The organism is Enterobacter cloacae complex sp. P6RS, from assembly GCF_014982245.1.
Taxonomy (GTDB): domain Bacteria; phylum Pseudomonadota; class Gammaproteobacteria; order Enterobacterales; family Enterobacteriaceae; genus Enterobacter; species Enterobacter bugandensis.
In genome coordinates this window covers 55,219-98,315 of record NZ_JADCLB010000030.1, presented here as the reverse complement: position 1 = coordinate 98,315, position 43,097 = coordinate 55,219, and the positions used below count along the sequence as shown (strand labels likewise).

42 protein-coding genes and 1 other annotated feature (1 of these 43 running past the window's edge) are annotated in these 43,097 nt (G+C 56.0%); of the genes, 29 read left to right on the top strand and 13 right to left on the bottom strand.

Annotated features, from left to right (window positions below; genetic code table 11):
* The 10 genes from INF73_RS22155 to phoU form a co-directional block, all read left to right on the top strand.
* The coding region (locus tag INF73_RS22155; RefSeq protein WP_227414408.1) for a hypothetical protein at window positions 1–188 on the top strand (188 nt) is incomplete at its 5' end.
* 14 nt (window positions 189–202) lie between these two features.
* The gene (locus INF73_RS20095; RefSeq protein ID WP_028014919.1) at window positions 203–784 is read left to right on the top strand and encodes a chaperone-usher fimbrial major subunit; all 582 of its coding nucleotides are present in this window, start codon (window positions 203–205) and stop codon (window positions 782–784) included.
* Between the two features lie 69 nt (window positions 785–853).
* Window positions 854–1,540, top strand: coding sequence for a fimbrial chaperone (locus tag INF73_RS20090; RefSeq protein ID WP_192987415.1), 687 nt, complete (start codon window positions 854–856; stop codon window positions 1,538–1,540).
* A 17-nt stretch (window positions 1,541–1,557) separates the two neighbouring features.
* Window positions 1,558–4,080: a fimbria/pilus outer membrane usher protein gene (locus INF73_RS20085; RefSeq protein ID WP_193541041.1), complete on the top strand. Its 2,523-nt coding sequence runs from the start codon at window positions 1,558–1,560 to the stop codon at window positions 4,078–4,080.
* 9 nt (window positions 4,081–4,089) lie between these two features.
* Complete coding sequence (stgD, locus tag INF73_RS20080) at window positions 4,090–5,163, top strand: fimbrial protein StgD (RefSeq protein ID WP_193541043.1); 1,074 nt, start codon at window positions 4,090–4,092, stop codon at window positions 5,161–5,163.
* 245 nt (window positions 5,164–5,408) lie between these two features.
* Entirely contained in the window at window positions 5,409–6,449 is a 1,041-nt protein-coding gene (gene pstS, locus INF73_RS20075) for a phosphate ABC transporter substrate-binding protein PstS (protein ID WP_028014923.1), read from the top strand.
* A gap of 81 nt (window positions 6,450–6,530) precedes the next feature.
* On the top strand, window positions 6,531–7,490 hold the full coding sequence (pstC, locus tag INF73_RS20070) for a phosphate ABC transporter permease PstC (RefSeq protein ID WP_028014924.1): 960 nt from the start codon (window positions 6,531–6,533) through the stop codon (window positions 7,488–7,490).
* A complete protein-coding gene (gene pstA, locus INF73_RS20065) occupies window positions 7,490–8,380 on the top strand; it encodes a phosphate ABC transporter permease PstA (RefSeq protein ID WP_014881893.1) in 891 nt (296 codons plus the stop codon). Before pstC ends, pstA begins: the two co-directional genes overlap by 1 nt.
* 47 nt (window positions 8,381–8,427) lie before the next feature.
* A complete protein-coding gene (gene pstB, locus INF73_RS20060; RefSeq protein ID WP_010426574.1) occupies window positions 8,428–9,201 on the top strand; it encodes a phosphate ABC transporter ATP-binding protein PstB in 774 nt (257 codons plus the stop codon).
* 26 nt (window positions 9,202–9,227) lie between these two features.
* Window positions 9,228–9,953: a phosphate signaling complex protein PhoU gene (phoU, locus tag INF73_RS20055; protein WP_003861153.1), complete on the top strand. Its 726-nt coding sequence runs from the start codon at window positions 9,228–9,230 to the stop codon at window positions 9,951–9,953.
* Window positions 9,954–9,997: 44 nt separating this feature from the next.
* Here the strand turns inward: phoU and yieH are convergent, their stop codons facing one another.
* Window positions 9,998–10,663, bottom strand: coding sequence for a 6-phosphogluconate phosphatase (gene yieH, locus INF73_RS20050; RefSeq protein WP_193541045.1), 666 nt, complete (start codon window positions 10,661–10,663; stop codon window positions 9,998–10,000).
* A gap of 165 nt (window positions 10,664–10,828) precedes the next feature.
* On the opposite strand from yieH, the gene adeP reads away from it, so the two are divergent.
* Complete coding sequence (gene adeP, locus INF73_RS20045; RefSeq protein WP_028014926.1) at window positions 10,829–12,166, top strand: adenine permease AdeP; 1,338 nt, start codon at window positions 10,829–10,831, stop codon at window positions 12,164–12,166.
* 91 nt (window positions 12,167–12,257) lie between these two features.
* On the opposite strand, the gene INF73_RS20040 is transcribed toward adeP, so the two are convergent.
* The 9 genes from INF73_RS20040 to rpmH all read right to left on the bottom strand — a co-directional run bounded on the left by INF73_RS20040 (window position 12,258) and on the right by rpmH (window position 19,777).
* Window positions 12,258–12,824 (bottom strand): NADPH-dependent FMN reductase, encoded by a 567-nt coding sequence (locus INF73_RS20040; protein ID WP_003861147.1) that lies wholly within the window; start codon window positions 12,822–12,824, stop codon window positions 12,258–12,260.
* Between the two features lie 36 nt (window positions 12,825–12,860).
* The gene (locus tag INF73_RS20035) at window positions 12,861–13,607 is read right to left on the bottom strand and encodes a 4'-phosphopantetheinyl transferase superfamily protein (protein ID WP_126327368.1); all 747 of its coding nucleotides are present in this window, start codon (window positions 13,605–13,607) and stop codon (window positions 12,861–12,863) included.
* A 122-nt stretch (window positions 13,608–13,729) separates the two neighbouring features.
* Entirely contained in the window at window positions 13,730–14,701 is a 972-nt protein-coding gene (yidZ, locus tag INF73_RS20030; RefSeq protein WP_028014928.1) for an HTH-type transcriptional regulator YidZ, read from the bottom strand.
* Entirely contained in the window at window positions 14,670–15,845 is a 1,176-nt protein-coding gene (locus INF73_RS20025) for an MFS transporter (protein ID WP_193541047.1), read from the bottom strand. The genes yidZ and INF73_RS20025 overlap by 32 nt, the downstream gene beginning before the upstream one ends.
* Window positions 15,846–15,956: 111 nt before the next feature.
* Window positions 15,957–17,321, bottom strand: coding sequence for a tRNA uridine-5-carboxymethylaminomethyl(34) synthesis GTPase MnmE (gene mnmE / locus INF73_RS20020; protein WP_100171161.1), 1,365 nt, complete (start codon window positions 17,319–17,321; stop codon window positions 15,957–15,959).
* Window positions 17,322–17,393: 72 nt separating this feature from the next.
* The gene (gene yidC / locus INF73_RS20015) at window positions 17,394–19,037 is read right to left on the bottom strand and encodes a membrane protein insertase YidC (protein ID WP_028014931.1); all 1,644 of its coding nucleotides are present in this window, start codon (window positions 19,035–19,037) and stop codon (window positions 17,394–17,396) included.
* A 2-nt stretch (window positions 19,038–19,039) separates the two neighbouring features.
* A complete protein-coding gene (gene yidD / locus INF73_RS20010; RefSeq protein WP_001307474.1) occupies window positions 19,040–19,297 on the bottom strand; it encodes a membrane protein insertion efficiency factor YidD in 258 nt (85 codons plus the stop codon).
* Window positions 19,261–19,620: a ribonuclease P protein component gene (gene rnpA, locus INF73_RS20005; protein ID WP_014072458.1), complete on the bottom strand. Its 360-nt coding sequence runs from the start codon at window positions 19,618–19,620 to the stop codon at window positions 19,261–19,263. Before rnpA ends, yidD begins: the two co-directional genes overlap by 37 nt.
* A 16-nt stretch (window positions 19,621–19,636) precedes the next feature.
* Window positions 19,637–19,777: a 50S ribosomal protein L34 gene (gene rpmH, locus INF73_RS20000; RefSeq protein ID WP_000831330.1), complete on the bottom strand. Its 141-nt coding sequence runs from the start codon at window positions 19,775–19,777 to the stop codon at window positions 19,637–19,639.
* Window positions 19,778–20,376: 599 nt separating this feature from the next.
* Here rpmH and dnaA point away from each other — a divergent pair.
* From dnaA to gyrB, 4 genes are read left to right on the top strand one after another with little or no spacing between them, the layout of a single operon-like run.
* Entirely contained in the window at window positions 20,377–21,771 is a 1,395-nt protein-coding gene (gene dnaA / locus INF73_RS19995; protein WP_032644944.1) for a chromosomal replication initiator protein DnaA, read from the top strand.
* 4 nt (window positions 21,772–21,775) lie between these two features.
* Window positions 21,776–22,876 (top strand): DNA polymerase III subunit beta, encoded by a 1,101-nt coding sequence (dnaN, locus tag INF73_RS19990; protein ID WP_008500170.1) that lies wholly within the window; start codon window positions 21,776–21,778, stop codon window positions 22,874–22,876.
* Window positions 22,876–23,949 (top strand): DNA replication/repair protein RecF, encoded by a 1,074-nt coding sequence (gene recF / locus INF73_RS19985; protein ID WP_045260850.1) that lies wholly within the window; start codon window positions 22,876–22,878, stop codon window positions 23,947–23,949. Before dnaN ends, recF begins: the two co-directional genes overlap by 1 nt.
* Window positions 23,950–23,977: 28 nt before the next feature.
* Window positions 23,978–26,389 (top strand): DNA topoisomerase (ATP-hydrolyzing) subunit B, encoded by a 2,412-nt coding sequence (gene gyrB, locus INF73_RS19980; RefSeq protein ID WP_048961458.1) that lies wholly within the window; start codon window positions 23,978–23,980, stop codon window positions 26,387–26,389.
* 34 nt (window positions 26,390–26,423) lie between these two features.
* On the opposite strand, the gene INF73_RS19975 is transcribed toward gyrB, so the two are convergent.
* Window positions 26,424–27,359 (bottom strand): LysR family transcriptional regulator, encoded by a 936-nt coding sequence (locus INF73_RS19975; protein WP_045630889.1) that lies wholly within the window; start codon window positions 27,357–27,359, stop codon window positions 26,424–26,426.
* A 109-nt stretch (window positions 27,360–27,468) separates the two neighbouring features.
* On the opposite strand from INF73_RS19975, the gene INF73_RS19970 reads away from it, so the two are divergent.
* The 8 genes from INF73_RS19970 to INF73_RS19935 all read left to right on the top strand — a co-directional run bounded on the left by INF73_RS19970 (window position 27,469) and on the right by INF73_RS19935 (window position 35,656).
* Window positions 27,469–28,494 (top strand): NAD(P)-dependent alcohol dehydrogenase, encoded by a 1,026-nt coding sequence (locus tag INF73_RS19970; RefSeq protein ID WP_193541048.1) that lies wholly within the window; start codon window positions 27,469–27,471, stop codon window positions 28,492–28,494.
* A gap of 115 nt (window positions 28,495–28,609) precedes the next feature.
* Window positions 28,610–29,422 carry a sugar-phosphatase gene (gene yidA, locus INF73_RS19965; protein ID WP_047363227.1) on the top strand — a complete coding sequence of 271 codons (813 nt, stop codon included), beginning with the start codon at window positions 28,610–28,612 and terminating at the stop codon, window positions 29,420–29,422.
* 226 nt (window positions 29,423–29,648) lie between these two features.
* The gene (gene dgoR, locus INF73_RS19960) at window positions 29,649–30,338 is read left to right on the top strand and encodes a D-galactonate utilization transcriptional regulator DgoR (RefSeq protein ID WP_003861109.1); all 690 of its coding nucleotides are present in this window, start codon (window positions 29,649–29,651) and stop codon (window positions 30,336–30,338) included.
* Window positions 30,335–31,213 carry a 2-dehydro-3-deoxygalactonokinase gene (locus INF73_RS19955; protein ID WP_193541050.1) on the top strand — a complete coding sequence of 293 codons (879 nt, stop codon included), beginning with the start codon at window positions 30,335–30,337 and terminating at the stop codon, window positions 31,211–31,213. Before dgoR ends, INF73_RS19955 begins: the two co-directional genes overlap by 4 nt.
* Window positions 31,197–31,814: a 2-dehydro-3-deoxy-6-phosphogalactonate aldolase gene (locus INF73_RS19950; RefSeq protein ID WP_193541052.1), complete on the top strand. Its 618-nt coding sequence runs from the start codon at window positions 31,197–31,199 to the stop codon at window positions 31,812–31,814. The genes INF73_RS19955 and INF73_RS19950 overlap by 17 nt, the downstream gene beginning before the upstream one ends.
* The gene (dgoD, locus tag INF73_RS19945; RefSeq protein ID WP_193541054.1) at window positions 31,811–32,959 is read left to right on the top strand and encodes a galactonate dehydratase; all 1,149 of its coding nucleotides are present in this window, start codon (window positions 31,811–31,813) and stop codon (window positions 32,957–32,959) included. The genes INF73_RS19950 and dgoD overlap by 4 nt, the downstream gene beginning before the upstream one ends.
* A gap of 78 nt (window positions 32,960–33,037) precedes the next feature.
* The gene (locus tag INF73_RS19940) at window positions 33,038–34,375 is read left to right on the top strand and encodes an MFS transporter (RefSeq protein WP_080350606.1); all 1,338 of its coding nucleotides are present in this window, start codon (window positions 33,038–33,040) and stop codon (window positions 34,373–34,375) included.
* A gap of 51 nt (window positions 34,376–34,426) precedes the next feature.
* Window positions 34,427–35,656, top strand: coding sequence for a DUF3748 domain-containing protein (locus tag INF73_RS19935; protein WP_193541056.1), 1,230 nt, complete (start codon window positions 34,427–34,429; stop codon window positions 35,654–35,656).
* Here INF73_RS19935 and INF73_RS19930 read toward each other — a convergent pair.
* The gene (locus INF73_RS19930) at window positions 35,653–35,985 is read right to left on the bottom strand and encodes a YceK/YidQ family lipoprotein (RefSeq protein ID WP_048961388.1); all 333 of its coding nucleotides are present in this window, start codon (window positions 35,983–35,985) and stop codon (window positions 35,653–35,655) included. The two genes, INF73_RS19935 and INF73_RS19930, sit on opposite strands and share 4 nt — an antisense overlap.
* Window positions 35,986–36,235: 250 nt before the next feature.
* Window positions 36,236–36,307, top strand: a sequence feature (ROSE (Repression Of Heat Shock gene Expression) occurs in the 5'-region of heat shock genes and acts as an RNA thermometer to modulate expression.).
* On the opposite strand from INF73_RS19930, the gene ibpA reads away from it, so the two are divergent.
* The 3 genes from ibpA (at window position 36,301) to INF73_RS19915 (ending at window position 39,067) form a co-directional block, all read left to right on the top strand.
* Entirely contained in the window at window positions 36,301–36,711 is a 411-nt protein-coding gene (gene ibpA / locus INF73_RS19925; RefSeq protein ID WP_008500162.1) for a small heat shock chaperone IbpA, read from the top strand. It overlaps the preceding feature by 7 nt.
* Before the next feature lie 136 nt (window positions 36,712–36,847).
* Entirely contained in the window at window positions 36,848–37,276 is a 429-nt protein-coding gene (ibpB, locus tag INF73_RS19920; protein ID WP_028014943.1) for a small heat shock chaperone IbpB, read from the top strand.
* A gap of 129 nt (window positions 37,277–37,405) precedes the next feature.
* On the top strand, window positions 37,406–39,067 hold the full coding sequence (locus INF73_RS19915; RefSeq protein ID WP_028014944.1) for a putative transporter: 1,662 nt from the start codon (window positions 37,406–37,408) through the stop codon (window positions 39,065–39,067).
* Here the strand turns inward: INF73_RS19915 and INF73_RS19910 are convergent.
* Complete coding sequence (locus INF73_RS19910; RefSeq protein WP_028014945.1) at window positions 39,035–39,781, bottom strand: GntR family transcriptional regulator; 747 nt, start codon at window positions 39,779–39,781, stop codon at window positions 39,035–39,037. The genes INF73_RS19915 and INF73_RS19910 overlap by 33 nt on opposite strands.
* A gap of 221 nt (window positions 39,782–40,002) precedes the next feature.
* Here INF73_RS19910 and INF73_RS19905 point away from each other — a divergent pair, with 221 nt between their 5' ends.
* From INF73_RS19905 to INF73_RS19895, 3 genes are all read left to right on the top strand, one after another.
* Window positions 40,003–41,625: an alpha-glucoside-specific PTS transporter subunit IIBC gene (locus tag INF73_RS19905; protein WP_028014946.1), complete on the top strand. Its 1,623-nt coding sequence runs from the start codon at window positions 40,003–40,005 to the stop codon at window positions 41,623–41,625.
* Window positions 41,622–42,944 carry a 6-phospho-alpha-glucosidase gene (locus INF73_RS19900; protein ID WP_045260840.1) on the top strand — a complete coding sequence of 441 codons (1,323 nt, stop codon included), beginning with the start codon at window positions 41,622–41,624 and terminating at the stop codon, window positions 42,942–42,944. The genes INF73_RS19905 and INF73_RS19900 overlap by 4 nt, the downstream gene beginning before the upstream one ends.
* Window positions 42,945–43,036: 92 nt before the next feature.
* Window positions 43,037–43,097, top strand: the beginning of a protein-coding gene (locus tag INF73_RS19895) for a YidH family protein (protein WP_028014948.1). 287 nt of this gene lie beyond the right edge of the window; the window shows 61 of its 348 coding nt (coding positions 1–61); the start codon lies at window positions 43,037–43,039; its stop codon lies off the right edge, out of view.

Genomic DNA, 43,097 nt, shown 5'->3' with positions numbered 1-43,097 from the left:
TGAAAAGGAATATTAATGATAAAGCAAAAATAATATTATATTTGTTTTTCTTTATTATTATTCCAGCTATGGTTCGTCATTATTCCATTAATTTAAATCCCCCCCTTGAAGATCATTCTTCCCGAAGAATATTATTTCATCGCATTTGGGATGGCGTTGTCTTTATGATAAACGCAATAGTGATTTAATTAATGGAGTTATCATGAAAAATAATGGAATTACGGTGGCGATTGCACTCGCATCGGCGTTAATGGCAGGACAAACATTCGCTGCGGATGGTACGGTTCATTTCCGCGGAGAGGTTATTGATTCAACATGTGAAGTGACGCCTGATACCGCCGATCAGACGGTGAATATCGGTCGCGTTGCCAAAACGACGTTCTCCGGCATTGACTCAACGGCCTCAGTAAAAGATTTCCATATTAAGCTGGATAAATGCCCTGCAACCTACACTCAGGCGGCGGTTCGTTTTGACGGAACAGAAGATAAAGACACCATCGGCAAAGGGTATTTGTCTATTGGCACGCCTGTTAACGGTGAAGCGGGTACTGACGGTATTTACACCGGCGAAGGTGAAGCCGTTACCGCTACCGGCGTTGCAATCAAGCTCTTCAACCTGAACGATGATACGGCGATCCCGCTGTACAACAATTCAAATTATGTTGCTATCACCGACGGTAAAGCGGACATGGGCTTCAAAGCGAAGTTTGTACAGACGCTGGCTACGGTTACACCGGGTACAGCGAACGCGGATTCCCAGTTCACCATTGAATACCTGAAATAATCTTCAGCTGTTCGCCAGGAGCCTGTTTTATCCTTTTGCAGGCTCCTCCACAGGATGTGAGGATAACTGATGTATTTACGGCGTTTGTTGACTCTGTTCATCATGCTCTCTTTTTCATTTTTAACACCCTTGTCGACGGCTGGCGTCATTATTGGCGGAACCCGCGTTGTTTATAGTAGCGATAAATCCGATGCGACAATTAGCATAAAAAATAACGAAGCGACCACGCCTTATCTCATACAGACGTGGGTCGATCCTTTTAAAGGCGATACAGCGTCGAATAAACCTCCTTTTACCGTTATTCCGCCGGTTTCAAGGCTGGAGGCTGGGCAGGAGAAAGTATTACGCATCATGAAAGTGAAGGGCGAACTGCCTCACGATCGGGAATCGCTGTTCTGGCTCAACATCAAAAATATTCCGCCGTCCAGTTCAAACCCCAATTCGCTCGAAATTGCGATTAAGACGCGGATAAAACTTTTTTGGCGTCCGGCGACCCTGAATATCACGCCTGAACGGGCTGCGGCGAAGGTTAAATGGCGTGTTCAAAACCGGCAGCTCGTGATTGAAAATCCGAGCCCGCTACATATTAACGTTATGAATGTTACCGTCGATGGTAAAGACGTTACGTTAAACATCATTCCCCCTTTTGACACCGTGCGTTTGCCGCTTCCGGATGGCATTAACGGCCGCGCGCTGGTCTGGCGTTTCGTTAACGATTTTGGGGCAATCAGTCAGGAAATTCACGTCACGCTGTAAACATAGGGATGTTTGATATGGGGTGTTTCCGTTTTTTCATTGCGCTGGCCTCGGGGGTATCTCTCGGCTTTTCAGGCGTGACGCTGGCAAAAGATATCTTTAACCCTGCGCTTCTTGAAATTGACCATCCGGTGGATGTTGATATCCACCAGTTTAACCGCGCCAATACGTTACCTGCGGGCTCTTATAAGGTTGATATTCATGTTAACGATGAGTTTATCGGTAGCCGGGAGGTCACCTTTATTGAAGATAAGGCTGGCGATAGGCTGCATCCCTGTTTTAAGCACGTCAGGACGGTGCTTGCGGAGCTCGGGGCTAAGGTGGCGGCGATCGGTTCGCTGGATCGCCTGGACGAAAACGCCTGTGTGGACCCTACCCCGCTGATCCCTGGCGCCACATGGACATTCGATACCGATAAGCTGCTGCTCAACGTCACGCTGCCGCAGATTTACATTGATACCACCGCCCGCGGCACCATCAATCCTGCCCGCTGGGATGAAGGTATTAATGCGCTAATGATGAACTATGACTTTTCCGGCTCCAGCACATTGCAGTCTGATGATGACGACAACAGCGATTTCTACTACCTGAACCTGCGAAACGGGGCGAACATTGGCGCGTGGCGTTTACGCAATTACAGCACGCTAAACATCATCGACGGTCATTCGGATTACCATTCTATCAGCACCTATGTGCAGCGAAACCTTGCGACGTTACGCAGCCAGATCATGCTGGGTGATACCTGGACCGCAAGCGATGTCTTTGACAGTACCCAGGTGCGCGGCGTGCGCCTGTATACCGATGATGAAATGCTTCCTTCCAGCCTGACGGGCTTTGCGCCGGTCGTTCGGGGCGTAGCGAAAAGCAATGCGACGGTGATTATTCGGCAGAACGGCTACATCATTTACCAATCTGCCGTGCCGCAGGGACCGTTTGCGCTAAAGGATTTAAACACCACCAGCTCCGGCGGCGACCTGGACGTGACCATCAAAGAAGAAGACGGCAGTGAGCAACACTTCACGCAGCCCTACGCCTCGCTGGCCATCCTCAAGCGTGAAGATCAGACCGACGTCGATATCAGCGCGGGTGAACTGCGCGATCAAAGCGAATTCCAGCCCAACGTTTTTCAGGCGCAGATTCTGCACGGCTTTCCTGCCGGGATAACGGTTTACGGTGGCGTGCAGGCCGCGGAAGCGTATCGCTCGGCAGCGGTGGGGGTCGGCAAAGATATGGGGGCAGTTGGCGCGTTTTCCGTCGATATCACCCAGGCACGCGCGCAGTTTACGGACGAGGACTCAGAGGAGTCCGGCCAGTCCTGGCGTTTTCTCTATTCGAAACGGTTTGATGAGACGGATACGACGCTGAGGCTGGTGGGGTATCGCTACTCAACACAGGGCTACTACACCCTCAATGAATGGGCGTCACGCCAGAACAGTCAGCGCGATTTCTGGGTAACGGGCAACCGACGCAGCCGGCTTGAAGGGACCTGGACGCAGAATTTCGGCGATGGCATGGGGAACATTTATCTCACGCTGAGCCGCCAGCAGTACTGGAAAACCGACGAAGTTGAACGCCTGGTTCAGCTTGGCTACAGCAATGTCTGGCGGTCGCTTTCCTGGAACCTCTCCTGGAACTACAGCGATTCCATCACCACGGCGCAGAGCGCGGAGTATACAGATAGCGACGATCGAGAAAGCGAACAGGTTTTTATGCTGTCGTTCTCCGTGCCGCTGTCAGCATTGCTGCCGGACAGCTATGTGAGCTACGGCCTCACGCAGAACAACAGCGGAAAAGGAATGCACCAGCTTGGCCTGAACGGTACGGCGCTTGATAACCGTAATCTCTCCTGGAACCTCCAGCAGTCCTGGGATGCGGATGACAGTGTGTACAGCGGCAGCGCAGGGGTGGGATATGACGGAACCTATGGTTCGGTTAACGGCAGCTATGACTACAACCAGGACAGCCAGCGGCTCAACTACGGCGCGCGCGGCGGGATCCTGCTGCATGGCGATGGAGTGACGTTCTCGCAGGAGATGGGCGAAACCGTGGCGCTGATTAAAGCACCCGGTGCAGCCGGTCTGGCAATGGAAAACGGCACTGGTACGGCAACCGACTGGCGAGGCTACACCGTTCAAACACAGCTTAACGCTTACGATGAAAACCGTGTGGAAATTGAGAGCGGCTATTTTGAAAAAGCGAACGTCGAGCTGGAAAACAGCGTGCTTAACGTCATTCCCACGCGAGGTGCGGTAGTGCGGGCGGAATTTATCACCCACGTTGGCTATCGCGTGCTCTTTGAGGTCACACAGGCCAACGGCAAACCGGTTCCCTTTGGCGCAGTGGCGTCAGCGGAACTGGCGACGGGCAGCGTGTCGGGCATTACCGGCGAGAATGGCGAACTCTATCTTTCGGGCATGCCGGAAGAGGGAACGTTCACGCTGAAGTGGGGGAGTGAAAAGACAAAACCTTGCAAGGTACATTATCAGTTCCCCAAACCAACGGGTGTTGAACTGGTTCAAACAGCGGTCGTGTGCCAATAGGGAAATGAGATGAAACGACGTATCACTTTTATAGCAGTTGCCATGCTGCTTTTTACCCCTTTTTCCCACGCTGCGACGACAGAAGGCGGGGTGTGTTTCGCCATCGGCGGCACCTATATTTTCAATCTGAATCTTAACGGGGCAGAAATACCGGCAGATAAAAACCAGGCGGGAACCGAGGTGCGCGATCTGACGACTCTGCAGTCGCCTTCCCAGTATCAACTGGGATGTAACTGCCTGAGCCATTTCACCACAACGTATCGTAGCGTCTACTTCACCGCACGTTCGCCCTTAAGCGTTGATACCGTAAAAAACGGGTATACCTACTATAGGTTGAACGACCAGCTCAGCATTGCGTCCTCCATTCACGTGTTGGGACGCGACTACCTTCCCGTTCCCTTTGAGGCCGAGCCCAACCGGGTGACATCCGGTATTTACTGCTATGCCTCCGGTGAAGAAGGCTCAGAGGCAACGCTTGATACCGGTTCTCAGGTAAAATTATCGTTTTTAATCGACAAGCCCTTTATTGGAAAAGTTACCGTTCCGGGTACGACGATTGCCACGCTCTATGGCGGTATCGATGAAGCGTCCTCTCTGGCAAGTACCGAGAAGCTCGCCGAAATAAAAATTGCCGGAGACATCGTGGTACCGCAAAACTGCGAGATCGCGCCGGGCCAGTCGCTGGAAATTGATTTTGGAAAAATTCCCGCCAGCGCGTTTTCCGCCACCAAAGGCGAGGCGGTCGGTAGCCGCAAAATCCGCAAGATGATTCAGGTGAAATGTACCGGCATGCTGGATGAGAACATCGTCCGATCCGCTTTCCATGCCGATCCCGTTGACGCTGACGCCACGATGATGAAAGTGAACGGCAATGATGACGTAGGAATCGTTATTTATGATAAATGGGACCGCGTCGTCAACGTCAATGGGGGGAGCATGGAGATGGATATGGGAGCCAACCAGGGGGGCGCCGAAGTTAACTCGCTCACCTTCTCTGCTGCCCCGGCCAGCGCGACGGGGAGTATTCCGAAGCCCGGCGCCTTTGAAGCCTGGGCAACCGTGACCTTCGAAATTCAAAATTAATAACAACGGCTGTTTATGACAGCCGTTGTCATATTCACATCTTTGAACCAAGCTTAACGCATCTCAGTGTGACATTATCATGACAGGGATATGATTTTATTTGTATTAAAATCATTACCTTAACTCAAACACGTTGATTGTCATAAAACTGTCATATTTCGTACATTTATCTGTCACCTGTTTGTCCTATTTTGCTCATCGTAGCCACTTAAACAATGATTTACGAAATCCTTGCAGGAGACATTATGAAAGTTATGCGTACCACTGTCGCAACTGTTGTCGCCGCGACCTTATCTCTGAGCGCTTTCTCTGCTTTTGCAGCAGCAAGCCTGACTGGCGCTGGTGCAACCTTCCCTGCGCCGGTGTATGCCAAATGGGCGGATACCTACCAGAAAGAAACCGGTAACAAGGTGAACTATCAGGGTATCGGCTCCTCCGGTGGCGTAAAACAAATTACCGCGAATACCGTTGATTTCGGCGCATCCGACGCACCGCTGTCTGATGAAAAACTGAATCAGGAAGGCCTGTTCCAGTTCCCGACCGTGATCGGCGGCGTTGTGCTGGCCGTTAACATCCCTGGCCTGAAATCAGGCGAGCTGGTGCTGGACGGCAAAACCCTGGGCGACATCTACCTGGGCAAAATCAAAAAATGGGATGACGAAGCCATCACTAAGCTGAACCCGGGCGTTAAGCTGCCTTCGCAGAACATCGCTGTGGTTCGCCGCGCTGACGGCTCTGGTACCTCCTTCGTGTTCACCAGCTACCTGGCAAAAGTGAACGAAGAGTGGAAATCGAAAGTCGGCTCCGGCTCTACCGTTAACTGGCCAACCGGTCTGGGCGGTAAAGGTAACGACGGCATCGCTGCCTTCGTACAGCGTCTGCCGGGCTCTATCGGTTACGTAGAATACGCTTACGCTAAGCAGAACAACCTGGCTTACACCAAACTGGTTTCTGCTGACGGCAAACCGGTTAGCCCAACTGAAGAGAACTTCGCTAACGCAGCGAAAGGCGCTGACTGGAGCAAATCCTTCGCACAGGATCTGACTAACCAGAAAGGTGACAACGCGTGGCCAATCACTTCTACAACGTTCATTCTGATTCACAAAGATCAGAAGAAACCAGAGCAAGGTACTGAAGTGCTGAAGTTCTTTGATTGGGCATACAAAAACGGCGGCAAACAGGCTAACGACCTGGATTACGCCAGCCTGCCAGACAGCGTGGTTGAGCAGATTCGTGCTGCATGGAAAACCAACGTGAAAGACAGCAGCGGTAAAGCATTGTATTAATTTAGCATTCTGACGAAAATGGCGGGTGGCGCTTGCGCTTACCCGCCGATTTCGTAAACGCGTTTAACAGAAGAGTGATTTATGGCTGCAACCAAGCCTGCATTTAACCCTCCGGGTAAAAAAGGTGACATGATTTTCGGCGCGCTGGTCAAACTGGCTGCGCTGATTGTGCTATTGCTGCTGGGCGGCATTATCGTGTCTCTGATTTTCTCCTCCTGGCCGAGCATTCAGAAATTCGGTTTCTCCTTTCTGTGGACCAAAGAGTGGGACGCGCCGAACGATATCTACGGTGCGCTGGTGCCGATTTACGGTACGCTGGTGACCTCGTTCATCGCCCTGCTGATTGCGGTTCCGGTAAGCTTCGGTATTGCGCTGTTCCTGACGGAACTGGCGCCGGGCTGGCTGCGTCGCCCGCTGGGTATTGCCATCGAACTGCTGGCGGCCATCCCAAGTATCGTATACGGCATGTGGGGCCTGTTTATCTTTGCGCCGCTGTTTGCCACGTACTTCCAGGAGCCGGTAGGTAATGTTCTCTCCGCCGTTCCGTTTGTGGGAGCCCTGTTCTCTGGCCCGGCATTCGGTATCGGTATTCTGGCGGCAGGTGTGATCCTCGCCATCATGATTATTCCGTACATTGCGGCGGTAATGCGCGATGTCTTCGAACAAACCCCGGTGATGATGAAAGAGTCGGCCTACGGCATCGGCTGTACCACCTGGGAAGTTATCTGGCGCATTGTCCTTCCGTTCACCAAAAATGGGGTGATCGGCGGCGTAATGCTGGGCTTAGGTCGCGCGCTGGGTGAAACTATGGCGGTCACCTTTATCATCGGTAACACCTACCAGCTCGATAGCGCTTCACTCTATATGCCGGGTAACAGTATTACCTCCGCGCTGGCAAACGAATTTGCCGAAGCGGAATCCGGGCTTCACGTCGCAGCGCTGATGGAACTGGGTCTGATTCTGTTCGTTATCACCTTCATTGTTCTGGCGATTTCCAAGCTGATGATCCTGCGTCTCGCGAAAAATGAGGGGGCACGCTGATGGCAACTCTCGAAATGCAAAGCACCGCTCAGCTTGCCGAATCCCGCCGCAAAATGCAGGCGAAGCGTCGTTTTAAAAACCGCATTGCGCTGACGCTTTCCATGGCAACGATGGCATTCGGCCTGTTCTGGCTGATCTGGATCCTGATGTCCACCATCACCCGTGGTATTGATGGAATGTCTCTGGCGCTGTTCACCGAGATGACGCCGCCGCCAAATACGGCGGGAGGTGGTCTGGCGAACGCCCTGGCGGGCAGCGGCCTGCTGATCCTGTGGGCGACCGTTTTCGGTACGCCGCTGGGCATCATGGCCGGCATCTACCTGGCCGAGTACGGGCGTAAATCCTGGCTGGCAGAGGTTATTCGCTTCATTAACGACATCCTGCTTTCCGCTCCGTCGATTGTCGTGGGCCTGTTTGTTTACACCATCGTAGTCGCGCAAATGGAACACTTCTCCGGCTGGGCGGGCGTAATTGCGCTGGCGCTGCTGCAGGTGCCTATCGTCATTCGTACCACCGAAAACATGCTGAAACTGGTGCCGGATAGCCTGCGTGAAGCAGCTTACGCGCTGGGTACGCCGAAATGGAAAATGATTTCTGCGATCACCCTCAAAGCGTCGGTCTCCGGGATCATGACCGGTATCCTGCTGGCTATCGCCCGTATTGCCGGTGAAACGGCACCGCTGCTGTTTACTGCCCTCTCCAACCAGTTCTGGAGCACGGACATGATGCAGCCGATCGCCAACCTGCCGGTGACGATCTTTAAATTTGCGATGAGCCCATTCGCGGAATGGCAGCAGCTGGCCTGGGCCGGGGTGCTGATCATCACCCTTTGCGTACTGTTGCTGAACATTCTGGCGCGCGTCATTTTCGCGAAGAAGAAACACGGTTAATTTTTTACGGCGCGGCAGCTCGCGGCGTCGAATGAGGAAATGAGTCAATGAGTATGGTTGATACTGCCCCGGGTAAGATTCAGGTTCGTGATTTGAACTTCTACTACGGCAAATTCCATGCCCTGAAGAACATCAACCTGGATATCGCGAAGAACCAGGTCACGGCATTCATCGGTCCGTCTGGCTGTGGCAAGTCCACGCTGCTGCGTACCTTTAACAAAATGTATTCGCTCTATCCGGAGCAGCGCGCTGAAGGTGAAATTATCCTGGATGGCGAAAACATTCTGACCCAGGCCCAGGATATCGCCCTGCTGCGTGCCAAAGTGGGCATGGTGTTCCAGAAACCGACGCCGTTCCCGATGTCCATCTATGACAATATCGCGTTTGGCGTTCGCCTGTTTGAGAAGCTCTCCCGTGCGGACATGGACGAGCGCGTGCAGTGGGCATTGACCAAGGCCGCATTATGGAACGAAACCAAAGATAAACTTCATCAGAGCGGGTACTCTCTCTCCGGTGGTCAACAGCAGCGTCTGTGCATTGCGCGCGGTATCGCCATTCGCCCGGAAGTGTTGCTGTTGGATGAGCCGTGCTCAGCGCTGGACCCGATCTCAACCGGCCGTATTGAAGAGCTGATCACCGAGCTGAAGCAGGATTACACCGTGGTTATCGTGACCCACAACATGCAGCAGGCTGCGCGTTGCTCAGATCACACGGCGTTTATGTACCTGGGCGAGTTGATTGAGTTCAGCGATACGGACGCGCTGTTCACCCGGCCCGCGAAGAAACAAACCGAAGATTATATTACTGGCCGCTACGGTTGATTTGCCTTAGTGCATGTGGAGAAACCATGGACAACCTCAATCTTAATAAACACATTTCAGGCCAGTTCAACGCAGAGCTGGAAAGCATTCGCACCCAGGTGATGACCATGGGTGGCATGGTTGAGCAGCAGCTTTCTGATGCGATTACGGCAATGCATAACCAGGACAGCGAGCTGGCGAAGCGCGTCATCGAAGGCGACCATAACGTCAACATGATGGAAGTGGCGATCGACGAAGCCTGCGTGCGTATTATCGCCAAGCGTCAGCCGACCGCGAGCGACCTGCGTCTGGTAATGGCGATCATTAAAACCATCGCCGAGCTGGAACGTATTGGTGACGTGGCGGATAAAATCTGCCGCACCGCGCTGGAGAAGTTTTCCCAGCAGCATCAGCCGCTGCTGGTGAGCCTGGAGTCGCTGGGCCGCCACACTGTGCAGATGCTGCACGACGTGCTGGATGCCTTTGCGCGTATGGATCTGGATGAAGCGGTGCGTATCTACCGTGAAGACAAGAAAGTCGACCAGGAGTATGAAGGCATTGTGCGTCAGCTGATGACCTACATGATGGAAGATTCCCGTACCATCCCAAGCGTGCTGACGGCCCTGTTCTGCGCGCGCTCTATCGAGCGTATCGGCGACCGCTGCCAGAACATTTGCGAATATATTTTCTACTTCGTGAAGGGACAGGACTTCCGTCACGTGGGCGGCGACGAGCTGGACAAGCTGCTGGCGGGTAAAGATCCGAAAGAGTGATGTTTGTGGCGGGTGGCGCTGGCGCTTACCCGCCCTACGTTAGCTTAACGCGTAATATCCCACCCGCGTGCCTTCCACAACTCTGGCAATTGCGCCAGATCGGTAAAGGTCGTCACTTTTGGATGATCGATCGGCTTGTTGTGCGGATCGGCACAGAAGTAAAACACCTCCATCCCCGCATCAATCCCCGACTGGGCGCCCGCAGGCGAGTCATCCACCAGAATGCAGTTCTCCACGTTGACGTTCATCGCTTTCGCCGCGTGGAACATCAGGGCCGGATCGGGCTTCCAGTGCTGGATATCGTAGCCGCTGAACAGTTTTTCCGGAAAGTGGTGCAGCATTTCAAGCTTGCCCAGTGAATGCTGCATTTTGCTGACCGGACCGTTGGAAACTACGCAGATTGGCACCGTCATCGCATCCAGCAGCGCGTTAGCCCCGGCAATAACTTCCAGTTCTGAGTCGAAGAGGCGTGCGACCTCGGCGCGGTACACCGGTTCCAGCTCCGCTTTCGCCAGATCCACCCCGTGCTCTTCGTTAATGATGTCGATGATCTCGTACAGCTTCACGCCCTTAAAGCGTTTGAACACCTCTTCGAGATCGAGCGTAATGCCAAATTCCTGGAACATGGCGACATACGCGCGGGAACAAATGACCTCACTGTCGACCAGCGTACCGTCACAGTCGAAAAATACCGCTTCAATTCCGGACATGCTCTTCCCTTTTAACAAGTTTAACGTTTACGTACGACAGATTTACGAGACGCAATCGTTGCCGTATAAGCATAATCAATGAAAAAAGTATCCCGTAACCGCCACTATTGTCGCATTTTGGTATAGGATAGCGACGAATTTTCCCTCCTTGTTCGGAAATTGATGATGAGTCAACAACACACAACCCAGACATCTGGTCAGGGTCTGCTTGAGCGCGTATTCAAACTGCGCGAGCACGGCACAACGGCACGCACCGAAGTTATCGCCGGTTTTACTACCTTCCTGACGATGGTCTATATCGTTTTTGTGAATCCGCAAATTCTGGGCGTCGCTGGCATGGACACCAGCGCCGTCTTTGTTACCACCTGCCTGATTGCGGCGCTTGGCAGCATCCTGATGGGCGTTTTCGCTAACCTGCCTGTGGCGCTGGCACCCGCTATGGGCCTGAATGCGTTCTTCGCGTTCGTGGTGGTTCAGGCGATGGGCCTGCCGTGGCAGGTTGGTATGGGCGCTATCTTCTGGGGTGCGGTCGGCCTGCTGCTGCTGACCATCTTCCGCGTCCGCTACTGGATGATTGCCAATATCCCGGTGAGCCTGCGCGTGGGTATCACCAGCGGTATCGGTCTGTTCATCGGCATGATGGGGCTGAAAAACGCCGGTGTGATCGTGGCGAACCCGGAAACGCTGGTGAGCATCGGTAACCTGACCTCGCACAGCGTGCTGCTGGGCGTGCTGGGCTTCTTCATCATCGCGATCCTGGCGTCGCGCAACATCCACGCTGCGGTGCTGGTCTCTATCATCGTGACCACGCTGCTGGGCTGGATGCTGGGTGACGTGCATTACAGCGGTATTGTCTCTGCGCCGCCGAGCGTCTCAACCGTGATTGGTCACGTTGACCTGGCGGGTTCCCTGAACCTGGGCCTGGCGGGCGTGATCTTCTCCTTCATGCTGGTCAACCTGTTTGACTCCTCCGGTACGCTGATTGGCGTGACGGACAAAGCGGGTCTGGCTGACGAGAAAGGCAAATTCCCGCGCATGAAGCAGGCGCTGTATGTGGACAGCATCTCGTCCGTGGCGGGTTCTTTCATCGGCACCTCGTCTGTTACCGCTTACATTGAATCCTCTTCCGGCGTGTCCGTGGGTGGCCGTACCGGCCTGACGGCGGTGGTGGTGGGTATCCTGTTCCTGCTGGTGATCTTCCTCTCTCCGCTGGCGGGTATGGTTCCACCGTATGCGGCTGCCGGCGCGCTGATTTACGTGGGCGTGCTGATGACCTCGAGCCTGGCGCGCGTGAAGTGGGAAGATTTAACCGAAGCGGTGCCGGCCTTTATTACCGCCGTGATGATGCCGTTCAGCTTCTCGATCACCGAAGGTATCGCGCTGGGCTTTATCTCTTACTGCGTAATGAAGATCGGTACCGGCCGCTTCCGCGAACTCAGCCCGTGCGTGATTATCGTTGCGCTGCTGTTTGTGTTGAAGATTGTGTTTATTGACGCGCACTAAGGTGCGGTTTGTGTTGTCAGGTGGCGCTTCGCTTACCTGACCTACAGACGAGTGTAGGCCCGGTAAGCGCTAGCGCCACCGGGCTTTTTTATCAGGCTTTAACCCGCTTAATATAATCCCCAAACGCGGTCAGCTGGCCAGAGAGATGGTCACGCGTGCTCTGATCCACCACTTCACCCGTCTGCGGGTCGACCTTGTTTTGAATCACACCGCCCATAAATTCCGGCTTGTTCATCACCATCGCATCCAGGAACACCAGAATCTGACGCAGGTGATACTGGCAGCGTGCGCCACCAATCGCGCCCATTGAGCTGGTCTGGATCAGCACCGGTTTGCCAGACAGCGGCTGCTCCGGTAAACGGGATAACCAGTCAATGGCGTTCTTCAGGCCACCCGGAACCGAGTAGTTATACTCCGGCGTGACAATGACCACACCGTCGGCCTGGCGGATCTGCTCGGCTATCGCCTCCACGCTCTGCGGGAACCCCTCTTCCTGCTGGACATCTGCATCATACAACGGGATATCGCCAATAGATGGCAGGGCGCTAATTTCCATACCTGCCGGGGCCAGCTGCGGCAGCGTGCGGGCAACCATTCCGTTAAATGAACCTTTGCGCAGGCTTCCCAGTAACGTAACTACTTTCAACGTATCAGACATGATTACTCCTGTTTCATCATGATGACCCTGATTGGATCAGCTATGGGTAAATGCTTTTTCTGCCGGTAAACTGGTTAAACGCATCAGGCGTGCGGCGGGCTCGTTGGCGCGCTCGGGCACATCAGGAAGGCTACGCCATCCCTGTTGACTGTCAAATTCCCAGATTTTCATGCGTTCGATGGCGGGGGTCACCGCGATGGACCAAATAAGCACATCCTCTGCGTCGCAGAGCGCTTCTACCAGCGTGGCCTGGGTGGCGCGCAAACGTCCGGAGCCAGGCAACAGCTGCAGCAGGCTGGCGTCGTCTGAGGCGCATCCGCAGAGCTTGCGAATGCTCTGGCGCAGGGTAATGAGCTGGGCTCTGGCTTCGACAGGATCGTTCTGGTTGCGTACCCACAGCTTCTCATTGCTGGAGAGCGGATAGTCTTCATGCGCATTAGCGCCATGGAAGCTGCGCGTCGCGCGCTGAAGTTCCATGTCGAGCCCGCAATCCCCTTCGGTGGTCAGCGCGACCCCAATGATATTGCCCGTGTAGGCAATGGAAAAACGAGGGAGTTCCGGGTCAGCAAAGACCGGGCGGCCTTCTGGTTGCGTGACGATCTCCGGCAGTTCGCTGGTGCCGTACAGCATAAACAGCAGTTCTGCGAGAAGTGCTCTCGAGGCTAAAAACCGCGTCCTGCGGTGTTCGGGGAGTTTGAGCGCCTCACTGTGACAGGCTGAAGAGAGTCTGGCCGATACGAGACGTCCTTCTGTAAGTATCCCTCTTGCAAAGTGCGTTGCCATTTTTCGCTCCTTGATAATGGTCGTAATCGGTTAAACGGTTACATGATTATCGCTTAACTTGACTCCTGTTTTAATCAGTAAATCGGAGTAAGAGAAGCCTGAAGGCCGAACTTTACATTTTCTTAGGCAAAAATTGGATCGCTGCCACCGTACAACGCCTTGATGGTCTCCCGCAGCCAGAGGATTTTCGGATTATGGCTGTTCCGTTTATGCCAGATCAGCGTGAAGGGAACGGTCAGCTTTTCAGCCTGCGCTTCGTCAATGGGAATAGGAAGCGCGATCAGCTTCCGCTGGTGGAGTTCATTGTAGTGGCGGCAGTAGTGGGGAGCCGTGGCGATATAGTTATGGCCGGGCTGCGCCGCCATAAACATCGACTGCTCAAAGCCCGGCAAACACATAGCAATGTTTCTCTCCCGCCCCATCTCTTTTAGCACCTCATCCAGCGCCCAGGTGTCGCTCCGTTCCCAGAAGATACTGATATGGGGATAGCGCAGGAAGGTTTCCAGATTCCACTCCTCCTGCAGAGCGGGGTGGTCCTCACGCAAATAGACGTATGGACGGTCGCTAAACAGGATTTCGTAGTCGATAAACCACGGCATCAGCTTCAGCAGTTCACGCGAGCGCGGGTGGGTTTCGCGACCGGTGAAGCCAACGTCCACTTCCCCGCGCGTAATGGCGTCCAGCGAGTCGTAATCCCAGTGACGCATCTTCACCGTCGCCTGCGGATAACGCTGGTTCACCTGCTCAAGCAGGGCGTTAAAGCGGATGAGCATCAGCGGCGTTTCGGCGGCCAGCACAAACGTCAGCCCGCCAGGCGAATCATGGTGAGATTTATCGAGGATCTGGTTGCCGATCTGCATCCAGTCGGCCAAATCCTGCTCCAGGCTGACTGTCAGCGGCGTAGGCAGCAGCCCTAACGGCGTTTTGACAAACAGCGGGTCGTCAAACCAGTCGCGCAGCCTGGCCAGCGATTTACTCACCGCCGACGGCGTCACGTTCATCCGCTTTGCGGCTTTGGTGACGCTGCGCTCCTGCAGCAAAAGCTGCAGGCAAAGCAACAGGTTAAGATCGAGACTGCTGATGGGCTTCTTCATACTGTGCCGCGGGCTGGATGACCATAAGTAAGGTGATGCAGACTATGCTACAGCCAATCAGAATCCCGATCAGCATATTGAGCGCGTTAAGTCCGATGACCGCCGCCAGCCATATCCACAGAGACGAACCGCAGACCTGCGCGATCCCCAGGACCGAGCTTGCTACGCCTGCCCGCAGCGAGAACGGGCCGAGCGCCTGACTCATCGCCACGCCAAAGCCAACCGAGAACCCGGCACAGATGAGCGTAATGCCCCCCAGCATCACCGCATGTGAGCTGGTGGTCGCCAGGATCGCGCCTGCGGCGAGGAATAAAACCTGTGAGGTCAGCATCAGCGTGCGCTGGCGGAAGATATTCAGCGCAAACGGGGTGGAGAAAGATACTGCCATACTGACCATAGCGGTTAATGCCATCACCGTGGAATACTCACCGCGATCGAAACCCATGGTCTCCATCAGCAATACCGGGGAAACGTTTACATACGTCAGGATCACCGCCACGCTTAACGTGGTTACGGCCAGACGGCTGAGGAAAAAGCGATTGAGAAGTTTCTCTGCCGGATGAATGGTCGCGGTATGGCTGGGATTCTGCGAGCCCGGGTGGGTCTCTTTCAGTACGGCGATCGACAGCACAAAGACCAGGGCGCCCATTGCAGCCATGGTCCAGAAAAGGCTCTGCCACGGGAATTTCAGCATGATCAGATAGCCTACAACCGGTGCCAGGACCGGAATGATGCAGGTTATCCCGTTCAGCATGGAGAGCACTTTAGCACGGCGCTGGGCGCTTAAGGTGTCGCGCAAAATGGCAAACGCCACCACGTAACAGCCGCCGGCACCAATGCCCTGGATGAACCTTCCTGCCAGGAACAAGGTGCTGTTCTGTGCCTGTGAGCAGAGAAGAGAGGCCAGGGCAAAGATGATGGCTCCGGTTATTGCGACGGGCTGACGGCCAGCCTTATCCGCGATCTTCCCGGCAAAGACCATCGACGACGCCATTCCTGCGAGGTAGGCCGAAAACGCGATGTGCAGCTGCGCTTCGCTGGCACCCAGATCGCGGGCGATGTGCGGTAATCCCACCAGATACATATCAATACCCGACGGATAAAGTAGAACTAATGCGAAACTACAAAACAGAAAACGCGCCATAAACCCCCCATAAATGCAGGCAAGCAGAATAGGGGGTGAAAAGGGTTAAAGCGAGTTGCCATTTGGACAATGGTGATTTCCTGAGAGGAAATCACCATCAATTAGCGGAAACTATTTACCAATACAGAAGCTCGAGAAAATCCTGCCCAGCAGATCGTCCGACGTGAACTCCCCGGTGATCTCGCTCAGATTCTGCTGTGCCAGACGCAGCTCTTCCGCCAGCAGTTCACCCGCCCACGCACCAATCAGCTGCGCTTTGCCCTGGTCAAGATGGCGTGCCGCCTCTTCCAGCGCCTGCAGGTGACGGCGACGCGCCAGGAAGCCACCTTCCATGCTGGTGTCAAAGCCCATGCTCTGCTTGAGATGGTTACGCAGGGCTTCCACGCCTTCCCCTGTACGCGCTGAAAGGCGAATAAGTGAGTGACCATTCACATCGCTGATGCCCAGCGTTTCGCCGGTCACGTCCGCTTTGTTACGCACTACGGTGATCGGCAGCTTGGCCGGCAGACGGGCGATAAAGTCCGGCCAGATCTCCGCCGGATCGACGGCGTCGGTCGTGGTGCCGTCCACCATAAACAGCACGCGGTCGGCCTGCTCGATTTCCTGCCAGGCGCGCTCGATACCGATGCGCTCAACCTCGTCGCTGGCATCGCGCAGACCCGCGGTATCGATAATGTGCAGCGGCATCCCGTCGATGTGGATGTGCTCGCGCAGCACGTCGCGGGTGGTCCCGGCAATGTCGGTTACGATTGCCGCTTCACGGCCCGCCAGGGCGTTCAGCAGGCTCGATTTTCCGGCGTTAGGGCGACCAGCAATGACGACCTTCATCCCTTCACGCAGCAGGCTGCCCTGACGCGCTTCGGCGCGTACCGCGTCGAGATCGTTCATCACCTGGTTCAGCTGGGCTTCGATTTTACCGTCAGAGAGGAAGTCGATCTCCTCGTCCGGGAAGTCGATAGCCGCTTCGACATAGATTCGCAGGTGAGTAAGTGCTTCCACAAGATGATTTACGCGTGCGGAAAACGCGCCCTGCAACGAGTTCAGCGCGGAGCGGGCCGCCTGTTCGGAGCTGGCGTCGATCAGGTCAGCAATCGCTTCGGCCTGCGCCAGGTCGAGCTTGTCGTTCAGGAACGCACGCTCGGAGAATTCGCCCGGCTTCGCAATGCGCAGGCCAGGCAGGGTCAGAATACGTTTTAACAGCAGGTCGAGGATCACCGGACCGCCGTGGCCCTGAAGTTCCAGCACGTCTTCGCCGGTAAAGGAGTTCGGGCCGGGGAACCACAGCGCGATGCCCTGGTCCAGCGGGGTGCCGTCGGCATCTTTAAACGGCAGATAATCAGCGTAGCGCGGCTTTGGCAGTTTACCCAGCACCGCTTCGGCCACCTCACGCGCCTTCAGGCCGGAGATACGCAGAATGCCTACACCACCGCGTCCCGGTGGGGTTGCCTGGGCGACGATAGTGTCGTTATGGCTCATGGTTGCTCTCGTTCAATACAAATAAAAAAGGCGGTCAATCGACCGCCCTTATTTTAGCGTTAACTTACCGAATCAGGACTTTTTCTTTTCGCGGCTATGCAGGCCACGTTTTTCCAGACCACGGTAAATCAGCTGCTGCTGGATGATGGTCACCAGGTTGCTGACAATATAGTACAGCACCAGACCTGACGGGAACCACAGGAAGAACACGGTGAAGATGACCGGCATAAAGGTCATGATCTTCTGCTGCATCGGGTCGGTCACGGTGGTCGGAGACATCTTCTGGATGAAGAACATCGTCACGCCCATCAGGATCGGCAGGATGTAGTACGGGTCCTGTGCGGACAGGTCATGGATCCACAGGGCGAACGGCGCGTGGCGCAGCTCAACGGAACCCATCAGCATGTAGTACAGCGCTAGGAAGATTGGCATCTGAATCAGCAGCGGGAAGCAACCACCCAGTGGGTTTACTTTCTCTGCTTTATACAGGGCCATCATCTCCTGGCTCTGACGCTGTTTATCATCGCCCAGACGCTCACGCATAGCCTGAATCTTCGGCTGTAGCATACGCATCTTCGCCATGGAGGTGTACTGCGCTTTCGTCAGCGGGTACATGATGCCACGAACGATAAAGGTGATAACGATGATGGAGAAGCCCCAGTTACCCAGGAAGCTGTGGATGAACTTCAGCAGCTTAAACAGCGGCTGAGAGATGAACCACAACCAGCCGTAATCAACGGTCAGATCCAGGTGCGGCGCGACGGCAGCCATTTTGTCCTGAATTTCCGGGCCGACCCACAGGGTGCTTGCCAGCTTACCGGTTTGACCCGGCTGAACCAGAACAGGCTGTGATTTGTAGCCGATGGCTGCAATACCGTTGCCCAGGTTCGCGGTGTAGAAGTTATTCGTACCGTCGTTATTCGGGATCCACGCTGTCGCGAAATACTGCTGCAGCATTGCGACCCAACCGCCTTTGGAGCTGACGTTCAGGTTTTCGTTATCGGCAATGGTGTCGAATTTGTATTTCTCGTACTTCGCATCAGGCGTGGAGTACGCCGCGCCACGGAAGGTATGCAGCGCAAAGTTGCTGCTTCCGGTGTCACGGTGTGACGGCAGATTGATGGACTGCTTCAGCTGACCGAAGGTAGACAGTTCCAGCGGTTTCGCACCGGCGTTCTGTACGCTGTAGCCCACGTTCACCGCATACTCACCGCGTTTCAGGGTGAAGGTTTTGGTGAAGGTGTTGCCTGCCGCGTCGGTGTAGGTCATCGGGATAACGAGTTCGTTCTGGCCATCAGCCAGTACAAAGGTGTCGTTCTCGACGTTATACAGTGGACGCGCACCGTTAGCCGGGTTGTCCGGGCCATCACGACCGGTCAGGCCGCTCTGCGCCTGATACAGGAACTCCGGTGTGGTTTCCAGTAACTGGAACGGTTCGTTAGACTTCAGCTCTTTCGGGTAGGTCAACAGCAGCGCCTGCTCAACATCACCACCACGGGTGTTGATAGTCAGCTCAAGCACATCGGTCTTAACCGTAATCTGTTTCCCCTGGCCACTGGCCGGTACGCCCTGGTCGGCGGCGCTACCCGCTGCGGTGGTCGTGGTCTGCGTGGTCTGTTGCTGGGGTTGAGGATTTTTATCCTGCTCCCATGCCTGCCAGATCATGAAAGACACGAACAACAAAGCGATGATAAGAAGATTGCGTTGCGAATCCATCGTTAGTGTTCTCTGGTATCAAAAGGTCCTGGGGGGACGGGGTCGTCTCCACCGGGGTGTAAAGGGTGGCATTTTAATACGCGTTTCACCGTCAACCAACTGCCTTTTATCACTCCAAACCTGCGCAATGCCTCAATTCCGTAGCTTGAGCATGTTGGTGTGAAACGGCAGTGCGGCCCGAGTAGCGGACTAATCAGGCGTTGATAGACCCGAATGAGGGCTATCAGGACCCGTGAGCCAGGCGACAGTGGCGGCGCCATAATTTTTCCAACGCTTCCGAGAGAGCACGGTTATCGAGGTCGGCAACCCCTTTTTTAGCCACCACCACGAAATCCATAGAAGGCAGTTCGTGCTGACGTAAACGGAAGCTTTCACGCGTCAGACGTTTAATCCGGTTGCGTTCATGCGCACGCTTAACGTTTTTCTTAGCGACTGTGAGACCGATGCGGGGATGCCCCAGCGAATTTTGGCGGCCGAGGATGGTGATTTGCGGCGTGCCAGCCCGTTGTGGCTGCTGGAAGACGAAAGTGAAATGAGTGGGAGTTAACAAACGTAACTCCCTGGGAAATGCTAGCTTAACCACTCAGGGGTTAGCTTTGTTACTTGGAAACGGTCAGACGAGCGCGGCCTTTAGCACGACGACGTGCCAGAACCTGACGACCATTTTTAGTAGCCATACGAGCACGGAAGCCGTGAGAACGGTTGCGCTTCAGTACAGACGGTTGAAAAGTGCGTTTCATGGCGATTTCTACCTAAACTTGAAAAAATTCATGACTTTTGCGGATGCCCGACCGAGTTTCGAATGACGGACGCCGAAGCCGTGGGTGATTAAAGAGGCCGGATTGTAATAATTGTACACTCCGGAGTCAATTCTCTTTCCTTATTTCCCGCGTATTTCCGCACGATTTCGCGTGGAAAATGAGCAACGGACGACGCAGGAAGATGAGCATCACGCGCCGGGTCGAGGATTATACGGCCTCGCCAACAAAGCGCAAGGATCGTCCCGGATCTTCGTTAGATCATTTAAGCAATAAATTGTCGCTGCTCATTAAATTTTCCAATATGCGGGCTAAATCGCGGGGCACTCGCGCCAGGATCGTTTACACTTACCCGGTTTCAGATCTTCCTGTGGATAAATCGGGAAGAATCTGTGAGAAACAGAAGATCTCTGGCTCAGTTTACGCTATGATCCGCGGTCCCGATCGGGATCCCAGGATCCTGGTCAGGATAAATTGCAGATAGCAATTCGCACGTCCCCCTTTACGCAGGGTCATGTCGATGTGCGCCAACAATCATGAATATTCAATAGTTTTCTTTTATTGTTCGAGTGGAGTCCGCCGTGTCACTTTCGCTTTGGCAGCAGTGTCTTGCCCGATTGCAGGATGAGTTACCAGCCACAGAATTCAGTATGTGGATCCGCCCGTTGCAGGCGGAGCTGAGCGATAACACGCTGGCTTTGTATGCGCCAAACCGTTTTGTGCTCGATTGGGTAAGAGACAAGTACCTCAATAACATCAATGGCCTGCTGAACGATTTTTGCGGGTCAGATGTCCCACAGCTGCGTTTTGAAGTGGGCACAAAGCCGGTCACCCAAACCGTTCGTGAAACCGTAAATGTAGCCGCGCCCGCTCAGGCTGTTCCGGCTCCGGCGCCTCGCGTTGCACCTGCTCGTCAGGGCTGGGATAACGTCCCTGCCCCCGCAGAGCCAACTTACCGCTCTAACGTTAACGTGAAACACACGTTCGATAACTTCGTTGAAGGTAAGTCGAACCAGCTGGCGCGCGCGGCAGCCCGTCAGGTTGCCGATAACCCCGGCGGTGCTTACAACCCGCTGTTCCTGTATGGCGGCACGGGTCTCGGTAAAACCCACCTGCTGCATGCGGTAGGTAACGGCATTATGGCGCGCAAGCCCAACGCGAAAGTGGTGTATATGCACTCCGAGCGCTTCGTTCAGGACATGGTAAAAGCCTTGCAAAACAATGCGATCGAAGAGTTTAAACGCTACTACCGTTCCGTTGACGCGCTGCTGATCGATGACATCCAGTTCTTTGCCAATAAAGAACGATCGCAGGAAGAGTTTTTCCACACCTTTAACGCCCTGCTGGAAGGCAATCAGCAGATCATTTTGACCTCGGATCGTTATCCTAAAGAGATCAACGGTGTTGAAGATCGTCTCAAATCCCGCTTCGGCTGGGGCCTCACCGTGGCGATCGAGCCACCGGAGCTGGAAACCCGCGTCGCGATCCTAATGAAGAAAGCCGATGAGAACGACATACGCCTGCCGGGTGAAGTGGCGTTCTTCATCGCCAAGCGCCTGCGCTCCAACGTGCGTGAGCTGGAAGGGGCGCTGAACCGCGTTATCGCCAATGCCAACTTCACCGGTCGTGCGATCACCATCGATTTTGTGCGTGAAGCACTGCGCGATTTGTTGGCATTGCAGGAAAAACTGGTCACCATCGACAATATTCAAAAGACGGTGGCTGAGTACTACAAGATCAAAGTGGCAGATTTACTGTCTAAACGTCGTTCCCGCTCGGTGGCGCGTCCGCGTCAGATGGCGATGGCGCTGGCAAAGGAGTTAACCAACCACAGTCTGCCGGAAATCGGCGATGCGTTTGGTGGCCGTGACCATACGACCGTGCTGCACGCCTGTCGCAAGATTGAGCAGTTACGCGAAGAAAGCCACGACATAAAAGAAGATTTTTCCAATCTAATCAGAACATTATCATCGTGACGCTATGAAATTTACCGTTGAACGTGAACATTTATTAAAACCGCTGCAACAGGTGAGTGGCCCATTAGGCGGCCGCCCAACGCTGCCTATTCTCGGAAACCTGCTGCTTCAGGTCGCGGACGGTACGCTGTCGCTGACCGGTACAGATCTGGAAATGGAAATGATCGCGCGCGTTACGTTGACGCAGCCGCACGACGCGGGCGCGACCACGGTTCCGGCACGTAAATTCTTTGATATCTGCCGCGGGTTGCCGGAAGGCGCTGAAATCGCCGTGCAGCTGGAGGGCGACCGCATGCTGGTGCGCTCTGGCCGCAGCCGTTTCTCGCTCTCCACGCTACCCGCTGCGGACTTCCCGAACCTGGACGACTGGCAGAGTGAAGTTGAATTCACTCTTCCGCAGGCGACGATGAAGCGTCTGATTGAAGCCACGCAGTTCTCCATGGCGCATCAGGACGTTCGTTACTACTTAAACGGCATGCTGTTCGAAACCGAAGGTGAAGAGCTGCGTACCGTCGCCACCGACGGCCACCGTCTGGCGGTCTGTTCCATGCCGATTGGCGACTCGCTGCCGAACCATTCGGTGATCGTACCGCGTAAAGGCGTGATTGAACTGATGCGTATGCTCGACGGCGGTGACACGCCGCTGCGGGTGCAGATTGGCAGCAATAATATCCGTGCCCACGTGGGCGATTTTGTCTTCACTTCGAAGCTGGTTGATGGCCGTTTCCCGGATTATCGCCGCGTATTGCCGAAGAACCCGGACAAAACGCTGGAAGCGGGCTGCGATAGCCTCAAGCAGGCGTTTGCCCGCGCGGCCATTCTCTCGAACGAGAAATTCCGCGGCGTGCGCCTGTACGTGAGTGAAAACCAGATCAAAATCACCGCCAACAACCCGGAGCAGGAAGAGGCAGAAGAGATTCTGGACGTCACCTACGCCGGGGCTGAGATGGAAATCGGCTTCAACGTCAGCTACGTGCTGGATGTGCTGAACGCGCTGAAATGCGAGAACGTGCGCATCCTGCTGACCGACTCCGTTTCAAGCGTACAGATTGAAGATGCGGCCAGCCAAAGCGCGGCTTATGTTGTCATGCCAATGAGACTGTAATGTCGCTCACCCGTCTGTTGATCCGCGACTTTCGCAATATCGAAAGCGCGGATCTCGCTTTATCCCCCGGCTTTAACTTCCTGGTTGGCGCGAACGGCAGCGGCAAAACCAGCGTGCTGGAAGCCATCTATACGCTCGGCCATGGCCGGGCGTTTCGCAGTTTGCAGATTGGTCGCGTCATTCGCCACGAGCAGGAATCCTTTGTTCTGCACGGGCGTTTGCAGGGCGCAGAGCGGGAAACTGCCATCGGCCTGACCAAAGACAAGCAGGGCGATAGCAAGGTGCGCATCGACGGCACCGACGGCCATAAGGTGGCGGAGCTGGCGTTGCTGATGCCAATGCAGCTGATTACGCCCGAGGGGTTTACTTTACTCAACGGCGGCCCCAAATACAGAAGAGCGTTCCTCGACTGGGGATGCTTTCACAATGAAGCCGGTTTCTTTAACGCCTGGAGCAACCTGAAGCGTTTGCTTAAACAGCGTAACGCCGCGTTGCGCCAGGTCACGCGCTACGCCCAGCTGCGTCCGTGGGACATGGAACTCATCCCTCTTGCGGAACAGATAAGCCGCTGGCGTGCCGAATACAGCGCGGGTATCGCCGAAGATATGGCCGACACCTGCAAACAGTTTTTACCCGAGTTCTCTCTCACCTTCTCCTTTCAGCGTGGCTGGGAGAAAGAGACGGATTATGCCGAGGTGTTAGAGAGAAGCTTCGAGCGCGATCGGATGTTGACCTACACCGCGCACGGCCCGCACAAGGCGGATTTCCGCATTCGTGCCGACGGTGCGCCGGTGGAAGACACGCTGTCGCGCGGGCAGCTCAAGCTCCTGATGTGCGCGCTACGCCTGGCGCAGGGGGAGTTCCTCACTCGCGAGAGCGGACGACGCTGCCTGTACCTGATAGATGATTTTGCCTCGGAACTTGACGACGCGCGGCGCGGGCTGCTTGCCAGCCGCTTAAAAGCCACGCAGTCGCAGGTTTTCGTCAGCGCCATTAGCGCTGAACACGTTATGGACATGTCGGACGAAAATTCGAAGATGTTTACCGTGGAAAAGGGTAAAATAACGGATTAACCCAAGTTGAAATGAGCGAGAAACGTTGATGTCGAATTCTTATGACTCCTCCAGTATCAAAGTCCTGAAAGGGCTGGATGCGGTGCGTAAGCGCCCGGGTATGTATATCGGCGACACGGATGACGGCACCGGTCTGCACCACATGGTATTCGAGGTGGTAGATAACGCTATCGACGAAGCGCTCGCGGGTCACTGTAAAGACATCGTGGTCACCATCCATGCGGACAACTCCGTCTCCGTTACCGATGACGGCCGTGGCATCCCGACCGGTATTCACCCGGAAGAGGGCGTCTCTGCTGCGGAAGTGATCATGACCGTACTGCACGCAGGCGGTAAGTTCGACGATAACTCCTATAAGGTTTCCGGCGGCCTGCACGGCGTAGGCGTTTCCGTAGTAAACGCCCTGTCGCAAAAGCTGGAGCTGGTTATTCAGCGCGAAGGCAAAATTCACCGTCAGATCTATCAGCACGGCGTGCCTGAGGCCCCGCTGGCCGTTACCGGTGATACCGATAAAACCGGTACCATGGTGCGTTTCTGGCCGAGCCTTGAAACCTTCACCAACGTCACTGAATTCGAGTACGACATTCTGGCGAAGCGCCTGCGTGAACTGTCGTTCCTGAACTCCGGCGTCTCTATTCGCCTGCGCGACAAACGCGACAATAAAGAAGACCACTTCCACTACGAAGGCGGTATCAAGGCGTTTGTTGAGTATCTGAACAAGAACAAAACGCCAATTCACCCAAATATCTTCTACTTCTCCACCGAAAAAGACGGTATCGGCGTGGAAGTGGCGCTGCAGTGGAACGACGGTTTCCAGGAAAATATCTACTGCTTTACCAACAACATTCCACAGCGCGACGGCGGTACTCACCTTGCGGGCTTCCGCGCGGCGATGACCCGTACCCTGAACGCCTACATGGACAAAGAAGGCTACAGCAAAAAAGCGAAAGTCAGCGCCACCGGTGATGACGCCCGTGAAGGCCTGATTGCCGTGGTCTCCGTGAAGGTGCCGGATCCGAAGTTCTCCTCACAGACCAAAGACAAGCTGGTTTCTTCTGAGGTGAAATCGGCGGTTGAGCAGCAGATGAACGAACTGCTGAGCGAATACCTGCTGGAAAACCCGAACGATGCGAAAATCGTGGTGGGCAAAATTATCGATGCGGCACGTGCCCGTGAAGCGGCGCGTAAAGCCCGTGAAATGACCCGTCGTAAAGGCGCGCTGGACCTGGCAGGCCTGCCGGGCAAGCTGGCTGACTGTCAGGAACGCGACCCGGCACTGTCTGAACTGTACCTCGTGGAAGGGGACTCCGCGGGCGGTTCTGCGAAGCAGGGCCGTAACCGTAAGAACCAGGCGATCCTGCCGCTGAAGGGTAAAATCCTCAACGTTGAGAAAGCGCGCTTCGATAAGATGCTCTCTTCTCAGGAAGTGGCGACGCTCATCACCGCGCTCGGCTGCGGCATTGGCCGCGACGAGTACAACCCGGACAAGCTGCGCTATCACAGCATCATCATCATGACCGATGCGGACGTCGACGGCTCGCACATCCGTACGCTGCTGTTGACCTTCTTCTATCGTCAGATGCCTGAAATCGTTGAGCGCGGCCACGTCTACATTGCGCAGCCGCCGCTGTACAAAGTGAAGAAAGGTAAGCAGGAACAGTACATTAAAGATGACGACGCGATGGATCAGTACCAAATCGCGATCGCCCTTGATGGCGCGACCCTGCACGCGAACTCCAGCGCGCCGGCACTGGCAGGCGAGCCGCTGGAGCGTCTGGTCTCCGAGTTCAACGCCACGCAGAAAATGATTGGCCGTATGGAACGCCGCTATCCAAAAGCGCTGCTGAAGGAGCTGGTCTATCAGCCAACCCTGACCGAAGCCGATCTGAGCAACGAGCAGGCCGTGACCCGCTGGGTGAATACCCTGGTGAGCGAGCTGAACGAGAAAGAGCAGCACGGCAGCCAGTGGAAGTTCGACGTTCAACAGAATGCGGCACAGCAGTTTGAGCCGATTGTTCGCGTGCGTACTCACGGCGTCGACACCGACTACCCGCTGGAGCACGAATTCGTGACCGGCCCGGAATACCGCCGTATCTGCACCCTCGGCGAGAAGCTGCGCGGCCTGATCGAAGAAGATGCGTTTATCGAACGTGGCGAGCGTCGTCAGCCGGTAGCAAGCTTCGAGCAGGCGCTGGACTGGCTGGTGAAAGAATCCCGTCGCGGTCTGTCTATCCAGCGTTATAAAGGTCTGGGCGAAATGAACCCGGATCAGCTGTGGGAAACCACCATGGATCCGGAAAGCCGTCGCATGCTGCGCGTCACCGTTAAAGACGCGATTGCTGCGGATCAGCTGTTCACCACCCTGATGGGCGATGCGGTAGAACCACGTCGTGCGTTCATTGAAGAGAACGCGCTGAAAGCGGCGAATATCGATATTTAACAGTCGCTATCCCGCATGAAAACTGGCCGCGCTTTTAGCGCGGCTTTTTTATGGGCGCAGGAATGTCCAGCGACATCGCCGCCGGTAAACGGCTCGCCAGCGCATCTATGGCCATTCTTACCCTTAGCGGCAGGTACGGCGTCTGTTGCCAGACGGCATGGACGTCAAAATGGACATCCGGCGCCTGCTTAAAGAGCGGGACAAGCTTTCCCTGATGAATTTCTTTGATGGCCATCCAGCAGGGGAGCCAGGCAATGCCGTGCCCGGTCACCGCCGCGTCGCAGATGGCCTGCAAATCATCCATATTGAGTGATGACCGCGGCGTAAACGTGCGCGGCGTTCCGTCGCTGTCCATAAGCTGCCAGGATAGCACGCGGCCTGCGCGCAGATAGTTAATGGCCGCGTGCCGGGATAAATCATCCACAGCGTCTGGATGACCTCTTTTTTGCAGATAGTCGGGCGAGGCGCACAGGACCATGCGGTGTTCTCCCAGCTTTCTGGCCACCAGCACGCTGCTGTCCTGCAGCGTGCCGTTACGTACCGCCATATCGAAGCCTTCCTCGACCAGATCCACCACGCGGTCGCTGAACGACATTTCAAGCTCAAGCCCAGGGTGTTCCTGCGCCAGTTCAATCAGCAGCGGCGCGACGCACTGGCGCCCAAACAGCACCGGCATGGCAACACGAAGCCGACCGTTGATCTGATGTTTCCCCGTTTCCAGCAGGGATTCCGCGCTCCTGATCTCCTCCAGCGCGCGCAGGCAGCGCTCGTAGAACAGGGCGCCGTTATCGGTGAGCCGCTGGCTGCGGGTGGTGCGCTGAAACAGCCGCACTCCCAGACGTTCCTCAAGTCGAGCAATGCTTTTACCCACCGCAGAGCGCGACAGGTGCAGGCGAACTGCGGCCTGCGCAAAGCTTCCTGCCTCCACGGCAGCGACAAAAACAGGAATATCTTTCAGCGTATCGGTCACGGTTTGTATCCATTCAGGCGTCAATGAAGAGAAAACTTATCGCCACTGGTGACGAGTAGTCAACGGTAGACTGTCATTACTGAAGCTTATCTGATGGCAGGAGGAAAAAATGACAGAGACAATGCAGCGCTGGTCAATGAACGCCCTCGGGCGCGAAAATCTCAAACTCATTCATGAATCGGTTCCACAGCCAGGCCCCGGTGAGGTTCGCGTACGGGTAAATGCCGTTGCGCTCAACTACCGGGATAAAATGGTCATCGAAGGCACGATGCCGATTCCGCTTTCCTTCCCGTTCACCCCGGCGTCTGACATGGCGGGCGTGGTGGACAGCGTAGGTGAAGGTGTCACGCGTTTCAAACCCGGCGCTCGCGTCATTTCAACCTTCTTCCCGGAGTGGATCGACGGCAAGCCGCAGACAGACGCGCGTGATTTGCCCTACAAAACGTCCGGCGGCTATTTCCAGGGAATGCTGGCCGAATATGTGGTTGTAAATGAAAACGCGCTGGTGGCCTCTCCGGAAACTCTGAATGACGCAGAGGCCAGCACGTTACCCTGCGCAGGGCTTACCGCCTGGTTCGCGCTGGTGGAGCGGGGTCAGCTCCGCGCCGGGCAATCGGTGCTGGTACAGGGGACGGGCGGCGTGGCGATTTTCGCCCTGCAAATTGCAAAAGCGCACGGCGCAGAGGTTATTGTCACGTCCGGGAGCGATGAAAAGCTGGCGCTCGCCAAAAAACTGGGCGCCAGTCAGGGTGTCAACCGCCTGAAAAGTGACTGGGCTGAAGAAGCATTGGCGCTGACTCAGGATCGCGGCATCGACCATATTATCGAAACCGTAGGTGGGGAAAACCTGAAGCATTCCCTGCGTGCCGTTGCCGTTCATGGGCGTATCTCCGTCATTGGCGTGCTGGCCGGGACTGACATTTCGCTGCCTGCTGGTGAGCTGCTGCTGAAATCCCCCGTCATTCAGGGGATTGGCGTGGGACACCGCCGGGCGCTGGAGGATTTCGTCCGCGCTGTTGACGTCACGGGACTGAAGCCGGTGATTGAGCATCGCTACCGTTTTAACGAGCTTGAACAGGCCCTTGAACATCTGGATCGCGGCGCATTCGGTAAAATCGTTCTCACCCGCGAGTAAGTCGTCGTTCCCCGGGATAAGCGTAAAAGGGGGGTTTCTGTTGCGCAATGTAGCTCTATTTTTGTGTGCTTAATCGCGTTAGCATGAGGCAGCACTCATTTATCCCGGGGAACTCATGGCTATCAAACTCATTGCAATCGATATGGACGGCACGCTGCTGCTGCCAGACCACACTATCTCTCCTGCCGTTAAAAACGCGATCGCCGCCGCACGAGCGAAGGGCGTGAATGTGGTTCTGACCACGGGGCGTCCGTATGCGGGCGTACACAGCTACCTGAAAGAGCTGCACATGAATCAGCCGGGCGATTACTGCATCACCTATAACGGCGCGCTGGTGCAGAAAGCCGCAGACGGCAGCACGGTTGCGCAAACTGCGCTGAGCTATGATGACTACCTGTTCCTCGAAAAACTGTCCCGTGAAGTGGGCTCCCACTTCCATGCGCTCGATCGCAATACGCTCTACACCGCCAACCGCGATATCAGCTACTACACGGTGCATGAATCCTACGTTGCGACCATTCCGCTGGTGTTCTGTGAAGCCGAGAAAATGGATCCGGCGACGCAGTTCCTGAAGGTGATGATGATTGACGAGCCGGAGATCCTGGATAAAGCCATCGCGCGCATTCCGGCGGAGGTAAAAGAGAAGTACACCGTGCTGAAAAGTGCGCCGTACTTCCTCGAAATCCTCGATAAACGCGTCAATAAGGGCACCGGCGTGAAATCACTTGCTGATGCGTTAGGGATTAAGCAGGAAGAAATCATGGCGCTCGGCGACCAGGAGAACGACATCGCGATGATTGAATTCGCGGGCGTTGGCGTGGCAATGGATAACGCCATTCCTTCGGTGAAAGAGGTGGCTGATTTCGTCACAAAATCTAACCTCGAAGATGGCGTTGCCTACGCGATCGAGAAGTTTGTGCTGCAGTAACGCTTATTTTCAATCATCAGCCCCGGTTATCAACCGGGGCTTTTTTTTGCCCTGAATTTATCGAATTGTTCTTTTTGTGATCTTGATTGTAGTACAACATAAATTGATTGTACTACATTGTCACCACGGCAAAGAAGAATGGCCTCACGTTTGTACTGCAAAAGTGAGGCGAAATTCAGCGGTCGCGGTAAAGTAGTGATGGACATACAGAGCACAAGGACTCTCCATGACTCTCAATAAAACCGATCGCATCGTTATTACGCTGGGCACCCAGATTGTGGGCGGTAAATACGTTCCCGGTTCGCCGCTCCCCGCAGAGGCTGAACTGTGCGAGGAGTTTGAAACCTCGCGCAACATCATCCGGGAAGTGTTCCGCTCGCTGATGGCGAAGCGGCTGATTGAAATGAAGCGCTATCGCGGCGCGTTTGTTGCTCCGCGCAACCAGTGGAACTACCTCGATACCGACGTGCTGCAGTGGGTGCTGGAAAACGACTACGACCCGCGGCTTATCGGCGCGATGAGTGAAGTTCGAAACCTGGTGGAGCCGGCAATTGCGCGCTGGGCGGCGGAACGCGCGACCTCCGGTGATTTGGCCCAGATTGAATCGGCTTTAAACGACATGATCGCCAATAACCAGAACCGGGAGGCGTTCAACGAGGCGGACATTCGCTACCACGAAGCGGTGCTGCAGTCGGTGCATAACCCGGTTTTACAGCAGCTTAGCGTGGCGATCAGCTCGCTACAGCGAGCGGTATTTGAACGTACCTGGATGGGTGATGAAGCCAACATGCCAAAAACGCTCCAGGAACATAAAGCGCTGTTCGATGCGATACGGCATCAGGACGGCGATGCGGCAGAGCAGGCGGCGCTTACCATGATTGCCAGCTCGACACGAAGGCTGAAGGAAATCACATGACATCTCGCTACATCGCAATTGACTGGGGATCGACCAATCTGCGCGCCTGGCTTTATCAGGGCGAGGAGTGCCTGGAGAGCAGGCAATCAGAAGCAGGCGTGACGCGCCTGAACGGTAAATCCCCCGAGGCGGTGTTAGCAGAGATCACACAAAACTGGCGCGACAGCGCCACGCCGGTGGTAATGGCGGGAATGGTGGGCAGTAACGTAGGCTGGAAAATTGCACCTTATCTGTCGGTTCCCGTCCATTTCTCCGCTATTGGCGAGCAGTTGACGTCCGTTGGTGACAATATCTGGATTATTCCCGGTTTGAGCGTCTCTCGCGACGATAACCACAACGTGATGCGCGGCGAAGAGACGCAGCTGCTTGGCGCGCGCGCTCTCTCTCCTTCTTCTGTCTACGTCATGCCCGGCACGCACTGTAAGTGGGTCCAGGCTGACGCTGAGCAAATCCACGATTTTCGCACCGTAATGACCGGCGAGCTGCACCATTTGCTGCTCAACCATTCGCTGGTCGGGGCCGGTTTACCTGAGCAGGAATCCTCGTTAGAGGCGTTTGCCGCCGGGCTTGAACGTGGGATCGCCTCCCCTGATGTGTTGCCGCAGCTTTTTGAGGTTCGCGCCTCGCACGTGCTGGGACTTCTCCCGCGCGAGCAGGTCAGCGAGTTTCTCTCCGGCCTGCTGATTGGCGCAGAGGTCGCCAGCATGCGTGAGTTCATCGCGCACGAGCAGGCCATTACGATTGTCGCAGGCGCATCGCTAACGTCGCGCTACGAACAGGCATTTCGCGCCGTTGGGCGTGATGTTTCGACGGTATCCGGCGACACGGCATTTCAGGCAGGAATAAGGAGCATCGCTCATGCAGTGGCAAACTGATCTTCCCCTTATCGCGATTTTGCGCGGCATCACGCCCGATGAGGCGTTAGACCACGTCGGCGCGGTTATCGACGCCGGATTCGACGCGGTAGAAATCCCGCTCAACTCGCCCGACTGGGAAAAAAGCATTCCGGCCGTAGTGAAGGTTTTCGGCGATAAGGCGCTGATTGGCGCAGGCACCGTGTTACAGCCTGAGCAGGTCGATCGGCTGGCAAAGATGGGCTGCAGGCTTATCGTCACGCCCAATATTCAGCCTGAGGTGATCCGCCGCGCGGTAGGTTACGGCATGACGGTCTGCCCGGGCTGCGCCACCGCCACGGAAGCCTTTACTGCCCTTGATGCGGGCGCGCAGTCGCTCAAAATTTTCCCGTCATCGGCTTTTGGACCGGACTACATCAAGGCGTTGAAAGCGGTATTGCCCGCCAGCGTACCGGTCTTTGCCGTGGGCGGCGTAACGCCAGAAAACCTGGGCCAGTGGATGAGCGCTGGCTGTGTGGGCGCAGGGTTGGGTAGCGATCTTTATCGTGCCGGCCAGTCCGTGGAACGTACCGCACAGCAGGCGGCAGCATTTGTGAAAGCGTATCGAGAGGCAGTGAAATGAAAATAACCAAACTCACCACGTACCGTTTACCCCCGCGCTGGATGTTCCTGAAAATCGAAACCGATGAAGGGGTTGTAGGCTGGGGCGAACCGGTGATTGAAGGGCGCGCGCGCACCGTTGAAGCGGCAGTACACGAGCTGGGCGAATACCTGATTGGTCAGGATCCGGCGCGCATTAACGACCTGTGGCAGGTGATGTACCGCGCGGGCTTCTACCGCGGAGGTCCGATCATGATGAGCGCCATCGCCGGTATCGACCAGGCGCTGTGGGATATCAAAGGTAAAGTGCTTAACGCACCGGTCTGGCAGCTTATGGGCGGCCTGGTGCGCGACAAAATCAAAGCCTACAGCTGGGTAGGCGGCGACCGTCCTGCGGAAGTGATCGACGGCATCACGCAGTTGCGCAATATCGGCTTTGACACCTTCAAGCTCAACGGCTGCGAAGAGATGGGCGTTATCGACAATTCGCGTGCGGTAGACCGGGCGGTCAATACCGTGGCGCAAATTCGTGAAGCCTTCGGCAACGAGATCGAGTTTGGTCTGGATTTCCACGGCCGCGTCAGCGCGCCAATGGCAAAAGTGCTGATCAAAGAGCTGGAGCCGTATCGTCCGCTGTTTATCGAAGAGCCGGTGCTGGCCGAGCAGGCCGAGTACTATCCGAAACTGGCTGAACAGACCCACCTTCCTATCGCGGCGGGTGAACGTATGTTCTCGCGCTTCGAGTTTAAACGCGTACTTGAAGCGGGCGGCATAGCGATCCTGCAGCCGGACCTTTCTCATGCGGGCGGCATCACCGAATGCTACAAAATTGCCGGGATGGCAGAAGCTTATGATGTGGCGCTGGCACCGCACTGCCCGCTCGGCCCAATCGCTCTGGCGGCCTGCCTGCACGTCGACTTCGTCTCCCGCAATGCGGTGTTCCAGGAACAGAGCATGGGGATTCACTATAACAAGGGCGCGGAACTGCTCGATTTTGTGAAAAATAAAGAAGACTTCTGCATGGAAGGCGGTTTCTTTAAACCGCTTACGAAGCCGGGCCTTGGCGTGGAAATTGACGAAGCTAAAGTCATTGAGCTGAGTAAGAATGCGCCGGACTGGCGAAACCCGCTGTGGCGTCATGAGGACGGCAGCGTAGCGGAATGGTAATCGCCATGCCGTAGACCCGGTAAGCCTCCGGGCAAAAATCATACATACAAAAATATAACCCTCTGTAAATTACAGGGCATGGTGAGCGGCTTCGCTATGCCCAAAATCTGGAGACAGATTGCGATGGATATTCCAGTTACCGCTACAAAAATCGGGCGTCGCCGCTACCTGACGCTGATGATGATCTTTATTACCGTGGTCATTTGCTATGTCGACCGCGCCAACCTTGCCGTGGCATCGGCCCATATTCAGGAAGAGTTTGGCATCACTAAAGCGGAAATGGGCTACGTCTTCTCGGCGTTTGCCTGGTTGTATACCTTATGCCAGATCCCCGGCGGCTGGTTTCTTGACCGCGTGGGTTCACGTCTGACCTACTTTATCGCCATATTAGGCTGGTCCGTGGCGACCCTATTCCAGGGCTTCGCCACCGGGCTGATGTCGCTGATTGGCCTGCGTGCCATCACCGGGGTTTTCGAAGCGCCCGCGTTTCCGACCAACAACCGTATGGTGACCAGCTGGTTCCCGGAACACGAGCGCGCGTCCGCCGTTGGTTTTTACACCTCTGGCCAGTTTGTCGGCCTGGCGTTCCTGACGCCGCTGCTGATCTGGATCCAGGAGCTGCTGAGCTGGCACTGGGTGTTCATCGTCACCGGCGGGATTGGCATTATCTGGTCGCTAATCTGGTTCAAGGTCTACCAGCCGCCGCGTCTGACCAAAAGTATCACCAGGGCCGAGCTGGACTACATCCGCGACGGTGGCGGTCTGGTGGATGGTGATGCGCCGGTGAAAAAAGAGGCGCGCCAGCCGCTGACCAAAGCGGACTGGAAGCTGGTCTTCCACCGTAAGCTGGTGGGCGTTTATCTGGGTCAGTTCGCGGTTACTTCTACGCTGTGGTTCTTCCTCACCTGGTTCCCGAACTACCTGACCCAGGAAAAGGGGATCGCGGCGCTAAAGGCGGGCTTTATGACTACCGTGCCGTTCCTCGCCGCATTTTTCGGCGTGCTGCTCTCCGGCTGGCTGGCCGATAAGCTGGTGAAAAAAGGGTACTCGCTGGGCGTGGCGCGTAAAACGCCGATTATCTGCGGCTTACTGATCTCAACCTGCATTATGGGTGCCAACTACACCAACGATCCGGTGTGGATTATGGCCCTGATGGCGGTGGCGTTCTTTGGTAACGGTTTCGCCTCTATCACCTGGTCGCTGGTGTCGTCCCTTGCGCCGATGCGGCTGATTGGCCTGACCGGCGGTGTGTTCAACTTTGTCGGCGGACTGGGCGGGATCACCGTACCGCTGGTTATCGGCTACCTGGCGCAGGACTACGGCTTCGGCCCGGCGCTGGTCTACATCTCTGCCGTGGCGCTGATCGGGGCACTCTCCTACATCCTGCTGGTGGGCGATGTGAAACGAGTAGGCTAATCCCTGCGGATGTTTTACCCTGATGCACTCACCGTGCATCAGGGTATCCTCATGAAACAAATTACCTTCGCCTCCCGCAACCACCAGCTGACCAACATCAATACCTGGACGCCGGACAGCCAGTGGCTGGTCTACGACGTGCGCCCGTCAGGCGCGTCATTTACCGGCGAAACCATTGAGCAGGTCAACGTCGTTACGGGTGAGGTGGAGGTGGTCTATCGCGCCACTGACGGCGCGCATGTCGGCGTGGTGACCGTTCATCCGGCACAGGACAAATACGTCTTTATCCACGGTCCGAAAAACCCGGATGCTGGCTGGCACTACGATTTTCATCATCGTCAGGGTGTGATTGTGCATCACGGTCAGGTGAGCAACCTGGACGCGATGGATATCACCGCGCCTTATACCGCAGGCGCGCTGCGCGGCGGCAGCCACGTGCACGTCTTTAGCCCGAACGGGCTGCTCGTCAGCTTTACCTATAACGACCATGTTTTACATGAGCGCGATCCGAAGCTCGATTTACGCAACGTCGGCGTGGCGGCACCGTTTGGCCCGGTGAACCCGCAGGGGAATCATCCACGTGAATATTCAGGCAATTTCTGGAGCGTGCTGGTCAGCCGCACGACGCCCAACCCGCAGCCGGGCAGCGATGAAATCAACCGCGCCTACGAAGAGGGCTGGGTGGGCAACAACAGGCTGGCATTTATCGGCGATACCCTCTCCGCGCAGGGCGAAAAAGTGCCTGAACTGTTTATTGTTAACCTGCCAGAAGACGAGCAGGGCTGGAAACGAGCGGGCGATGAGCCGCTGCAGGGCACCCCAGACACCCTGCCAGCGCCGCCTGCCGGGGTGAAGCAGCGTCGTCTGACCTTTACCCACCAGAGGGCCTACCCGGGTCTGGTGAACGTGCCGCGTCACTGGGTGCGCAGTAACCCCCAGGGGACGCAAATCGCGTTTCTGATGCGGGATGATAACGGCATTGTGCAGCTGTGGCTGATCTCTCCTGAGGGCGGCGAGCCGCGCCAGCTGACGCGCACCGGGAGCGGTATTCAGTCTGCGTTTAACTGGCACCCTTCCGGGAACATGCTGGGATTTGTGCTTGAAAACCGAATCGCCTGCTGTGACGCGAAGACTGGAGAAGTGACGTTTTTGACGTCCGATCACGGCAATCCGCCGTCTGCTGATGCGGTCGTGTTTTCCCCGGACGGGCGCTTTATTGCGTGGATGCAAGAGACGGGCGGTTTCCGTCAGCTTTGGGTAACGGAAACCGCGAAGGACTAGCGCGGCGGCATCTCGGCGGGCGGGATAACGGCGTTTGTCGCCAGATTTTCCTGCTCGCTTTTCTCTACCCGTGAGCGCACGGAATCGTCCTTACGGAATACATCCCACGGCAGCAGAAGCGTATCCGCCACTGCTGTAAAGGGCATATCCAGGATAACCAGGGATTTGGTGCCCCAGTTCGTATCGTCATCGGAGATCATCGCCGCGCTGGCGCGCGTCCCCGGATATGTTCCTTCTTTACCGCCGGTGTGAGACATCACGCTCGAACACCCGCAAAGTAAAACCAGCCCGCTGAACGTCGTCAGCTTTATCAGAACATTTTTCATCATCACTCAGTCATCGTTAATGGCACTGCATAGACCTGCAACTCAGGGTTATAGCGAGCCTTATCCGAAATGAATAGCCCGATAACCCCGCACTGTGGCAGCCATCGCAATTTAACCCTTTGTGCTGTTGTCCCAGAGTCTATGCGACAACCAGCAAAGTGCAAAAAAATCTCGCCTAAATAGTCTTGAAAAGCTCGGTTCCAGACCCATTTTAAGAATGTGACCCGATAACGAACACGCCTGATGGGTGTCCGGGGGCACAAAGGCCTGTCCATGGTGGAAGGCTACAATTTCTCGCTGATTTCAGGAGTATTATCTATGCGTAACTTCGATCTTTCTCCGCTATACCGTTCTGCAATTGGTTTTGACCGCCTGTTTAACCATTTAGAAAATAACCAAAGCCAGAGCAACGGCTACCCTCCATACAATGTTGAGCTGGTTGACGAAAACCACTACCGCATCGCCATTGCCGTCGCCGGTTTTGCAGAAAACGAGCTGGAAATCACCGCGCAGGACAACCTGCTGGTGGTGAAAGGTTCCCATACGGCCGAGCAGAAAGAACGTACCTACCTTTACCAGGGCATCGCCGAGCGCAACTTTGAACGCAAGTTCCAGTTAGCCGAGAACATTCACGTTAAAGGCGCGAACCTGGTTAACGGCCTGCTGTTTATCGAACTGGAACGCGTGATTCCGGAAGAGAAAAAACCGCGCCGTATCGAAATTAACTAATTACGCGGGTCGCGCGAGCGGCCCACCCAGACTTGCTTGCCGTAACGGGAGCATATGCGAATCCATGAGGATTTGCAGGAACAACTGTGCACAAAATTAAACTGTGCCGAACTCGCTTCTCAGAAGGAGATTTAGTATGCGTAACTACGATTTATCCCCCCTGCTGCGTCAGTGGATTGGTTTTGACAAACTGGCTAATGCCCTGCAAAGCACCACCGAGCAACAGACATTTCCGCCGTACAACATCGAAAAAAGCGACGATAACCACTATCGCATCACCCTTGCGCTGGCCGGGTTCCGCCAGGAAGATCTGGATATCCAGCTCGAAGGCGCGCGCCTGACCGTGAAGGGTACGCCGGAAAAACAAGAGACCGAAACCCGGTGGCTGCATCAGGGTCTGGTTAATCAGCCGTTTAGCCTGAGCTTTACCCTGGCAGACCATATGGAAGTGTCCGGTGCGACGTTTACCAACGGGCTGCTGCATATCGATCTTATCCGTAACGTGCCGGAAGCCATCGCGCCGCAGCGTATCGCCATTAGCGAGCGGCCGGCGTTGAACAGCTAATCCGCTTTACTCACAGACTGCACAAAGCCCTGCTCCGGCAGGGCTTTTTTGTGCGCCATCGCCCATACAACCGCATCCGGCTCTGAGAAAATCCTTGTTATAACTAAGGTTATGCCAAGGATGTGGATCATGAGTGATATCGCGTTAACCGTCAGCGTGTTAGCCCTGGCCGCCGTAGTCGGCCTGTGGATAGGCAATATCAAAATCCGTGGCGTCGGGTTTGGGATTGGCGGGGTGCTGTTTGGCGGCATTTTTGTCGGGCATTTTGCTGACAAGCTCGGGCTGGTTCTCAGCGCCGATATGCTCCACTTTATTCAGGAGTTCGGCCTGATCCTCTTCGTCTACACCATCGGGATTCAGGTAGGGCCGGGCTTTTTCGCTTCCCTGCGCGTCTCCGGGCTACGGCTCAATCTGTTTGCCCTCGGCATTGTGGTGATGGGCGGGCTGGTCACCGCGATCCTGCACAAAATCTTTGCTATCCCGCTGCCCGTGGTGCTGGGCATTTTCTCCGGGGCGGTCACCAACACGCCGGCGCTCGGAGCCGGGCAGCAAATCCTTCGCGATTTGGGCATTGAACCCGGCATTGTTGACCAGATGGGGATGAGCTACGCCATGGCCTATCCGTTTGGGATTTGCGGCATTCTGCTCTCCATGTGGCTGGTCCGCGTCCTGTTTCGCGTTAACGTCGACAAAGAGGCGAAGGATCACGAAACCACGCTCACCAATGGCCACATGCCGATCAAAACCATCAATATTCGCGTCGATAACCCCAACCTGAACAATATGGCGATTCAGGACGTACCGATCCTGAACAGCGCCAATATTATCTGCTCCCGCCTTAAGCGCGACGACGTGCTGATGGTGCCTGCGCCCGGCACGATGATCCAGCAGGGTGACCTGCTGCACCTGGTCGGCCAGCCGGGGGATTTGAACAACGCGCGGCTGGTGATTGGTCAGGAAGTGGATACCTCGCTTTCAACCCGCGGCACCGATATGCGCGTGGAGCGTGTTGTGGTGACCAACGAGCACGTTCTTGGCAAGAAAATACGCGATCTGCAGGTAAAAGAGCGCTACGACGTGGTCATCTCCCGCCTCAACCGTGCGGGCGTCGAACTGGTTGCCAGCCCGGAGGCCAGCCTGCAGTTCGGGGATATCCTCAACTTGGTCGGACGCCCGTCGTCCATCGATGCCGTGGCGGATATGGTGGGCAACGCCCAGCAAAAACTGCAGCAGGTGCAGATGCTGCCGGTGTTTATCGGCATCGGGCTTGGCGTGCTGCTCGGCTCTATTCCGCTGTACGTGCCGGGCTTCCCGGTGGCGCTCAAGCTCGGCCTGGCGGGCGGGCCGCTGATTATGGCGCTGATCCTCGGGCGTATCGGCTGTATCGGGAAGCTCTACTGGTTTATGCCGCCGAGCGCTAACCTGGCGCTGCGCGAGCTGGGCATCGTGCTATTCCTGGCGGTTGTCGGGCTGAAGTCCGGCGGGGATTTTGTCGATACCCTGGTCAAGGGCGAAGGGATGAGCTGGGTCGGCTACGGCATCTTTATCACGGCGATCCCGCTGCTGACGGTGGCAATCCTGGCGCGGATGTTCGCCAAAATGAACTACCTGACGCTGTGTGGCATGCTGGCGGGCTCCATGACCGACCCGCCAGCGCTCGCTTTTGCCAACAACCTGCACGCCACCAGCGGCGCGGCCGCGCTCTCCTATGCCACCGTCTATCCGCTGGTGATGTTCCTGCGCATCATCACCCCGCAGCTACTGGCGGTGCTGTTCTGGGGGATGGGCTAACAGCTCTTCCGGGTGGATGCGCCGCAGATGGTAGTCCACCTGGTAATCGCTGGTATTTCGGAACATCACGGAATAATTGAGGAACTCGCCGCTGTCGCTGTAGGAGAGAGAGGTAATTCGCAGCAGCGGCGTCTGTTCCGGCAGATTCATATAACCGGCCAGCTGTTTATCTGCCAGCACCGGCGTCAGGCTCTCGTAGTTGCCGCTGATGGTGATCCCGCACTCCTTCTCAATGTAATCAAACTTAGACCCCTCAAGATGCGCCAGTGACAGGTTGCGGAACAGCTTCACCGGCATAAAGCTGTCCTCCAGCATCAGCGGCTTTCCGTCCACGTAGCGCACCCGCCGTGAAAAGTAGATCCGCTCATCCACCTGGATCCGCAGCTGGCTGGCGATGGCGGGCGGGGCGGGCATCACTTCGAACTGCAGCACCTTGCTCTGCACCTCTTTTCCCTGCTGACGCAGTACCTCCACCAGCCCGGTCAGGTTAGTGGTTTCGTGGTGAACGTCTTTGCGCGAGACAAACGTTCCGCTGCCGTGCCGGCGCTCAACCAGCCCCCAGCTCACCAGCAGATCCAGCGCCTTGCGGATGGTCATGCGCGCCACGCCAAACTCCTGCGCCAGCGCTTTTTCACCAGGCAGCGGGCTGCCGATGTTGTAGTCCGATGAATTCAGCCGCAGCCGCAACCTGTCAGCAATTGATTTGTAGATCACCAGTAGACCTCTCTGCCCTTATCAGGGCGTGGAATGCGTCCTGACATGTCCATATTTAACTCAAAAAGTAGACCTGACTGGTCAAAATAAAACCATGAATGCGATCACGAATCGCAGCGGCACGCCATGTTCGCGCATCAGTAAGTTCTTATGCTCACCTCAGGCCAGCAAAAAACCATAAAGGCCTCTACCCCTACAGGTTGTTACGTGAGGATTTAAAAATGCTCAGTCAAATACAACGTTTTGGCGGTGCCATGTTTACCCCGGTGTTGCTGTTTCCGTTTGCCGGGATCGTGGTGGGAATCGCCATCATGCTTCGCAACCCGCTGTTTGTCGGCGAAGCCTTAACCGCCCCCGATCATCTTTTCGCGCAGATCGTTCACATCATTGAAGAGGGCGGCTGGGCGGTGTTTCGCAATATGCCGCTGATTTTTGCCGTCGGCCTGCCGATTGGGCTGGCGAAGCAGGCCCAGGGCCGCGCCTGCCTGGCGGTGCTGATTAGCTTCCTGACCTGGAACTACTTCATTAACGCGATGGGGATGACCTGGGGCCACTTCTTTGGCGTCGACTTCTCCGCCGAACCAACGGCGGGAAGCGGGCTGGCGATGATTGCCGGGATCAAAACACTCGATACCAGCATCATCGGTGCCATCGTGATCTCAGGCATCGTCACCGCCATCCACAACCGCTATTTCGACAAGCCGCTGCCGGTCTTTCTGGGGATTTTCCAGGGCAGTTCGTTTGTCGTTATCCTCGCGTTCTTCGTGATGATCCCCTGTGCCTGGCTGACGCTGCTGGGCTGGCCGAAAGTGCAGATGGGCATCGAATCCCTGCAGGCGTTCCTGCGCTCTGCCGGTGCGCTGGGCGTGTGGGTGTATACCTTCCTGGAACGCATTCTGATCCCAACTGGCCTGCATCACTTCGTCTACGGTCCGTTCATCTTCGGCCCGGCGGCGGTGGAGGGCGGTATTCAGGTCTACTGGGCGCAGCATCTGCAGGAATTCAGCCAGAGCACCCTGCCGCTGAAGACCCTCTTCCCGGAAGGTGGCTTCGCGCTGCACGGCAACTCAAAAGTGTTTGGCTCGGTCGGGATTGCCTTCGCTATCTGGTACACCGCGTCGCCAGAAAATCGCGTCAAGGTGGCGGGCCTGCTGGTTCCGGCCACGCTCACCGCCGTGCTGGTGGGCATTACCGAACCGCTTGAGTTCACCTTCCTGTTTATCTCGCCGCTGCTGTTCGCCGTGCATGCGGTGCTGGCGGCGACCATGGCGACAGTGATGTACGCCTTCGGCGTCGTGGGGAATATGGGCGGCGGCCTGCTGGACCAGTTCCTGCCGCAAAACTGGATCCCGATGTTCCATAACCACGCCTCGACGGTGTTCACCCAGATCGGCATTGGCGTCTGCTTCACCGGCATCTACTTCGTGATCTTCAAAACGCTGATTGAGCGTCTGAACCTGAAAACGCCGGGCCGGGAAGAGAGCGAAATCAAACTCTACAGCAAGGCCGACTATAAGGCGGCGCGCGGGCAAACCACCGCCCCGGCGGCGGCCAGCCAGCAGGTTGGGCAAGCCGCCGGATTCCTGCAGGCGCTCGGCGGTGCGGCCAACATCGAAAGCATCAATAACTGCGCCACCCGCCTGCGTATCGCGCTGGTGGATATGGCGAAAACCCAAAGCGACGACGTCTTCAAAGCCCTGGGCGCACACGGCGTAGTGCGACGCGGCAACGGCATTCAGGTGATTGTCGGCCTGCACGTTCCTCAGGTGCGCGACCAGCTGGAATCGCTGATGAAAACTCCTTTAACAAATGAACAAACCACCCTGACAGAGGCTATATCATGAAAAAATTCTCAGTTGTCATTGCAGGCGGCGGCAGCACCTTTACGCCTGGTATCGTCCTGATGCTGTTAGCCAACCGTGACCGTTTTCCGCTGCGCGCCCTGAAGTTCTATGACAACGACGGCGCGCGTCAGGAGACCATCGCCGAAGCGTGCAGAATCATCCTTAAGGAGCAGGCCCCGGAGATTGAATTCAGCTACACCACCGATCCAAAAGCGGCGTTTACCGATGTCGATTTCGTGATGGCGCACATCCGCGTGGGCAAATACCCGATGCGCGAAAAAGATGAAAAAATCCCGCTGCGCCACGGCGTGCTGGGCCAGGAAACCTGCGGACCGGGCGGTATCTCTTACGGCATGCGCTCTATCGGCGGCGTGCTGGAGCTGGTGGATTATATGGAGCAGTACTCCCCGAACGCGTGGATGCTGAACTACTCCAACCCGGCGGCGATTGTCGCAGAAGCCACGCGCCGCCTGCGTCCGAACGCTAAAATCCTCAACATCTGCGATATGCCGATCGGCATTGAAGGGCGCATGGCGCAGATTGTCGGCCTGAAAGACCGCAAAGAGATGCGCGTGCGCTACTACGGCCTGAACCACTTCGGCTGGTGGACGTCGATTGAAGACCTGAACGGCAACGATCTGATGCCGAAGCTGCGCGAATACGTGGCGAAAAACGGCTATGTTCCGCCTTCGGAAGATGCACATACCGAAGCGAGCTGGAACGATACCTTTGCCAAAGCTAAAGACGTGCAGGCGCTGGATCCGGACACCATGCCGAACACCTACCTGAAGTATTACCTGTTCCCGGACTACGTGGTCGCGCATTCCAACCCGGAACGGACCCGCGCCAATGAAGTTATGGATCACCGTGAGAAGCATGTGTTCAGTTCCTGTCGGGCGATTATCGAAGCCGGCAACTCCGCCGCCGGTGAGCTGGAAATCGACGAACATGCGTCGTACATCGTCGATCTGGCGACTGCGATTGCCTTTAACACCCAGGAGCGGATGCTGCTGATAGTGCCAAACAACGGTGCCATCCATAACTTTGACGCCGACGCGATGGTGGAGATCCCGTGCCTGGTGGGCCATAACGGACCGGAGCCGCTTACGGTGGGCGATATTCCGCACTTCCAGAAAGGGCTGATGAGCCAGCAGGTGGCGGTGGAAAAACTGGTGGTGGATGCCTGGGAGCAGCGCTCGTACCAGAAGCTCTGGCAGGCCATTACCCTGTCGAAAACCGTGCCGAGCGCCTCCGTCGCGAAAGCGATTCTGGATGACCTGATCGAGGCCAACAAAGAGTACTGGCCAGAGCTGCATTAATCGTCCTGACCGGCATCGCCCGATGCCGGTCTCCTTGTCCTTGTCGATTTACGCTATGCTGAAGCCTGCCCGTAGCACGACAAGGAATCTCCATGAAAATTTCCCGCCTCGGCGAAGCGCCGGACTACCGCTTCTCTCTGGCTAATGAACGCA

Coding starts and splice junctions, on each gene's coding strand:
- INF73_RS20095 (WP_028014919.1), top strand. CDS start 203: ATGAAAAATAATGGAATTACGGTGGCGATTGCACTCGCATCGGCGTTA.
- INF73_RS20090 (WP_192987415.1), top strand. CDS start 854: ATGTATTTACGGCGTTTGTTGACTCTGTTCATCATGCTCTCTTTTTCA.
- INF73_RS20085 (WP_193541041.1), top strand. CDS start 1,558: ATGGGGTGTTTCCGTTTTTTCATTGCGCTGGCCTCGGGGGTATCTCTC.
- stgD (WP_193541043.1), top strand. CDS start 4,090: ATGAAACGACGTATCACTTTTATAGCAGTTGCCATGCTGCTTTTTACC.
- pstS (WP_028014923.1), top strand. CDS start 5,409: ATGAAAGTTATGCGTACCACTGTCGCAACTGTTGTCGCCGCGACCTTA.
- pstC (WP_028014924.1), top strand. CDS start 6,531: ATGGCTGCAACCAAGCCTGCATTTAACCCTCCGGGTAAAAAAGGTGAC.
- pstA (WP_014881893.1), top strand. CDS start 7,490: ATGGCAACTCTCGAAATGCAAAGCACCGCTCAGCTTGCCGAATCCCGC.
- pstB (WP_010426574.1), top strand. CDS start 8,428: ATGAGTATGGTTGATACTGCCCCGGGTAAGATTCAGGTTCGTGATTTG.
- phoU (WP_003861153.1), top strand. CDS start 9,228: ATGGACAACCTCAATCTTAATAAACACATTTCAGGCCAGTTCAACGCA.
- yieH (WP_193541045.1), bottom strand. CDS start 10,663: ATGTCCGGAATTGAAGCGGTATTTTTCGACTGTGACGGTACGCTGGTC.
- adeP (WP_028014926.1), top strand. CDS start 10,829: ATGAGTCAACAACACACAACCCAGACATCTGGTCAGGGTCTGCTTGAG.
- INF73_RS20040 (WP_003861147.1), bottom strand. CDS start 12,824: ATGTCTGATACGTTGAAAGTAGTTACGTTACTGGGAAGCCTGCGCAAA.
- INF73_RS20035 (WP_126327368.1), bottom strand. CDS start 13,607: ATGGCAACGCACTTTGCAAGAGGGATACTTACAGAAGGACGTCTCGTA.
- yidZ (WP_028014928.1), bottom strand. CDS start 14,701: ATGAAGAAGCCCATCAGCAGTCTCGATCTTAACCTGTTGCTTTGCCTG.
- INF73_RS20025 (WP_193541047.1), bottom strand. CDS start 15,845: ATGGCGCGTTTTCTGTTTTGTAGTTTCGCATTAGTTCTACTTTATCCG.
- mnmE (WP_100171161.1), bottom strand. CDS start 17,321: ATGAGCCATAACGACACTATCGTCGCCCAGGCAACCCCACCGGGACGC.
- yidC (WP_028014931.1), bottom strand. CDS start 19,037: ATGGATTCGCAACGCAATCTTCTTATCATCGCTTTGTTGTTCGTGTCT.
- yidD (WP_001307474.1), bottom strand. CDS start 19,297: ATGGCGCCGCCACTGTCGCCTGGCTCACGGGTCCTGATAGCCCTCATT.
- rpmH (WP_000831330.1), bottom strand. CDS start 19,777: ATGAAACGCACTTTTCAACCGTCTGTACTGAAGCGCAACCGTTCTCAC.
- dnaN (WP_008500170.1), top strand. CDS start 21,776: ATGAAATTTACCGTTGAACGTGAACATTTATTAAAACCGCTGCAACAG.
- recF (WP_045260850.1), top strand. CDS start 22,876: ATGTCGCTCACCCGTCTGTTGATCCGCGACTTTCGCAATATCGAAAGC.
- gyrB (WP_048961458.1), top strand. CDS start 23,978: ATGTCGAATTCTTATGACTCCTCCAGTATCAAAGTCCTGAAAGGGCTG.
- INF73_RS19970 (WP_193541048.1), top strand. CDS start 27,469: ATGACAGAGACAATGCAGCGCTGGTCAATGAACGCCCTCGGGCGCGAA.
- yidA (WP_047363227.1), top strand. CDS start 28,610: ATGGCTATCAAACTCATTGCAATCGATATGGACGGCACGCTGCTGCTG.
- dgoR (WP_003861109.1), top strand. CDS start 29,649: ATGACTCTCAATAAAACCGATCGCATCGTTATTACGCTGGGCACCCAG.
- INF73_RS19955 (WP_193541050.1), top strand. CDS start 30,335: ATGACATCTCGCTACATCGCAATTGACTGGGGATCGACCAATCTGCGC.
- INF73_RS19950 (WP_193541052.1), top strand. CDS start 31,197: ATGCAGTGGCAAACTGATCTTCCCCTTATCGCGATTTTGCGCGGCATC.
- dgoD (WP_193541054.1), top strand. CDS start 31,811: ATGAAAATAACCAAACTCACCACGTACCGTTTACCCCCGCGCTGGATG.
- INF73_RS19940 (WP_080350606.1), top strand. CDS start 33,038: ATGGTGAGCGGCTTCGCTATGCCCAAAATCTGGAGACAGATTGCGATG.
- INF73_RS19935 (WP_193541056.1), top strand. CDS start 34,427: ATGAAACAAATTACCTTCGCCTCCCGCAACCACCAGCTGACCAACATC.
- INF73_RS19930 (WP_048961388.1), bottom strand. CDS start 35,985: ATGATGAAAAATGTTCTGATAAAGCTGACGACGTTCAGCGGGCTGGTT.
- ibpA (WP_008500162.1), top strand. CDS start 36,301: ATGCGTAACTTCGATCTTTCTCCGCTATACCGTTCTGCAATTGGTTTT.
- ibpB (WP_028014943.1), top strand. CDS start 36,848: ATGCGTAACTACGATTTATCCCCCCTGCTGCGTCAGTGGATTGGTTTT.
- INF73_RS19915 (WP_028014944.1), top strand. CDS start 37,406: ATGAGTGATATCGCGTTAACCGTCAGCGTGTTAGCCCTGGCCGCCGTA.
- INF73_RS19905 (WP_028014946.1), top strand. CDS start 40,003: ATGCTCAGTCAAATACAACGTTTTGGCGGTGCCATGTTTACCCCGGTG.
- INF73_RS19900 (WP_045260840.1), top strand. CDS start 41,622: ATGAAAAAATTCTCAGTTGTCATTGCAGGCGGCGGCAGCACCTTTACG.